Genomic DNA, 47,628 nt, shown 5'->3' on the forward strand with positions numbered 1-47,628 from the left:
GGGCAGCACTCGGCGCGCAGCGGCGCCTTGCCCGGCGCATGGCGGTCATCTTCAAGACTGGTGTAACGCAAATCCTTGCTTGAATCGCAGTACACGCACTTGACCCGCACCACATGCCACTCACAGGCACATAACGAACAGGCCAGGTAACGCAGGCCATTGTGCTTGCCGCGGTTGCGCACCACGCCGGCCATCGCCGGCGAACCACAAGCCGGGCACTGAGCCAGGCTACTTGCTGGCTTGAGCTCGGGTGTGGGCAGCGCCAGCAGCCAGCTGGACCATGCAGCCTGCAGCGCGGCGCCAAGGAACGGCACCAGCGCCGCCGGCACCGCATCGTACTGGCCTGCGAGCAAGGCAACGCCCCACCCCTTGCGCTGATTTTCATCACTGCTGCGCAGCACGTGCAAAGCCTCGCCCAGCGGGCCAGTAGTTTCACCACGCAACTGCTCGAGAAGGGCCTGCAACCAGACCAGCCACGGCCCCTCACGAACCAGGCTGTCAGCCGCCAGCGGCGGCAAACCATGACTTATGCACAGGCGCTGGCGCTCCTCGGCTACAGGTAGGTCGCCAGGAGGGTTATCCACAAGCTGCTGCTGAATCCGGCAAAGCCGCGCGATCAACTGCAGGTAGTCGCCAAGGGCATTGCCGTGTGCCAGTTGCTCCAGGCGCGCAGCGCGCAGATCGAACAGGTTGGCAGGAGGCAGGTGGAGAAACGGCGGCATCACCGCCGACGCTTCAATCTGCCCGGGTTCGAGTATCGTGCTCAAGCGCTCATCCTTCTTTTCGTCCGTGATTGCCCGGCGTCTTGTCGCCGGTCACTTCGCGGTACCACAACTCATGGTGCTTGCGGGCCCAGGCACGGCTGACCCAGCCGTGCAGCATGGCGCCGATCGAGCCTTTGATCCAGATACCGGCGTAGATGTGCACGATGATGCTGAGGATCAGCACGAACGCCGCCAGTGCGTGCAACAACGCCGACAGGCGAATGACTTCGATGCCGAACCAATGGCTGAAATACGCGCGCCAGATCACCACGCCACTCACCAGCAGCACCAGCATGCACACCAGCAGCGTCCAGAACAGCAGCTTCTGCCCAGCATTGTATTTGCCGACTGGAGGTACACCCTCCTCCTCATTGCGCATCACCCGGTCCACCCGGCGCAGCCACAGGCGGTCATTGGCGGTGATGAAGTTGGCCCGCCAGAAGCGCAGCACCAGGCCGAGGAAGAACACGAACATCGCCACCCCGATGAAAGGGTGCAGGATGCGTGTCCACGGCCCGCCGCCGAACAGGTTGCTGAGCCAGAACAGCGCCGGGTGGAACAGCGCCAGCCCAGACAGCCCGGCGAGAATGAACAGGATCGCCACCACCCAGTGGTTACTGCGCTCATTGGCGTTGTAGCGCAGGATCGGTTTGTTGTCGTTCATGGCCGCTGCTCCCCTTGCCCACCGGGCTTGGTCGGATCATAGACATGCACCGCTGGGTCTACCTGATGCACGCTTGGGTCTGGCGTGGCCGGGTGCTCATCCTCCTCCACACGCTGTGGCCCGATTCGCACATAGTGGAAGAACCCCGCCAGTACTGCTGCGCCCATCGCCAACAGCGCCAGCGGCTTGGTAATACCTTTCCACAACCCCACCAGCGGGCTGATCACCGGCTGGTCCGGCAGGCCGGCGTACAGCTTCGGCGTGTCGGCATGGTGCAACACGTACATCACATGGGTGCCCCCGACGCCGTCCGGGTCATACAGCCCGGCATTGTCGTAGCCGCGCGACTTGAGGTCGACGATGCGCTCGGCCGCATGCACTTTCATCTCGTCCTTGCTGCCGAACACGATTGCCCCCGTCGGGCAGGTCTTCACGCAGGCGGGCTCCAGGCCCACGGTCACGCGGTCGGAACACAGAGTGCACTTGTACGCTTTGTGGTCCTTCTGCGAGATGCGCGGGATATTGAACGGGCAGCCAGTGATGCAGTAACCACAACCGATGCAGTGGTCCTGATTGAAGTCGACGATGCCATTGGCGTGCTTGATGATCGCCCCCGGGCTTGGGCAGGCTTTCAGGCACCCGGGCTCGGCGCAGTGCATGCAGCCGTCCTTGCGAATCAACCATTCCAGGTTGCCGTCGTCGCGCTCGTGCTCGGTAAAACGCATCAAGGTCCAGGTCTCGGCGGTGAGGTCCTGGGGGTTGTCGTAGGTGCCGTGGTTGTGGCCGACCTCGTCACGCAGTTCGTTCCACTCCGAACACGCCACCTGGCAGGCCTTGCAGCCAATGCACTTGGTGGTGTCGATCAGCTTGGCAACTTCCTCCTGCTGGCGTACCGAGGGCGGTACGGTGGTGGTGGCCGAGCGGGCGATGATGTCTTGGCTGGCCATCAGAGTTTCTCCACTTTGACGAGGAAGGACTTGGACTCTGGCGTCTGCGTATTGCCGTCACCGAGGAATGGCACCAGGGTGTTGGTCAGGTAGCCATGCCGGGTGGCACCGGTGAAGCCCCAGTGCAGCGGGATGCCGATCTGGTGCACGGTTTGGTTGTTGACCTGCAGCGGCCGTATACGTTTGGTCACCACTGCCACGGCATCGATATGCCCACGCTTGCTCGACACCCGCACCCGGTCGCCAGCCTTGATGCCTTTTTCGTTGGCCAGCACCTCGCCAATCTCGACGAACTGCTCAGGCTGAGCGATGGCGTTGAGCCGACAATGCTTGCTCCAGAAGTGGAAGTGCTCGGTCAGCCGGTACGTGGTCGCCGCGTACGGGAACTCGTCGTGCTTGCCAAGGGTTTCCCACACCGAGTCGAAGATACGCCCCGCCGGATTGCTGATCACCTTCTTGTTCTGCGGGTGCAGCGGGTTGATGCCAATCGGCGTTTCGAACGGCTCGTAGTGCTCGGGGAACGGGCCTTCGGCCATCTTGTCGATGGCGAAGAAGCGCGCCACCCCTTCAGGGTTCATGATGAACGGGTTCATCCCCGCCTCGGGTGGCGAGTCGACCTTGAAGTCGGGCACGTCGGTACCGGTCCAGGCTTTGCCGTTCCACCACACCAGGCGCTTCTTCTCCGGGTCCCATGGCTTGCCCTGCGGGTCGCTGGAAGCGCGGTTGTAGAGGATGCGGCGGTTGGCCGGCCATGCCCAGGCCCAGTTCTGCACCTGATGCATGCCGTACGGGTCGCTGTTGTCGCGGCGGGCCATCTGGTTGCCCTGCTCGGTCCAGCAGCCGGCGAAGATCCAGCAACCAGACGCGGTACTGCCGTCGTCCTTCAGTTGGCCGAAGCCGGATAGCTGCTGGCCGGCCTTGAGCATGGCGCCCGTGGCGTCGGTCAGGTCGGTGACCGCCCAACCGTTCATTTCCTTGGCCAGTTCCTCCGGGGATGGCTCGTCTGGAATCTTGTACGGCCAGCTGATGTTCATGATTGCGTCAGGGTACGCACCGCCCTCGGCCTGGTAGCGTTGGCGCAGGCGCAGGAACAACTCGCTCATGATCTGCACATCGGTACGGGTCTCGCCCGGGCCGTCGGCCCCCTTCCAGTGCCACTGCAGCCAGCGGCTGCTGTTGACGAGCGAACCGTCTTCCTCGGCAAAGCAGGTGGTGGGCAGGCGAATTACTTCGGTCTGGATGTTGGCCGTGTCGACATCGTTGAACGGCCCGGCATTGCGCCAGAACTCCGAGGTTTCGGTGGCCAGCGGGTCCATCACCACCAGCCACTTGAGCTTGGCAAGCGCGGCCGTGACGCGGTTCTTGTCCGGCAGCGCAGCGATCGGATTGAAGCCTTGGCACATGTAGCCGTTGACCTTACCCTGACTCATCATCTCGAACATGCGCAGCACGTCGTATGCCGGCACATCAAGCTTGGGCAGCCAATCGTAGCCCCAGTTGTTTTCTGCCGTGGCGTTGGCGCCGTACCAGGCTTTCATCAGGCTGACGTGGAACTTGCCGTAGTTCTGCCAGTAAGAAAGCTGCCCCGGGCGCAGTGGCTTGGAAGCACGCTTGTCGATATAGGCGGCGTAGTCCTGCTCGGCATCGCCAGCCAGCGTCAGATAGCCCGGCAGCGAGTTGGACAGCAGGCCGAGGTCGGTCAGGCCTTGGATGTTGGAGTGCCCACGCAAGGCGTTCACCCCGCCGCCCGGCATACCGACGTTGCCCAGCAGCAACTGGACCATGGCCGCACTGCGGATGATCTGTGCACCGATCGAGTGCTGTGTCCAACCCAGCGCGTAGAGAATCGTCATGGTCTTGCCCGGTACCGAGCAGGTGGCGATCTCTTCCCAGACCTTCATCATGGCGTCCTGCGGCATGCCACAGGTCATGCTGGCCAGTTCCGGGGTGTAGCGGCTGTAGTGCTGCTTCATCAGCTGGAACACGCAGCGTGGGTGCTGCAGGGTCGGGTCGACCTTGGCAAAGCCGTCCTCACCCAGCTCGTAACCCCAGCCCGACTTGTCGGCATACACGCGCTTGGCCTCGTCGTAGCCGCTGAACAGCCCATCCTCGAAGCCATAGTTTTCTTTGACGATGAACGACACATCTGTGTAATTGCGCACGTATTCGTGCTGGATCTTGTCGTTGCTGATCAGGTAGTTGATCAGCCCGCCCATGAAGGCGATATCGGTGCCAGTACGGATCGGCGCGTAGTAGTCCGCCACCGAAGCGGTACGGGTAAACCGCGGATCGACCACGATCAGCCGCGCCTTGTTATGCGCTTTGGCCTCGGTCACCCACTTGAAGCCGCACGGATGCGCTTCTGCTGCGTTGCCACCCATCACCAGGACCAGATTCGCGTTGGCGATATCGGACCAGTGGTTGGTCATGGCGCCACGGCCGTACGTCGGGGCAAGACTTGCCACCGTCGGGCCATGTCAGACACGAGCCTGGTTATCGAACCCCAGCATGCCTGTTGCGCGGACGACCTTGTGGGTCAGGTAGCCAGCCTCGCTAGAGGCGGCGGAAGCAGCGAGGAAACCGGTGGTGAGCCAGCGGTTCACCGTTTGCCCCTGGGCATTCTTCTCGATGAAGTTGGCGTCGCGGTCCTTCTTCATCAGGTCGGCGACACGGTCGAGCGCTTCGTCCCAGCCGACCCGCACCCACTCCTTGCTGCCCGGCTTGCGTACTTCCGGGTACTGCAGGCGGCTCGGGCTGTGGATAAAGTCCAGCAGGCCGGCGCCTTTCGGGCAAAGGGTACCGCGGTTGACCGGGTGGTCGGCGTCCCCTTCGATATGAATGATGTTCTGTTTGACGTTTTTGCCCGCATCGCCTTGGCTGTACAGGATCAGGCCGCAGCCGACCGAGCAGTAAGGGCAGGTGTTACGGGTCTCTTTGGTATGCGCCAGCTTGAAGTGGCGCACCTGCTCGGCGAATGCCGGCGTTGGGGCCATGCCCAACGCCGCAAGGCTCGAGCCTCCAAGGCCGACGGCGGCGACCTTGAAGAACTGCCGACGGTTCAGGTCCATCGTGCACTCCTGATCAGGTAGTGGACGCACGGAACATGGCCGGCGCCTCTTGGTAGTCACGGTGGCCGCCAATTGAAGGCTGCCAGTAGGTAAGACTAGTCAAGAATCGAGAAGGTGCGATGACATGGGTCAGGGGTGCGAGGAATTGATTGTGTCTGGAGGCGTTGGCGCTGCCGGGTGCCTACCTCAGGTTCTATGGCGCTTGTGAGATCGAGCACCACGCGGGCGGCCCTCGATTTCATAGGCGCTGGATCAGTTATGGCTAGCACCTGGTGGCCCTCACAATCTTTAGGGTTCCACCGGCCATAAAAAAACCCAAGACTAGTGCCTTGGGTTTCTGATTCAGCTAGACGCCTTACCGCTCTGATCAGAACGGAATATCGTCATCGAAGCTGTCGAAGTCAGCCGCCGGCTGAGGTGCTGGCTGCTGCGGCGCCGGGCGCTGCTGCTGCGCCTGTTGCGGGCGCTGGGCCTGCTGGCGTGGCGGTGCCTGGTTGTACTGTTGCTGCTGGCCGCCACCATAGTTGCCGCCACCCTGGTTGTACGGGTCGCCGCCCTGCTGCTGCCCCTGCGGACGACCGCCGAGCAGCTGCATGGTGCCGTTGATGTCGACGATGATCTCGGTGGTGTAGCGCTTGATGCCGTCTTTTTCCCACTCGCGGGTCTGCAGCTTGCCTTCGATGTAGCACTGCGAACCTTTGCGCAGGTACTCGCCGGCGATTTCGGCAACCTTGCCGAACAGCGACACACGGTGCCACTCGGTACGCTCGACCTTCTGGCCCGACTGCTTGTCAGTCCACTGCTCGCTGGTGGCCAGGCTCAGGTTGGTCACGGCGTTACCGTTGGGCAGGTAGCGGACTTCGGGATCCTGGCCACAGGTGCCGACCAGAATGACTTTGTTAACCCCACGGGCCATAACGTTCTCCTAGGCTTCGCACGCCGAAGAGGCTGGATTCACCAGTCGCTCGAGGGTCGCGCGGTCCAAAATTTTCGTATCCAGTTTTATATAGATGGCGGCTTCTTCTGCCACCACCACGGCGTCGGTTACACCCGGCACGGCCATCAGGCGGTCGGTCAGGCCGGCTTCCCGGACTGCCTCTGGCGTCAGCGGCATGCGCAGGCTGGTCACATACGGCGGCTCGTTCATGCGCAAGGCAACGATCAGCCAGATGGCACACAGCACCGCGCAACCGAGGAACACCGTGTCCAGCCCACCGTGCTGGAACAACCAGCCACCAAGGATCCCGCCCAGCGCCGCGCCAAGGAACTGGCTGGTGGAGTACACCCCCATTGCAGTCCCCTTGCCACCGGCAGGCGACACCTTGCTGACCAGCGAAGGCAGCGACGCCTCCAGCAGGTTGAATGCGGTAAAGAATACCACGGTGCCAATCACCAGTCCGCGCAAACCGTCAGCCCACTCCCAGAAGTATATCTCTGTCAGCAGCAGGACACTGACTGCGCCCGCCAACACACGTTTCATCTTGCGCTTTTTTTCGCCGTAGATGATGAACGGGACCATTGCAAAAAATGAGATGAACAGCGCGGTCAGGTATACCCACCAGTGCTCCTCCTTGGGCAGCCCGCCGCGCTCGACGAAAGCCAGTGGCAGCGCGACGAAGCTGGCCATGAGGATGGCATGCAGGATGAAGATGCCCACGTCCAGGCGCAGAAGGTCCGGGTGGCGCAGGGTCGGGCCGATGGCCTGGCGTGCCACACCCGACTCGCGGTGCTGCAAAATGCTGTGCGTGTTGGGCACGACAAAAGCGACCAGCAGGATGCCGACCAGAGCAAGCCCGGCAGTGGCCAGGAACAATCCTGACAAACCAAAGGCGCTTGTCAGCAATGGCCCAACGACCATGGCCACGGCGAACGACAAACCGATGCTCATGCCGATCATGGCCATGGCCTTGGTCCGGTGCTGCTCACGGGTGAGGTCGGACAGCAGGGCCATGACCGCAGCAGAAATCGCCCCGGCGCCCTGCAGGATACGCCCGGCGATCACGCCCCAGATGGAGTCGGCCTGGGCCGCCAGCACACTGCCCAAGGCAAAGATCACAAGCCCCAGGTAAATGACCGGGCGGCGGCCGATGCGGTCGGAAATCATCCCGAACGGTATCTGCAATACCGCCTGGGTCAGGCCATAGGCACCAATCGCCAGGCCAATCAGCGCAGGCGTGGCACCGGCCAGGTCCATGCCGTAGGTGGCCAGTACCGGCAAGACCATGAACATGCCCAGCATACGAAAGGCAAAGACCAGGGCCAGGCCGCCAGCAGCGCGGGTTTCGCCGCTGCTCATGCGCTCGTTGTGGGTGTCGTGCATGGAGTAACCTCGTGTGAACCGGCGGCGATTCTATCAGTCCGACAGCTTGACGGCATCTACGCGACGCTTTGCCGCGTACTGGCAGGGCGCCGTATACTTCCTTGTTTATGCCCGCCAAGCGAGGCCGTAGTGGACAAGATCCTGATTCGTGGGGCACGCACCCACAACCTGAAGAACATCGACCTGACCCTGCCCCGGGACAAGCTGATCGTGATCACCGGCCTGTCCGGTTCCGGCAAATCGTCCCTGGCGTTCGACACCCTGTACGCCGAAGGCCAGCGCCGCTACGTAGAATCGCTGTCGGCCTATGCCCGGCAGTTCCTGTCGATGATGGAAAAGCCCGACGTCGACACTATCGAAGGCCTGTCGCCGGCCATCTCCATCGAACAGAAGTCGACCTCGCACAACCCGCGCTCCACGGTCGGCACCATCACCGAAATCTACGACTACCTGCGCCTGCTGTACGCCCGGGTAGGCACCCCACGCTGCCCGGACCACGATATCCCACTCGAAGCGCAAACGATCAGCCAGATGGTCGACCTGGTGCTGGAGCGCCCGGAAGGCAGCAAACTGATGCTGTTGGCACCGGTGGTGCGTGAGCGCAAGGGTGAGCACCTGGCGGTGTTCGACGAGCTGCGCGCCCAGGGCTTCGTGCGCGCTCGGGTCAACGGCAAGCTCTACGAGCTTGATGAACTGCCCAAGCTGGACAAGCAGAAAAAGCACAGCATCGATGTGGTGGTGGACCGCTTCAAGGTCCGCGCTGACCTGCAGCAGCGCCTGGCCGAATCGTTCGAGACCGCGCTGAAGCTGGCGGACGGTATCGCCTTGGTGGCGCCGATGGACGATGAAGAAGGCGAAGAAACGATCTTCTCCGCGCGCTTCGCCTGCCCGGTGTGCGGCCATGCAATCAGCGAGCTTGAGCCAAAGCTGTTTTCCTTCAACAACCCGGCTGGCGCATGCCCGACCTGCGATGGCCTGGGAGTGAAGCAGTTCTTCGACACCAAGCGCCTGGTCAACACCGAACTCACCCTGGCCGAAGGTGCGATCCGCGGCTGGGACCGCCGCAACGTGTATTACTTCCAGATGCTCGGCTCGCTGGCTGCGCATTATGGCTTCAGCCTGGATGAGCCGTTCGGCGAGCTGTCGGCCGAGCACCAGAAGGTGATCCTGCAGGGCAGTGGCAAGCAGAGTGTCGATTTCAAATACCTCAACGACCGTGGCGATATCGTCAAGCGATCGCACCCGTTCGAAGGCATCGTGCCAAACCTGGAGCGCCGCTACCGCGAGACCGAATCGGCTACCGTGCGTGAGGAGCTGGCCAAGTTCCTTGGCACGCAACCCTGCCCGGATTGCCGTGGTACCCGTCTGCGCCGTGAAGCACGTCACGTCTGGGTAGGAGAAAAGACCCTTCCTGCCGTGACCAACCTGCCGATCGGTGAAGCCAGCAACTATTTCGGTGAACTGACCCTGACCGGGCGCCGTGGCGAGATCGCGGCGAAGATCCTGAAGGAAATCTGCGAGCGCCTGCAATTCCTGGTCAACGTCGGCCTCGACTACCTGACCCTGGATCGCAGTGCCGATACCTTGTCGGGTGGTGAAGCCCAGCGTATCCGCCTGGCCAGCCAGATAGGCGCGGGCCTGGTGGGCGTGATGTACATCCTCGATGAACCGTCCATCGGTCTTCATCAGCGCGACAACGACCGCCTGCTGGCCACCCTCAATCACCTGCGCGATCTGGGTAACACGGTGATCGTGGTGGAGCACGACGAAGATGCCATCCGGCTGGCTGACTACGTGGTGGATATCGGCCCTGGCGCCGGTGTGCATGGCGGGCAGATCGTTGCCGAGGGCTCGCCCCAGGAGGTTATGGACCACCCGGACTCGCTGACTGGCAAGTACTTGTCCGGGCGCAAGAAGATCGTCGTGCCGGCCAAGCGCACGCCGCGCAACAAGAAGCTGCAGCTCAAGCTCAAAGGCGCACGTGGCAACAACTTGCAGAACGTCGACCTGGAAGTGCCGATCGGCTTGTTGACCTGCGTAACCGGCGTGTCCGGCTCAGGCAAGTCGACCCTGATCAACAACACGCTGTTCCCGTTGGCGGCAACTGCCCTCAATGGTGCAAGCAGCCTGGAAGCAGCGCCGCATGCCAGCATGGACGGCCTGCAACACCTGGACAAGGTGGTGGACATCGACCAGAGCCCGATCGGTCGCACGCCGCGCTCTAACCCGGCGACCTACACCGGTATCTTCACCCCGATCCGTGAGCTGTTCTCCGGGGTACCAGAGTCGCGCTCGCGCGGTTATGGCCCGGGGCGCTTCTCGTTCAACGTCAAGGGTGGCCGCTGCGAAGCCTGCCAGGGCGATGGCCTGATCAAGGTGGAAATGCATTTCCTGCCGGACATCTACGTGCCGTGTGACGTATGCAAGAGCAAGCGGTACAACCGCGAGACCCTTGAGATCAAATACAAGGGCAAGAACATCCACGAAGTGCTGGAAATGACTATCGAGGATGCACGCGAGTTCTTCGATGCGGTGCCGGCGCTGGCGCGCAAGCTGCAAACATTGATGGATGTTGGTCTCTCGTACATCAAGCTGGGGCAATCGGCAACGACGCTCTCCGGCGGTGAAGCGCAACGCGTCAAACTTTCACGCGAATTGTCCAAGCGCGACACCGGCAAGACCCTGTACATTCTTGATGAGCCGACTACGGGCCTGCACTTTGCCGATATCCAGCAATTGCTGGACGTACTGCATCGCCTGCGCGACCACGGCAACACCGTGGTGGTGATCGAGCACAACCTGGATGTGATCAAGACCGCCGACTGGCTGGTGGACCTGGGGCCGGAAGGCGGCTCCAAGGGTGGGCAGATCATTGCCTGCGGTACGCCGGAAGAACTGAGCGAGATGAAGCAGTCCTACACCGGTCATTACCTGAAACCGCTGCTGGAGCGGGATCGGGCCTGAGCACTGCGGCCACCATGAAAAAAGCCCCTGGTACCGAGTGTGCCAGGGGCTTTTTCATGGGCTTGTGGATAACTTACATTTGCGATTGCAGGTAGTTTTCCAGGCCAATGGCCTTGATCAGGCCCTGCTGCTTCTCCAGCCAGTAGGTGTGATCTTCTTCGGTATCGGCCAGCTGCGCACGCAGGATGTCACGGCTGACGTAATCCTTGTGCAGCTCGCACAGCTCGATGCCCTTGCACAATGCGCCGCGCACTTTGTACTCAAGCTTGAGGTCAGCCTCGATCATTTCCGGCACGGTGCTGCCGACCTCCAGGTCGTCCGCACGCATGTCTGGGGTACCCTCAAGCATGAGGATGCGACGCATCAGGGCATCAGCGTGCTGCGTCTCTTCTTCCATTTCGTGGTTGATGCGCTCGTAGAGCTTGGAAAGGCCCCAGTCTTCGTACATGCGCGAATGAATGAAGTACTGGTCGCGTGCCGCCAGTTCGCCCTTCAGCAGCGTGACGAGATAGTTGATTACGTCCGGGTGGCCTTGCATCGCCCTGATTCTCCATGTGAAAACATCTATGCCACATAGTGTGAACCAGCTTTTGCCTACGGTCACTGAAAAACGCGCAATCAGAGGCAAAAAAACGGTTAAACAGTAGTGATATTCATTGAAAAACCGCCCAAATGAGGGCGGTTCTACTTCTCACTTCGACTTAGCGAAGATTGATACCCAAAGCCTTGGCAATCCCTTCGCCGTAGCTCGGGTCGGCCTTGAAGAAGTACTGCAACTGGCGCTGGATGACATCCTCGCTGACACCCACCATGGTACCGGCGATGTTGCTGATCAGCAGGGCCTTCTGCTCGTCATTCATCAGGCGGAACAGCGCGCCAGCGTGGCTGTAGTAATCGGTATCCTCGCGGTGGTCATGACGGTCTGCCGCACCATTGAGCGCCAGTGCCGGTTCGGCGTGCCGTGGCGACTGCTTCGGCGCATTGGCGTAGCTGTTAGGCTCGTAGTTGGGCGCGCTGCCATAATGTCCGGCGGCCATGGAGCCGTCGCGTTGATAGCTGTTGACTGGGCAGCGCGGCGCATTCACCGGCAGCTGTTGGTGATTGGTGCCCACACGATAGCGGTGTGCATCGGCATACGCGAATACACGCCCCTGCAGCATCCGGTCCGGCGAAAGCCCCACCCCTGGCACCATATTGCTCGGCCCAAACGCTGCCTGCTCGACCTCAGCGAAGTAGTTGAGCGGGTTACGGTTGAGCTCCAGCACACCCACCTCAATCAGCGGATAGTCCTTCTGCGACCAGGTCTTGGTGACATCGAAGGGGTTCTCGGTGCGATTGGCAGCCTCGGCTTCGCTCATGACCTGGATGCAAACGGTCCAGCGCGGGAATTCGCCACGTTCGATCGCCTCGAACAGGTCACGCTGGGCGTAGTCCGGGTCGGTACCTGCCAGCCGTGCGGCGTCTGCCGGAGCAAGGTTCTTGATGCCTTGCTGAGTCTTGAAGTGCCATTTCACCCAGGTCCGCTCGCCCTTGGCATTAATCAGGCTGTAGGTGTGGCTGCCGAAGCCGTGCATATGGCGATACCCGTCCGGGATGCCGCGGTCAGAGAAGAGGATGGTGACCTGATGCAGCGCCTCGGGCGAATGCGACCAGAAGTCCCACATCATCTGGGCGTTCTTCAAGTTGGACTGCGGATGACGCTTCTGGGTGTGGATAAAGTCGGGGAACTTCAACGGGTCGCGAATGAAGAATACCGGCGTGTTGTTGCCCACGATGTCCCAGTTGCCTTCCTCGGTATAGAACTTAACAGCAAAGCCACGCGGGTCACGCTCGGTATCTGCGGAACCACGTTCACCACCGACCGTGGAGAACCGCAGGAAAGTCTCGGTTTGCTTGCCAATCTTCTCGAACAACTTGGCGCTGGAGTAGGCAGTAATGTCGCGGGTAACGGTAAATGAGCCATAGGCCCCTGAACCTTTGGCGTGAACGCGGCGCTCAGGAATGTTCTCACGGTTGAAATGAGCGAGCTTCTCGATCAGGTGAAAATCGTCGAGCAGCAGCGGGCCTCGTGGGCCGGCGGAGCGGGAATTCTGGTTGTCGGCTACAGGGGCACCGCTAGCGGTGGTGAGAATCTTGCTCATGGGCTCTCCTTATCGGTCTTGAAACGCCGGCTAAACGGCTATGGAGAGAGTATCGATGAGCAAGATTACAGGGACAAATTCATTACATGACTTGTATCAATAGAAATAAACAATATCTACAGACACAAAAAACCGGGCACTAGGCCCGGTTCTTTGTAGCAGACAGAACGTCTTACTCAGCAGCTTCTACAGCACCGCCGACCGGACGATCAACCAGCTCGACGTACGCCATAGGCGCGTTGTCGCCAGCGCGGAAACCGCACTTCAGGATGCGCAGGTAGCCGCCCTGACGGGTGGCGTAACGCTTGCCCAGGTCGTTGAACAGTTTGCCAACAGCGGACTTCGAACGGGTACGATCGAAGGCCAGACGACGGTTAGCAACGCTGTCTTCCTTGGCCAGGGTGATCAGCGGCTCGGCAACGCGGCGCAGTTCCTTGGCTTTCGGCAGGGTGGTTTTGATCAGCTCGTGCTCGATCAGCGACACTGCCATGTTCTGGAACATAGCCTTGCGGTGAGAGCTGGTACGGCTCAGGTGACGTCCACTTTTACGATGACGCATGATTCATTCCTTACCAAACACTACGTTCGGTGATTACGACGATCAGGCGGTCGCCTTGTCGTCTTTCTTAAGACTTGCAGGCGGCCAGTTGTCGAGGCGCATGCCGAGAGACAGACCACGAGAGGCCAGGACGTCCTTGATTTCAGTCAGGGACTTCTTGCCCAGGTTAGGAGTCTTCAACAGCTCTACTTCGGTACGCTGAATCAGGTCGCCGATGTAGTAGATGTTCTCCGCCTTGAGGCAGTTGGCCGAACGTACAGTCAGTTCCAGGTCGTCAACCGGACGCAGCAGGATCGGATCGATCTCGTCTTCCTGCTCGACTACGACAGGCTCGCTGTCACCTTTGAGGTCGACGAACGCGGCCAGCTGCTGTTGCAGGATGGTCGCAGCGCGGCGGATAGCCTCTTCAGGATCCAGGGTGCCGTTGGTTTCCAGATCAATGACCAGTTTGTCCAGGTTGGTACGCTGTTCAACACGGGCGTTTTCGACCACATAGGCGATACGACGCACCGGGCTGAACGAAGCGTCCAACTGCAGACGGCCAATGCTACGGCTTTCGTCTTCGTCGGTTTGACGGGAGTCAGCCGGCTCGTAACCACGACCACGAGCTACAGTGAGCTTCATGTTCAGGGCGCCGTTCGACGCCAGGTTCGCGATTACGTGATCGGGGTTGACGATCTCGACATCGTGATCCAGCTGAATATCGGCAGCGGTAACCACCCCCGAACCCTTTTTCGACAAGGTCAGCGTAACTTCGTCACGACCGTGCAGTTTGATAGCCAGGCCTTTCAGGTTCAACAGGATTTCAATTACGTCTTCCTGAACACCTTCGATCGCGGAGTACTCATGGAGTACGCCATCGATCTCGGCCTCGACTACTGCACAGCCAGGCATGGAGGACAACAGGATGCGGCGCAGCGCGTTGCCCAGGGTATGGCCGAAACCACGCTCGAGAGGCTCGAGCGTGATCTTGGCGCGGGTCGGACTGACTACCTGCACATCAATATGGCGGGGAGTCAGGAACTCATTTACCGAAATCTGCATGGATGCACCTATTTTCTAGCCCTTACTTGGAGTAGAGCTCGACAATCAGGTTCTCGTTGATGTCGGCAGACAGGTCGCTGCGAGCAGGAACGTTCTTGAAAACGCCCGACTTTTTAGCAGCATCCACATCAACCCACTCAACGCGGCCACGCTGGGCGCACAGTTCAAGGGCTTGAACAATGCGCAGCTGGCTCAGCGACTTCTCGCGAACCGCGACCACGTCACCCGGACGAACTTGGTAGGATGGAATGTTTACAGTCTTACCGTTGACGCTGATCGCTTTGTGCGAAACCAGCTGACGGGACTCGGAACGAGTCGAGCCGAAGCCCATACGGTAAACGACGTTATCCAGACGGCACTCGAGCAGTTGCAGCAGGTTCTCACCGGTTGCGCCTTTTTTCGAGGCAGCAGCTTGGTAGTAACCGCGGAACTGACGCTCCAGAACACCGTAGATACGACGGACTTTTTGTTTCTCACGCAGCTGGGTGCCGTAGTCGGACTGACGGCCACGGCGCTGGCCGTGGATACCTGGGGCTGCTTCGATGTTGCACTTCGATTCCAGAGCGCGAACGCCGCTCTTCAGGAACAGATCGGTGCCTTCACGACGAGACAGTTTGCATTTTGGACCAATGTAACGTGCCATTCTTCTGTCTCCTGATTACACGCGACGCTTCTTCGGCGGACGGCACCCGTTGTGCGGGATAGGCGTCACGTCGGTGATGCTGGCGATCTTGTAGCCGCAGCTGTTCAGTGCACGAACGGCGGACTCACGACCTGGACCTGGACCCTTGACGTTGACGTCGAGGTTCTTCAGACCGTATTCCAGCGCAGCTTGACCAGCACGCTCAGCAGCGATCTGGGCTGCGAACGGGGTGGATTTGCGCGAACCACGGAAACCCGAACCACCGGAGGTCGCCCAGGACAAAGCATTGCCCTGACGGTCGGTGATGGTCACGATGGTGTTGTTGAAAGAAGCATGGATGTGGGCGATGCCATCAACCACTGTCTTTTTGACTTTCTTACGAGGACGAGCAGCAGGTTTTGCCATGTCTATATTCCTGGGCGATTACTTGCGGATCGGCTTACGCGGGCCCTTACGGGTGCGTGCGTTGGTCTTGGTGCGCTGACCGCGAACCGGCAGACCTTTACGATGACGCAGGCCGCGGTAGCAACCCAGGTCCATCAAGCGCTTGATCTTCATGTTGATGTCACGACGCAGGTCACCTTCGGTGGTGAACTTCGCGACTTCGCCACGCAGGGTTTCGATTTGCTCGTCGCTCAGATCCTTGATCTTAGCGGCTGGGTTTACACCAGCGTCTGCACAGATCTTCTGTGCAGTTGTGCGACCGACACCATAGATGTAGGTCAGCGAGATAACAGTATGCTTGTTATCTGGAATGTTGACGCCTGCAATACGGGCCATTCAGTGGGACTCCAATTGACAGCTACCTACGCCCCGGAAGCCAAGAAATAGGGCGCGAGATAATATCGCTGTAGAAACGAATAATCAACCCAGCAGCACACTAGCTGCTGGGTTTGAAGCGCAGATCACACTCAGCCTTGGCGCTGTTTGTGACGCGGTTCCGCGCTGCAGATCACTCGTACGACGCCTTCGCGACGGATGATCTTGCAGTTACGGCACAGCTTTTTCACCGATGCACGAACTTTCATTACCGACTCCTCGAACCTTAGGGGCGTATCAGCGCAGCAAACCGCTGCCACCGTAGCCTTTCAGGTTGGCTTTCTTCATCAGGGATTCGTACTGGTGCGAAACGAGGTGCGATTGTACTTGGGACATGAAGTCCATCACAACCACTACCACAATCAGCAACGAGGTCCCGCCAAGGTAGAACGGCACATTTGCTGCCACCACCAGGAACTGGGGCAGAAGGCAGACGGCCATCATGTAAAGAGCACCGAACATGGTCAAACGGGTCAGAACGCCATCAATGTAGCGCGCCGACTGCTCACCAGGACGGATACCCGGAATAAAGGCACCGGACTTCTTCAGGTTTTCCGCTACGTCTTTCGGGTTGAACATCAATGCTGTGTAGAAGAAGCAGAAGAAAATGATCCCTGCACTAAACAGCAGAATGTTCAACGGCTGACCAGGAGCGATCGACTGCGAGATGTCCTGCAGCCAGCCCATACCCTCGGACTGACCGAACCAGGCACCCAGCGAAGCCGGGAACAGCAAAATGCTGCTCGCGAAAATGGCCGGGATAACCCCCGCCATGTTCACCTTCAACGGCAAGTGGCTGGTCTGCGCAGCGAAGACCTTGCGGCCCTGCTGACGCTTGGCGTAGTGAACGGCGATACGACGCTGACCACGCTCAATGAACACCACGAAACCGATAATCGCTACTGCCAGCAAACCGATTGCGACCAGGGCGAAAATGTTGATATCGCCTGTGCGTGCAGACTCGAAAGACTGCCCGATTGCTCTCGGAAGACCGGCAACGATACCTGCGAAGATCAACATCGAGATACCGTTGCCCACACCGCGCTCGGTGATCTGCTCGCCCAGCCACATCATGAACATCGCGCCTGCCACAAAAGTGGAGACGGCAACGACATGGAAGCCCAGGCCTACAGAAAACGCCACGCCCTGGTTGGCCAGGCCAATGGACATGCCAATGGCTTGAACCAGTGCCAGGATAACGGTGCCGTAGCGGGTGTACTGGCTGATCTTGCGACGGCCAGCTTCACCTTCCTTCTTCAACTGCTCCAGTTGCGGGCTAACCGCCGTCATCAGCTGCATGATGATCGATGCCGAAATGTACGGCATGATCCCCAGTGCAAAGATGCTCATGCGCTCGAGCGCGCCACCGGAAAACATGTTGAACAAGCTAAGAATGGTCCCCTCATTCTGCCGAAACAGATCCGCCAGACGGTCCGGATTGATGCCGGGAACCGGGATATGCGCACCTATCCGATAGACGATGATCGCCATGAACAGAAAGCGCAGACGAGCCCAGAGTTCCGACATCCCGCCCTTACCGAGCGAAGAGAGAGCACCTTGCTTAGCCATTTATTCCTCGAATTTGCCGCCAGCTGCTTCGATAGCCGCACGCGCACCCTTGGTGGCTGCGATACCCTTGATGGTGACTGCGCGAGTAACTTCGCCAGACAGCATGATTTTCACACGCTGAATGTGCTGGTTGATCACGTTGGCATCCTTCAGGGATTGCACGGAGATCACGTCGCCTTCCACTTTGGCCAGCTCGGACAGACGCACTTCGGCGCGGTCCATGGCTTTCAGGGAAACGAAGCCGAACTTCGGCAGACGACGGTGCAGCGGCTGTTGACCGCCTTCGAAGCCAGGAGCGATCGAACCGCCCGAACGGGAAGTCTGACCTTTGTGGCCACGGCCGCCAGTCTTACCCAGACCGCTACCGATACCACGACCTGGACGATGCTTCTCGCGACGGGAACCCGGCGCTGGACTCAGATCATTGAGTTTCATCGATTAACCCTCGACCTTCAGCATGTAGTAAGCCTTGTTGATCATCCCGCGGTTCTCGGGAGTATCCTGGACTTCTACAGTGTGACCGATGCGACGCAGACCCAGGCCTTTAACACACAGCTTGTGGTTAGGCAGACGGCCCGAGACGCTCTTGATCAGCGTTACTTTTACGGTTGCCATGATCAGAAGATCTCCTCAACGCTCTTGCCGCGCTTGGCAGCAATGGATTCAGGAGATTGCATGGCTTTCAGACCCTTGAAGGTGGCGTAAACCACGTTCACTGGGTTGGTCGAACCGTAGCACTTGGCCAGAACGTTCTGAACACCAGCAACTTCCAGGACAGCACGCATTGCGCCACCGGCGATGATACCGGTACCTTCCGAGGCAGGCTGCATGTAAACCTTCGAGGCGCCGTGGGCAGCCTTGGTGGCGTACTGCAGGGTGGTGCCCTTCAGGTCAACCTGGATCATGTTGCGGCGAGCAGCTTCCATGGCTTTCTGGATCGCGGCTGGTACTTCGCGCGATTTGCCACGGCCGAAGCCGACACGACCCTTACCATCACCAACCACGGTCAGCGCGGTGAAAGTGAAGATACGGCCGCCTTTTACGGTTTTGGCAACGCGGTTAACTTGAACCAGCTTCTCGATGTAGCCTTCGTCGCGCTTTTGATCGTTATTTGCCATAACTTAGAACTCCAGCCCGCCTTCACGAGCAGCATCAGCCAGCGCTTTGACGCGGCCGTGGTACTTGAAGCCGGAACGGTCAAAGGCAACTTGAGATACACCGGCGGCTTTCGCACGCTCAGCTACCAGCTTGCCAACCTTAGTGGCCGCGTCGATGTTGCCAGTGGCGCCATCACGCAGGTCTTTGTCCAAGGTCGAGGCGCTTGCCAGAACCTTGCTGCCGTCGGCCGAAATGACCTGGGCATAGATGTGCTGCGAGGAGCGGAACACGCACAGGCGCACGACTTCGAGTTCGTGCATCTTGAGACGTGCTTTGCGAGCGCGACGCAGTCGAATAACTTTTTTGTCGGTCATTTACTAGGCCCTACTTCTTCTTGGCTTCTTTACGACGGACTACTTCGTCCGCGTAACGCACACCTTTGCCTTTGTAAGGCTCTGGCGGACGGAAGTCGCGGATTTCAGCGGCCACCTGACCTACCAGCTGCTTGTCGATACCCTTGATCAGGATGTCGGTCTGGCTAGGCGTTTCAGCGGTGATACCGGCTGGCAGTTCGTAGTCCACTGGGTGAGAGAAGCCCAGGGCCAGGTTCAGGACGGTGCCTTTAGCCTGTGCCTTGTAACCAACACCGACCAGCTGGAGCTTACGCTCGAAGCCTTGGCTTACGCCTTGGACCATGTTGTTGACCAGAGCACGGGTAGTACCGGCCATGGCACGAGCTTGCTGGTCACCATTGCGAGCGACGAAACGCAGCTCACCAGACTCTTCGGTAACTTCAACAGACGAGTGAACGTTCAGTTCGAGAGTGCCTTTGGCACCCTTCACCGAAAGCTGCTGGCCGGCGAATTTGACTTCGACACCGGATGGCAGCTTAACGGGGTTCTTAGCGACGCGAGACATGTCTATCTCCCCTTAGAACACTGTGCACAGAACTTCGCCGCCGACACCGGCAGCGCGCGCAGCGCGATCAGTCATCACACCTTTGTTGGTGGAGACGATAGACACGCCCAGGCCGCCACGTACTTTCGGCAGCTCAGTGACGGACTTGTACTGGCGCAGGCCTGGACGGCTGGAGCGCTTCAGTTCTTCGATGACCGGACGGCCTTCGAAGTACTTCAGTTCGATCGACAGGGAAGGCTTGGCCTCACCAGTTACCTGGTAGCCAGCGATGTAACCTTCGTCCTTCAGAACTTTGGCAACCGCGACCTTCAGGGTAGACGAAGGCATGCTTACGACGGACTTTTCAGCCATCTGGGCATTACGGATGCGAGTTAGCATGTCCGCTAACGGGTCCTGCATACTCATGGGCTAGATGCTCCTGATACAAGAATTATTAGCCTTGCGGCTATGACAACCACCCGAACGGATTGGGTAAAAAACCCAGGCTCAGGTGAGCCGGTCATTCTAGACACAAGGCAGAAACGAAACAAGCCCCATATAGGGGCTTGTTTGTTGGCGAGGTCACCGACGGTCGGAAGATTGCTCCCCTTCCGCCGGGAATCTGCCTACTGCGATTACCAGGAGGCCTTGACCAGACCTGGTACGTCGCCGCGCATTGCAGCTTGACGCAGCATGTTACGGCCCAGGCCGAACTTACGGTATACACCGTGAGGACGACCGGTCAGGCGGCAACGGTTGCGCAGGCGCGAGGCGCTAGCGTCACGTGGCTGCTTCTGCAGAGCGACAACGGCAGCGAAACGCTCTTCAGGAGAGGCGTTGACGTTGACGATGGTCGCTTTCAGCTCAGCACGCTTCTTAGCGAACTTGGCTACCGTGAGCTGACGCTTCAGCTCGCGGTTTTTCATGCTCTTCTTGGCCATTTTCCTACTCCAATCAGTTGCGGAACGGGAACTTGAAAGCACGCAGCAGAGCGCGGCCTTCGTCGTCCGAACGAGCAGTGGTGGTCAGGGTGATGTCCAAACCGCGCAGAGCATCGATCTTGTCGTAGTCGATTTCCGGGAAGATGATCTGCTCTTTCACGCCCATGCTGTAGTTGCCACGACCATCGAAGGACTTGGCATTCAGGCCGCGGAAGTCGCGAACCCGAGGCAGGGAGATCGCCAGCAGGCGGTCCAGGAATTCGTACATCTTGTCGCTACGCAGGGTCACCTTGACGCCGATCGGCCAGCCTTCGCGGACTTTGAAGCCAGCGATGGATTTGCGAGCGAAAGTCACGACCGGCTTTTGACCGGTGATCTTTTCCAGGTCGGCAACAGCGTGCTCGATGACTTTCTTGTCGCCGATCGCTTCGCCCAGACCCATGTTCAGGGTGATCTTGGTAACGCGCGGAACTTCCATCACGTTCGACAGCTTAAGTTCTTCCTTAAGCTTAGGAGCGATTTCGTTCCGGTAAATCTCTTTCAGTCGTGCCATGGTCTTCTACCTAGCAGTGTTCAAGCATCAACCGCTTTTTGGGTCGACTTGAAGACACGAATTTTTTTACCGTCTTCTACTTTGAAACCAACGCGGTCAGCCTTGTTGGTTTCGCCGTTGAAGATGGCAACGTTGGAAGCGTGCAGAGGCGCTTCTTTCTCGACGATACCGCCCTGAACGCCCGCCATCGGGTTAGGCTTGGTATGACGCTTGACCAGGTTCACGCCACCGATAACCAGACGGTCATCAGCCAGAACCTTCAGCACCTTACCGCGCTTACCTTTGTCTTTGCCGGCGATCACGATGATCTCGTCGTCACGACGAATCTTTTGCATGTCGGATCTCCTTACAGCACTTCAGGGGCGAGCGAGACGATCTTCATGAACTTCTCAGTACGAAGTTCACGGGTCACTGGCCCGAAAATGCGAGTGCCGATCGGCTCTTGCTTGTTGTTCAGCAGAACAGCAGCGTTGCCGTCGAAACGAATGATGGAACCGTCAGCGCGACGTACACCGTGACGGGTACGAACGACAACAGCAGTCATCACCTGGCCTTTTTTGACCTTACCGCGAGGAATCGCTTCCTTGACGGTTACTTTGATGATGTCACCGATGCCGGCGTAACGGCGGTGCGAACCGCCGAGCACCTTGATGCACATGACGCGACGAGCGCCGCTGTTATCGGCCACATCGAGCATGGATTGAGTCTGAATCATAAAATTTCTCCGACCCCTAGCCCTTAGACTTCAACAGCGCGTTCGAGGACTTCAACCAGTGCCCAGGACTTGGTCTTGGCCAGCGGACGGGTTTCGCGAATGGAAACCTTGTCGCCGATCTTGCACTGGTTGGCTTCGTCGTGCGCGTGCAGCTTAGTCGAACGCTTAACGTATTTACCGTAGATCGGGTGCTTTACGCGACGCTCGATCAGAACGGTGATGGTCTTGTCCATTTTGTCGCTGACGACACGGCCAGTCAGCGTACGGACGGTTTTTTCAGCTTCAGCCATGATCACTTACCTGCCTGCTGGTTGAGCACAGTTTTCACGCGAGCGATGTCACGCTTAACTTGCGAGAGCAGGTGCGACTGCCCCAACTGGCCAGTTGCTTTCTGCATACGCAGATTGAACTGGTCGCGCAGCAAGCCGAGCAGTTGCTCGTTCAGTTGCTGTGCCGATTTTTCACGAAGTTCATTCGCTTTCATCACATCACCGTCCGCTTAACAAAGGAGGTGGCGAGAGGCAGCTTTGCAGCAGCCAGGGCGAAAGCTTCGCGCGCCAGCTCTTCAGAAACACCCTCGATCTCGTACAGGACTTTACCTGGCTGGATCTGGGCAACCCAGTATTCCACGGAGCCCTTACCTTTACCCATACGAACCTCGAGAGGTTTCTTGGAGATCGGCTTATCCGGGAACACACGGATCCAGATCTTGCCGCCACGTTTAACGTGACGGGTCAGCGCACGACGTGCGGACTCGATCTGGCGAGCGGTGAGGCGACCGCGAGCAACAGCTTTCAGGGCGAATTCGCCGAAGCTGACTTTGCTACCGCGCAGTGCCAGACCACGGTTGTGGCCAGTCATCTGCTTGCGGAATTTTGTACGCTTTGGTTGCAACATTTGGCGTACCCCTTACTTAGCAGCTTTTTTACGAGGCGCTGGTGCTTGTGGTTTCAGTTCTTCTTGGCGACCACCAATAACTTCGCCTTTGAAGATCCAAACCTTCACACCGATCACACCGTAAGTGGTGTGAGCTTCGTAGGTGTTGTAGTCGATATCGGCACGCAGGGTGTGCAGAGGCACACGACCTTCGCGATACCACTCGGTACGAGCAATCTCAGCACCGCCGAGACGACCGCTCACCTGGATCTTGATGCCCTTGGCACCAATACGCATGGCGTTCTGTACGGCGCGCTTCATGGCGCGACGGAACATTACGCGGCGTTCCAGCTGCTGAGCTACGCTCTGCGCAACCAGCATAGCGTCGAGTTCCGGCTTGCGGATCTCTTCGATGTTGATGTGCACAGGCACACCCATCTGCTTGGTCAGGTCCTGACGCAGCTTCTCGACATCTTCACCTTTCTTCCCGATAACGATACCTGGACGAGCGGTGTGGATGGTGATGCGTGCAGTTTGAGCCGGACGATGAATATCGATACGGCTTACGGACGCGCTTTTTAGTTTGTCTTGGAGGTACTCACGCGTTTTCAGATCCTTCAACAGGTAATCTGCGTAAGTAGCACCGTCTGCGTACCAGACGGAGGTGTGCTCCTTGACGATTCCCAGGCGAATGCCAGTGGGATGTACTTTCTGACCCATCTGATCGACTCCGTTACTTGTCCGCAACCTTGACAGTGATATGGCAAGACCGCTTGACGATGCGATCAGCACGGCCTTTGGCACGTGGCATGATGCGCTTCAGCGAACGCCCTTCGTTGACGAAGACGGTGGAGACCTTCAGGTCATCAACGTCTGCGCCTTCGTTGTGTTCGGCGTTGGCTACGGCCGACTCGAGGACTTTCTTCATGATTTCAGCGGCTTTTTTGCTGCTGAAGGCCAACAGGTTGAGCGCTTCGCCCACCTTCTTCCCGCGGATCTGGTCGGCGACCAAGCGGGCTTTCTGGGCGGAGATGCGAGCGCCCGACAACTTAGCGGCTACTTCCATTTCCTTACCCCTTAACGCTTGGCTTTCTTGTCAGCCACGTGCCCGCGATAGGTGCGGGTACCGGCGAACTCGCCCAGTTTGTGGCCGACCATGTCTTCGTTCACGAGAACTGGGACATGCTGGCGACCGTTGTGAACCGCGATGGTCAGACCGACCATTTGTGGCAGGATCATCGAGCGACGCGACCAGGTTTTAACTGGCTTGCGATCGTTCTTCTCCACCGCCACTTCGACCTTCTTCAACAGGTGAAGATCGATAAAAGGACCTTTTTTCAGAGAACGTGGCACTGTCGTATCCCTCTAGTTACTTGCGACGACGGACGATCATGTTGTCGGTACGCTTATTACCACGGGTTTTAGCACCCTTGGTTGGGAAGCCCCATGGCGATACCGGATGACGACCACCGGAGGTACGACCTTCACCACCACCGTGTGGGTGGTCAACCGGGTTCATGGCAACACCACGAACGGTTGGGCGAACGCCGCGCCAGCGTTTGGCACCAGCTTTACCCAGCGAACGCAGGCTGTGCTCGGAGTTCGAGACTTCGCCCAGGGTCGCACGGCACTCAGCCAGGACTTTACGCATTTCACCAGAGCGCAGACGCAGGGTCACGTAGACACCTTCGCGAGCGATCAGCTGAGCCGAAGCACCAGCGGAACGAGCGATCTGAGCACCTTTACCCGGCTTCAGTTCGATGCCGTGAATGGTGCTACCTACTGGAATGTTGCGCAGCTGCAGGGAGTTACCGGCCTTGATTGGGGCCAGGGCACCTGCGATCAGCTGGTCGCCAGCGCTCACGCCTTTAGGCGCGATGATGTAGCGACGCTCACCGTCTGCGTAGCACAGCAGGGCGATGTGAGCAGTACGGTTTGGATCGTATTCGATACGCTCGACAGTGGCTGGGATGCCATCTTTGTCGTTGCGACGGAAGTCGACCAGACGGTAATGCTGCTTGTGACCACCACCAACGTGACGAGTGGTAATGCGGCCATTGTTGTTACGACCACCAGACTTCGATTTTTTCTCGATCAGCGGTGCGTGAGGAGCGCCTTTGTGCAGCTCCTTGTTGACCACCTTGACCACGAAACGGCGGCCAGGGGAAGTCGGTTTGCATTTAACGATTGCCATGATGCACCCCTTCCTTACTCAGCACTGCTGCTGAAATCGAGATCTTGGCCTGGCTGAAGGGAGACGATCGCCTTCTTCCAGTCATTACGCTTGCCCAGACCACGTGCGGTACGCTTGGTTTTACCCAGAACGTTAACAGTCGACACGTTTTCAACTTTTACGTTGAACAGGCCTTCGACAGCTTTCTTGATTTCCAGCTTGGTTGCATCAGTAGCAACCTTGAATACGAACTGGCCTTTTTTCTCAGCCAGAACGGTAGCCTTCTCGGAAACGTGCGGGCCAAGGAGGACTTTGAATACGCGTTCCTGGTTCATCCCAGCAGCTCCTCGAATTTCTTCACGGCCGAGACAGTGATCAACACTTTCTCGTATGCGATCAGACTGACCGGGTCGGAACCTTGTACGTCACGTACGTCGACGTGCGGCAGGTTACGAGCAGCCAGGTACAGGTTCTGATCAACAGCGTCGGAAACGATCAATACGTCGCTCAGACCCATGCCGTTCAGCTTGTTCAGCAGATCTTTGGTTTTCGGTGCTTCAACAGCGAAGTCCTGAACCACGACCAGACGGTCGCTACGCACCAGCTCAGCGAGGATGGAGCGCAGAGCTGCGCGATACATCTTCTTGTTGAGCTTTTGCGAGTGATCTTGAGGGCGAGCTGCGAAGGTTACACCACCGCCACGCCAGATCGGACCACGAGTGGTACCAGCACGAGCACGGCCAGTACCCTTCTGACGCCATGGGCGCTTACCGCCACCAGCCACGTCGGAACGGGTCTTCTGCTGCTTGGTACCCTGACGGCCGCCAGCCATGTAGGCCACGACTGCTTGGTGAACCAGCGTCTCGTTGAATTCGCCACCGAAAGTCAGTTCGGAAACTTCGATCGCCTGAGCGTCATTTACATTAAGTTGCATGTCAGTTTCCCCTTAACCGCGAGCCTTGACAGCTGGACGTACAACCACGTCGCCGCCAGTAGCGCCAGGTACGGCACCCTTGATCAGCAGCAGGTTGCGTTCAGCGTCTACGCGAACTACTTCCAGGGACTGAACAGTCACGCGCTCGGCGCCCATGTGACCGGACATTTTCTTGCCCTTGAACACACGACCAGGAGTCTGGCACTGGCCGATGGAACCAGGAACACGGTGCGACACGGAGTTACCGTGGGTGTTGTCCTGACCACGGAAGTTCCAGCGCTTGATGGTACCGGCGAAGCCTTTACCTTTGGACTGACCAGTAACGTCAACCAGCTGGCCTGCAGTGAAGAGTTCAGCTTTGATCAGATCGCCAGCCTGGAAATCGCCTTCTTCAAGACGGAACTCCCAAACACCGCGACCAGCGGCAACGTTGGCCTTGGCGAAGTGGCCTGCCTGAGCGGCAGTCACACGCGAAGCACGACGCTCGCCGACAGTGACTTGCACTGCACGGTAGCCATCGGTTTCTTCAGTTTTGAACTGGGTGACGCGATTCGGCTCGATCTCAATGACCGTGACCGGAATGGAGACACCTTCTTCGGTGAAAATGCGGGTCATACCGCACTTGCGACCGATTACACCAATAGTCATGTTGTAAACCTCATGAGTGTACGGGGCTTTCACCCGCTATGGCCGCCCATTTCAGAGCGTTACACGACTAGACCGAAGTCTTAGCCGAGGCTGATCTGTACTTCCACACCTGCCGCCAGATCAAGCTTCATCAGCGCGTCAACGGTTTTATCCGTTGGCTGGACGATGTCCAGAACACGCTTATGAGTGCGAATCTCGTACTGGTCACGCGCGTCTTTGTTGACGTGCGGGGAAACCAGAACGGTGAAACGCTCTTTGCGGGTAGGCAGTGGAATTGGACCACGCACTTGTGCACCAGTACGTTTCGCGGTTTCCACGATTTCCTGGGTGGATTGGTCGATCAGGCGATGGTCGAAAGCCTTCAACCTGATACGGATTTGCTGATTTTGCATTGGATTTCAGACTCCAGGCTGTTCCCAACGGACGCACTACGCCCGCTAAAAGGAGGCGTGATTCTATAGACGCCCCCATTTAGTGTCAACCCAATAAAAAAAACCCCCGCTGAGCGGGGGTTTTTTCAATCGGTCGAGTGATTACTCGATGATTTTGGCCACAACGCCGGCGCCGACGGTACGACCGCCTTCACGGATAGCGAAGCGCAGACCGTCTTCCATTGCGATGGTCTTGATCAGGGTAACAGTCATCTGAATGTTGTCACCTGGCATTACCATTTCAACGCCTTCCGGCAGTTCGCAGTTACCGGTCACGTCAGTGGTACGGAAGTAGAACTGTGGACGGTAGCCTTTGAAGAACGGAGTGTGACGGCCGCCTTCTTCCTTCGACAGGACGTAGACTTCTGCGGTGAACTTGGTGTGCGGCTTGACCGAACCTGGCTTGACCAGAACCTGGCCACGCTCAACGTCGTCACGCTTGGTACCACGCAGCAGAACGCCGCAGTTCTCGCCAGCACGACCTTCGTCCAGCAGCTTGCGGAACATCTCAACACCGGTGCAGGTGGTGGTGGTGGTGTCACGCAGACCAACGATTTCCAGCGGATCCTGAACGCGGACGATACCACGCTCGATACGACCGGTAACAACGGTACCACGACCCGAAATCGAGAACACGTCTTCGATCGGCATCAGGAACGGCTGGTCGATGGCACGAACTGGCTCAGGAATGTAGCTGTCCAGAGTCTCTACCAGCTTCTTAACAGCGGTAGTGCCCATTTCGTTGTCGTCTTTGCCTTCCAGCGCCATACGAGCCGAACCGATGATGATCGGGGTGTCGTCGCCTGGGAAGTCATAGGTGGACAGCAGGTCGCGAACTTCCATCTCGACCAGTTCCAGCAGCTCAGCGTCGTCTACCAGGTCAGCCTTGTTCAGGAAGACCACGATGTACGGAACGCCTACCTGACGGGACAGCAGGATGTGCTCACGGGTTTGTGGCATCGGACCATCGGCGGCCGAGCAAACCAGGATCGCGCCGTCCATCTGGGCAGCACCGGTGATCATGTTCTTCACGTAGTCAGCGTGACCTGGGCAGTCAACGTGAGCGTAGTGACGAATGGTCGAGTTGTACTCAACGTGAGCGGTGTTGATGGTGATACCGCGCGCTTTTTCTTCCGGAGCCGAGTCGATCTTGTCGAACTCAACGATTGCCGAACCGAAAACTTCGGAGCAAACGCGAGTCAGAGCTGCGGTCAGAGTGGTCTTACCGTGGTCAACGTGGCCGATGGTGCCGACGTTAACGTGGGGAAGGGAACGATCAAATTTTTCTTTAGCCACGACAGTGAACCTCTTGCCTAAAGGGGATTAGCCTTGTTTTTTAATGAGCGCTTCGACGATGTTCGACGGAGCCTCGGCGTATTTGGAGAATTCCATGGAGTAGCTTGCGCGACCCTGAGACATGGAACGAACGTCGGTTGCGTAACCGAACATCTCTCCGAGCGGTACTTCGGCGCGGACGACGCGGCCAGAGACCGACTCATCCATACCTTGGACCAGACCACGACGACGGTTCAGGTCACCCATCACGTCACCCAGGTAGTCTTCCGGGGTTACAACTTCGACCTTCATGATCGGCTCGAGAACCACGCCGCCGCCCTTCTGGGCCAGCTGCTTGGTTGCCATCGAAGCGGCGATTTTGAACGCCATTTCGTTGGAGTCGACGTCGTGGTACGAACCGTCGAATACCGTGGCCTTCAGGCCGATCAGAGGATAACCGGCAACAACGCCGTTTTTCATCTGTTCTTCGATACCCTTCTGGATCGGAGCGATGAATTCCTTAGGAATCACGCCACCAACGACTTCGTTGGAGAACACCAGACCTTCGGTGATGTTGCCCTTGTCGTCCTGATCTGGCTCCGAGAAACGGATCCAGCAGTGACCGAACTGACCACGACCACCCGACTGACGAACGAATTTGCCTTCGATCTCAACGCCGGACTTGGTGATTTTCTCGCGGTACGAAACCTGCGGCTTGCCGATGTTGGCTTCGACGTTGAACTCGCGCTTCATGCGGTCAACGAGGATGTCCAGGTGCAGCTCACCCATACCGGAGATGATGGTCTGGCCGGTTTCTTCGTCGGTCTTGACGCGGAACGATGGGTCTTCCTGGGCCAGCTTGCCCAGAGCGATACCCATCTTCTCCTGGTCAGCCTTGGTTTTCGGCTCAACGGAGAGCGAAATCACCGGCTCAGGGAAGTCCATACGCTCAAGGATGATTGGCTTATCGATGTCGCACAGGGTTTCGCCGGTGGTCACATCTTTCATGCCGATCAGCGCTGCGATGTCGCCAGCGAGCACTTCCTTGATCTCTTCACGCTGGTTGGCGTGCATCTGCACCATACGACCAACGCGCTCTTTCTTGCCCTTGACCGAGTTGATTACCGAGTCACCGGACTTCAGAACACCCGAGTAGACGCGAACGAAGGTCAGAGTACCTACGAACGGGTCGGTCGCGATCTTGAACGCCAGAGCCGAGAACGGCTCGTTGTCGTCTGCGTGACGCTCGTCCTTACGAACAGCCGGATCTTCTTTGTCCAGCTCCTTGTCATCCGGGTTGATACCCTGAATGGCAGGAATCTCGGTCGGAGCAGGCAGGTAGTCGATGACAGCGTCGAGAACCAGGGGAACGCCCTTGTTCTTGAACGACGAACCGCAGACAGCCGGAACGATCTCGCTGGCCAGGGTGCGCGCACGCAGGCCTGCCTTGATCTCTTCGACGGTCAGCTCACCTTCTTCAAGGTACTTGTTCATCAGCTCTTCGTTGGCTTCGGCAGCAGCTTCCACCATGTTCGCGCGCCATTCTTCGGCCAGCTCGAGCATGTCCGCAGGAATCTCTTCCTCGCGGTAGGTGGTGCCTTTGTCGTCTTCGTTCCAGTAGATAGCCTTCATCTTGATCAGGTCGACCTGACCCTGGAAGTTATCTTCCGAACCGATGGCCAGCTGAACCGGCACTGGGGTGTGACCCAGACGGTTCTTGATCTGACCTACGACGCGCAGGAAGTTTGCACCGGCACGGTCCATCTTGTTCACGTAAACAACACGTGGAACGCCGTACTTGTTGGCTTGACGCCATACGGTTTCGGACTGAGGCTCAACGCCGGAGGTACCGCAGAACACAACGACCGCGCCGTCGAGTACGCGCAGCGAACGCTCTACTTCAATGGTGAAGTCAACGTGGCCGGGGGTATCGATGACGTTTACACGGTAGTTGTCATACTGACCAACCGAACCTTTCCAGAAGGTGGTAACGGCAGCGGAGGTAATGGTGATACCGCGCTCCTGCTCCTGCACCATCCAGTCGGTGGTCGCGGCGCCGTCATGCACCTCGCCCATCTTGTGGCTCAGACCTGTGTAGAACAGGATCCGCTCGGTAGTGGTAGTCTTGCCCGCGTCAACGTGGGCACAGATACCGATGTTACGGTAGCGGTTAATTGCTGTAGTACGAGCCATAAAGCCCTCGCAAAATGATTGATGCTTGAATTAGAAGCGGTAGTGCGAGAACGCTTTGTTGGCTTCAGCCATACGGTGAACGTCTTCACGCTTCTTGACTGCAGCACCCTTGCCTTCGGCAGCATCCAGCAGCTCGCCGGCCAGGCGCAGAGCCATCGACTTCTCGCCGCGCTTGCGGGCGTAGTCTACGAGCCAGCGCATTGCCAGAGCGTTACGACGGGATGGACGAACTTCAACCGGAACCTGGTAAGTGGCACCGCCGACACGGCGGGACTTTACTTCGACCAGCGGAGCGATGGCGTCGAGAGCTTTCTCGAAGATTTCCAGGGGGTCGCTGTTCTTGCGTGCTTTGACGGTATCCAGAGCACCGTAAACGATGCGCTCGGCTACGGCCTTCTTGCCGCTTTCCATCACGTGGTTCATGAACTTGGCGAGGATCTGGGATCCGTACTTCGGATCGTCAAGGATCTCACGTTTTGCTGCTACACGACGTCTTGGCATGATAAGCCCTCAAACGGTCTTCAGGTTAGCCCGGGACGTGGGTCTTCGACCCCTGCCCGACCTTACTCTTATCGACTCAAAAAAATGGATGTCTGCAAACGGCCGATTACTTCGGACGCTTGGTACCGTATTTCGAACGACCCTGGTTACGGCCTTTAACGCCCGAAGTATCCAGAGAGCCGCGAACGGTGTGGTAACGAACACCTGGCAAGTCTTTTACACGGCCGCCACGAATCAGGACGACGCTGTGCTCTTGCAGGTTGTGGCCTTCACCACCGATGTACGAGGAAACCTCGAAACCGTTGGTCAGACGCACACGGCATACTTTACGCAGTGCCGAGTTAGGTTTTTTCGGCGTGGTGGTGTACACACGGGTGCACACGCCACGACGTTGCGGGCAGTTCTGCAGCGCAGGAACGTCGGACTTCTCGACCGAACGCTTACGCGGCTGACGTACCAGCTGGTTGATAGTTGCCATCTACTAGCTCCACTGATTGTCTTGCGACTCTATTGTCTTGCAAGAAAGCCAAAAATTGGCGAGACGGAGCCTCACCAAATTTAAGGGTACAAAAGTCTAAAGAGGATCTTGCACCCAGTCAAGACGAGGCCCCGGCCCTCCCCGCCCGATCATCGGCAACATTTCATGTCGCCGATGCCCGTTCGAGGCTTGCCGGGGCCCTGCCCTGTACTTAGTTACCGCTGGAATTCAGTGCTTCGGTCAGTGCGGCTTCCACCTCACTGGCGCTCACACGCAGCGGTTTGTCGGCATCACGGCGACGCTTGCGCTCGCTGTGGTAAGCCAGACCGGTACCAGCCGGGATCAGACGACCCACGACCACGTTCTCTTTCAGGCCGCGCAGGTAGTCGCGCTTGCCGGTTACCGCCGCCTCGGTCAGTACGCGGGTGGTTTCCTGGAAGGAAGCCGCGGAGATGAACGACTCGGTCGACAGCGACGCCTTGGTGATACCCAGCAGCACGCGGGTGAACTTGGAGATGAACTTGTCCTCGCCGGCGAGACGCTCGTTCTCTACCAGTACCTGGGTCAGTTCCATCTGGTCGCCCTTGATGAAGCTGGAATCGCCCGACTCGGAGATCTCGACCTTGCGCAGCATCTGACGCAGGATGGTCTCGATATGCTTGTCGTTGATCTTCACGCCTTGCAGACGGTAAACGTCCTGAATCTCGTTGACGATGTACTTCGCCAGCGCACTAACACCCAGCAGACGCAGGATATCGTGCGGATCGCTCGGACCGTCGGAGATTACTTCACCGCGGTTTACCTGTTCACCTTCGAAGACGTTCAGGTGGCGCCACTTCGGAATCAGCTCTTCGTACGGATCGCTACCGTCGGTCGGAGTGATGACCAGGCGACGCTTGCCCTTGGTCTCTTTACCAAATGCGATGGTGCCGCTGACTTCAGCCAGAATCGAGGCTTCTTTCGGACGACGCGCTTCGAACAAGTCGGCAACGCGCGGCAGACCACCGGTGATGTCACGGGTCTTCGACGTTTCTTGCGGGATACGCGCAATAACATCACCAACACCGATCTGCGCACCGTCGGCAACACCAACGAGGGCGTTGGCCGGCAGGAAGTACTGGGCAGGTACGTCGGTACCTGGCAGGTACAGATCCTTGCCAGCAGCATCGACCATCTTGATGGCCGGACGGATTTCCTTGCCTGCGGCAGGGCGATCCTTGACGTCCAGTACTTCAATGTTGGTCAAGCCGGTGAGCTCATCGGTCTGACGCTTGATGGTGATGTTTTCTTCCATGCCCACGAAGGTCACGGTACCTTTCAGTTCGGTAACGATCGGGTGGGTGTGCGGGTCCCACTTGGCGACGATGGCGCCAGCTTCGACCTTTTCACCTTCCTTGACCGAAATCACCGCACCGTAAGGCAGCTTGTAGCGCTCACGCTCACGACCGAATTCGTCGGCGATGGCCAACTCACCGGAACGCGACACGGCAACCAGGTTACCGTCGGCACGCTCAACCTGCTTGAGGTTGTGCAGGCGCACCATACCGCCGTTCTTGACCTGGACGCTGTCCGCAGCCGAAGTACGGCTTGCAGCACCACCGATGTGGAACGTACGCATGGTCAGCTGGGTACCCGGCTCACCGATCGACTGAGCAGCGATAACGCCGACAGCTTCACCGATGTTCACCTGGTGACCACGAGCCAGGTCGCGACCGTAGCACTTGGCGCAGATGCCGTAGCGGGTTTCGCAGTTGATCGGCGAACGCACGACAACTTCATCGATGCTGTTCAGCTCGATGAACTCGACCCACTGCTCATCAACCAGGGTACCGGCCGGAACGATGACGTCCTCGGTGCCTGGCTTGAACACGTCACGGGCAATGACACGGCCCAGTACACGCTCACCCAGCGGCTCTACAACATCACCGCCTTCAATGTGCGGCGTCATCAGCAGGCCCTGGTCGGTGCCGCAGTCGATCTCGGTTACTACCAGATCCTGGGCAACGTCTACCAGACGACGAGTGAGGTAACCGGAGTTAGCGGTCTTCAGTGCGGTATCCGCCAGACCCTTACGAGCACCGTGAGTCGAGATGAAGTACTGGAGTACGCTCAGACCCTCACGGAAGTTCGCAGTGATAGGCGTCTCGATGATGGAGCCGTCCGGCTTGGCCATCAGACCACGCATACCGGCCAGCTGACGGATCTGGGCTGCGGAACCCCGCGCACCCGAGTCAGCCATCATGTACATCGAGTTGAAGGACTCTTGCTCGACTTCCTTGCCTTCGCGGTCGATGACCTTCTCTTTCGAGAGGTTGGCCATCATCGCCTTGGACACTTCGTCGTTCGCCTTCGACCACAAGTCGATGACCTTGTTGTACTTCTCGCCCTGGGTTACCAGGCCGGAGGCGTACTGGCTCTCGATCTCCTTCACTTCGTCGGTAGCGTTACCGATGATGCGGGCTTTCTCGTCCGGGATAACGAAGTCGTTAACACCGATGGAAACGCCGGAAATGGTCGAGTAAGCGAAACCGGTGTACATCAGCTGGTCAGCGAAGATAACGGTCTCTTTCAGACCAACCACGCGATAGCACTGGTTGATCAGCTTGGAGATCGCCTTTTTCTTCATTGGCTGGTTGACCACGTCGTACGGCAGGCCTGCCGGTACAACCTGGAACAGCAACGCACGGCCGACAGTGGTGTCGACGATGCGGGTATTCTTGACCACCGAACCATCACGCTCTTTCACGGTTTCGTTGATACGAACCTTGATTTTTGCGTGCAGGGCAGCTTCGCCGGCGCGGAATACGCGGTCGACTTCCTGCAGGTCGGCGAACACGCGACCCTCGCCCTTGGCGTTGATGGCTTCACGGGTCATGTAGTACAGACCCAGTACAACGTCCTGCGACGGAACGATGATTGGCTCACCGTTGGCTGGCGACAGGATGTTGTTGGTCGACATCATCAGCGCACGTGCTTCGAGCTGGGCTTCCAGGGTCAGAGGCACGTGGACCGCCATCTGGTCACCGTCGAAGTCGGCGTTGTACGCGGCGCAGACCAGCGGGTGCAGCTGGATAGCCTTACCTTCGATCAGTACCGGTTCAAAGGCCTGGATACCCAGACGGTGCAAGGTCGGTGCACGGTTGAGCAGCACGGGGTGTTCGCGAATCACTTCGGCGAGAACGTCCCACACCTCTGGCAGCTCACGCTCGACCATCTTCTTGGCAGCCTTGATGGTGGTCGCCAGACCACGCATTTCCAGCTTGCCGAAAATGAACGGCTTGAACAGCTCGAGGGCCATCTTCTTCGGCAGACCGCACTGGTGCAGACGCAGGGTCGGACCTACGGTAATTACCGAACGGCCGGAGTAGTCCACACGCTTACCGAGCAAGTTCTGACGGAAGCGACCTTGCTTACCTTTGATCATGTCGGCCAAGGACTTCAGCGGACGCTTGTTCGAGCCAGTGATGGCGCGACCGCGACGGCCGTTGTCCAGCAGGGCGTCAACCGCTTCCTGCAGCATGCGCTTTTCGTTGCGCACGATGATGTCCGGCGCCGACAGATCCAGCAGGCGCTTCAGACGGTTGTTACGGTTGATCACCCGACGATACAGGTCGTTCAGGTCGGAGGTCGCGAAGCGGCCACCATCCAGCGGCACCAGCGGACGCAGGTCCGGCGGCAGTACTGGCAGGACGGTCAGGACCATCCACTCTGGCAGGTTGCCCGAGCCCTGGAAAGCTTCCATCAGCTTCAGGCGCTTGGACAGCTTCTTGATCTTGGTTTCCGAGTTGGTCTGCGGAATTTCTTCGCGCAGGCGGCCGATCTCGTGCTCCAGGTCGATAGCGTGCAGCAGCTCGCGGACAGCCTCGGCACCCATGCGGGCGTCAAAGTCGTCACCGAACTCTTCCAGCGCTTCGAAGTACTGCTCGTCGTTCAGCAGCTGGCCCTTTTCCAGGGTAGTCATGCCCGGGTCGATAACGACATAGCTCTCGAAATAGAGCACGCGCTCGATATCACGCAGGGTCATGTCCATCAGCAGGCCGATACGGGACGGCAGCGACTTCAGGAACCAGATGTGGGCAACCGGCGAGGCCAGTTCGATGTGCGCCATGCGCTCACGACGAACCTTGGCCAGGGCAACTTCAACGCCGCACTTCTCGCAGATTACGCCGCGGTGCTTGAGGCGCTTGTACTTGCCGCACAGGCACTCGTAGTCCTTGACTGGGCCAAAGATCTTGGCGCAGAACAGGCCGTCACGCTCAGGCTTGAACGTACGGTAGTTGATGGTTTCCGGCTTCTTAACTTCACCGAACGACCACGAACGGATCATTTCAGGCGACGCCAGACCGATGCGGATGGCGTCGAACTCTTCGACTTGACCCTGGTTTTTCAGCAAATTCAGTAGGTCTTTCAAGGCCTTTCCTCCTGGCGGAGCAGGGAGCGGGCATAACCTGCCCCACTCCCCTTCGCGTCACGTGTTATTCGGTTTCCAGATCGATATCGATACCGAGCGAACGAATCTCTTTGATCAACACGTTGAAGGACTCGGGCATGCCCGGCTCCATACGGTGATCGCCATCCACGATGTTCTTGTACATCTTGGTACGGCCGTTCACGTCGTCCGACTTCACTGTGAGCATTTCTTGCAGGGTGTATGCCGCGCCGTATGCTTCCAGCGCCCACACTTCCATCTCCCCGAAACGCTGACCACCGAACTGCGCCTTACCACCCAGCGGCTGCTGGGTAACCAGGCTGTAGGAACCAGTGGAACGCGCGTGCATCTTGTCGTCCACCAAGTGGTTCAGCTTGAGCATGTACATGTAACCAACGGTCACAGGACGCTCGAACTTGTTGCCGGTACGGCCATCGAACAGCACCATCTGGCCGCTTTCTGGCAGGTCTGCCAGTTTCAGCATGGCCTTGATCTCGCGCTCTTTGGCACCATCGAAGACCGGAGTAGCCATCGGCACGCCTTTCTTCAGGTTGTGGGCCAGAGCCAAGATCTCTGCGTCAGTGAACTCTTCGAGGTTTTCCTGACGACCGCCGATCTCGTTGTAGACCTCGGTCAGGAACACGCGAAGCTCAGCAGCTTTACGCTGCTCTTCGAGCATGCGGTCGATCTTCTCGCCCAGGCCCTTGGCCGCCAGGCCCAGGTGGGTTTCGAGGATCTGACCAACGTTCATACGCGAAGGTACGCCCAGCGGGTTCAAGACGACGTCGACCGGAGTACCGTTGGCATCGTGCGGCATGTCTTCAACCGGCATGATGACCGAGACAACACCCTTGTTACCGTGACGGCCGGCCATCTTGTCACCCGGCTGGATGCGACGGCGGATTGCCAGGTATACCTTGACGATCTTCAGTACGCCCGGCGCCAGGTCATCGCCCTGCTGCAGCTTGCGCTTCTTGTCTTCGAACTTGTCGTCCAGCAGACGGCGACGGTCGACGATGTACTGCTGAGCCTTTTCCAGCTGCTCGTTCAGTGCATCTTCAGCCATGCGCAGTTTGAACCACTGGCCGTGCTCCAGACCGTCCAGCACTTCGTCAGTGATCACGGTGCCTTTCTTCAGGCCCGCACCACCGTCGACCACTTGGCCGTTCAGGGCAGAACGCAGACGCTCGAAGGTTGCACCTTCGACGATGCGGAACTCTTCGTTGAGGTCCTTGCGGATCTCGTCCAGCTGCATCTTCTCGATGGCCAGTGCGCGGCTGTCGCGCTCAACGCCGTCACGGGTGAAGACCTGTACGTCGATGACGGTACCCTTGGTGCCGGTTGGCACACGCAGGGAGGTGTCCTTAACGTCGCTGGCCTTCTCGCCGAAGATCGCGCGCAGCAGTTTTTCTTCCGGAGTGAGCTGGGTTTCGCCTTTAGGCGTCACTTTACCCACCAGGATGTCGCCAGCGCCTACTTCAGCACCTACATAGACGATACCGGCTTCGTCCAGCTTGTTCAGTGCAGCCTCACCCACGTTCGGGATGTCCGCAGTGATTTCCTCTGGGCCGAGCTTGGTGTCACGCGCCACACAGGTAAGTTCCTGGATGTGGATGGTGGTGAAGCGGTCTTCCTGAACCACACGCTCAGACAGGCAGATGGAGTCTTCAAAGTTGAAGCCGTTCCACGCCATGAACGCGATGCGCATGTTCTGACCCAGAGCCAGCTCACCCATGTCGGTGGACGGACCGTCAGCCATGATGTCGCTGCGCTGAACCTTGTCACCTTTGCTCACCAGCGGACGCTGGTTGATGCAGGTGTTCTGGTTCGAACGGGTGTACTTGGTCAGGTTGTAGATATCTACACCTGCTTCACCGGTCTCGACTTCGTCGTCATTGACGCGAACGACGATACGGCTGGCGTCGACCGAGTCGATCACACCACCGCGGCGAGCTACCACGCAGACACCGGAGTCACGGGCAACGTTGCGCTCCATGCCGGTACCTACCAGCGGCTTGTCGGCACGCAGGGTTGGTACAGCCTGACGCTGCATGTTCGAACCCATCAACGCACGGTTGGCGTCGTCGTGCTCGAGGAACGGAATCAGCGAAGCAGCAACAGAAACAACCTGCTTCGGCGAAACGTCCATCAGGGTGACGTCTTCCGGCGCCTTGACGGTGAATTCGTTCAAGTGACGAACAGCTACCAGCTCATCGATCAGCTGCTTCTTCTCGTTCATCGCGGCCGAAGCCTGGGCGATGACGTGATCCGCTTCTTCGATAGCCGACAGGAACACGATATCGTCGCTGACAACGCCTTCCTTCACCACGCGGTACGGGCTTTCCAGGAAGCCGTACTGGTTGGTGCGGGCATAGGCTGCCAGGGAGTTGATCAGACCGATGTTCGGACCTTCAGGGGTCTCGATCGGGCACACGCGACCGTAGTGGGTCGGGTGTACGTCACGGACTTCGAAGCCAGCACGCTCACGGGTCAGACCGCCAGGGCCGAGTGCAGAGACGCGGCGCTTGTGGGTAATCTCGGAGAGCGGGTTGTTTTGGTCCATGAACTGGGACAGCTGGCTGGAACCGAAGAACTCCTTCACCGCGGCCGCTACCGGCTTGGCGTTGATCAGGTCTTGCGGCATCAGGCCTTCGCTTTCCGCCATCGACAGACGTTCCTTGACCGCGCGCTCAACACGCACCAGGCCAACACGGAACTGGTTCTCGGCCATCTCGCCGACGCAACGAACGCGACGGTTACCGAGGTGGTCGATGTCGTCGACGATGCCTTTGCCGTTACGGATATCGACCAGGGTCTTCAGAACCTCGACGATGTCTTCCTTGCTCAGAACGCCCGAACCTTCGATCTCGGTACGACCGATACGACGGTTGAACTTCATGCGGCCAACGGCGGACAGGTCGTAACGCTCGGCGCTGAAGAACAGGTTGTTGAACAGGGTCTCGGCAGCATCCTTGGTTGGCGGCTCGCCTGGACGCATCATGCGATAGATCTCGACCAAGGCTTCCAGCTGGTTGCTGGTGGTGTCGATCTTCAGCGTGTCGGAGATGAACGGACCGCAATCGATGTCGTTGGTGTACAGGGTCTCGATGCGGACAACCTGTGCCTTGGCGACCTTGATCAGCAGTTCGGTAGTCATCTCGGTGTTGCACTCGGCGAGAATCTCGCCGGTAGCCGGATGCACAATAGCCTTGGCAGTGGTGCGGCCAAGGACGTATTCCATAGGAACGTCCAGCTGCTTGACGCCAGCCTTCTCCAGCTGGTTGATGTGGCGCGCAGTGATACGGCGGCCTTGCTCAACGATGACTTTGCCGGTTTCGTCATGGATGTCCATGACCGCGACTTCACCACGCAGACGCTGCGGCACCAGTTCCAGGCTGAGCTTTTCGCCGGAAATGTGGAAGACGTTGGTGGTGTAGAAGGTATTCAGCACTTCTTCTGTGCTGTAACCCAGGGCGCGCAGCAGCACCGAGGCCGGCAGTTTGCGGCGACGGTCGATACGCACGAACACGCAGTCCTTCGGGTCGAACTCGAAGTCCAGCCAGGAACCGCGGTAAGGGATGATGCGAGCGGAGTACAGCAGCTTGCCGGAGCTGTGAGTCTTGCCACGGTCGTGGTCGAAGAACACACCAGGCGAACGGTGCAGCTGGGAAACGATCACACGCTCGGTACCGTTGATAACGAAGGTACCGTTCTCAGTCATCAGGGGGATTTCACCCATGTAGACTTCTTGCTCTTTGATGTCCTTGATCGCTTTGTTCGACGATTCCTTGTCGAAGATGATCAGGCGCACCTTGACCCGCAGTGGGACCGCGAAGGTCACGCCACGCAGGACACATTCCTTCACATCGAAGGCGGGTTCGCCCAGGCGATAGCCTACGTACTCCAGGGCAGCATTGCCGGAGTAGCTGATGATCGGGAATACCGATTTGAAGGCCGCGTGCAGGCCGACGTCGCGGAACTGATCCTTGGATGCTCCCGCTTGCAGGAATTCGCGATACGAATCCAGCTGGATGGCCAGAAGGTATGGCACATCCATGACGTCCGGCAACTTGCTAAAGTCCTTGCGGATACGTTTTTTCTCAGTGTATGAGTAAGCCATCAGCGTTCCCCAGCTTGGTCACCTGCTTGTTTGGCTTCTCCCGGCGGGAGCAGCCAGAAAATCGTGCAAACCCCTTGGTTTGCGCACCCACATGGGTGTCTTGCAGCGTGTTATCGGGGCCGGTACGACCAGCCACCAATAACGGAAAAAGGCCGGTGGCATAAGCCACCAGCCATCAGCCTTTTGCTCAACGCTCAGGCTGGCATCGCAAAGTCGAGATTACTTCAGCTCGACTTTAGCGCCTGCTTCTTCCAGCTTCTTCTTAGCGTCTTCAGCGGCTTCTTTCGAAACGCCTTCAGCTACAACCTGAGGAGCGCCATCGACTTTCTCTTTGGCTTCTTTCAGGCCCAGACCGGTCAGCTCGCGAACGGCCTTGATCACGTTCACTTTCTTGTCGCCGGCTTCAACCAGAACAACGTTGAACTCGGTCTGCTCTTCAACAACGGCAGCAGCAGCAGCTGGGCCAGCAGCGGCAACAGCAGCGGTAACGCCGAAGGTTTCTTCCATTGCTTTGATCAGCTCAACAACTTCCAGAACGGTTTTCTGGCCGATTGCTTCGATGATTTGTTCGTTAGTCAGAGACATGACTCAATCCTGTATTGGGGTGACAGCCTACGCAGCCATCAAATTAAACGTATGATTTTGAAAGAGTTCGCACGCCTTAGGCGGCGGTAGCTTCTTTCTGGTCGCGAATGGCTGCCAGAGTACGAGCCAGCTTGCTGGTGGCGCCTTGGATAACGCTCATCAGTCGTGCAATAGCTTCGTCGCGGGTCGGCAGGGTAGCCAACACGTCGATCTGGTTCGCTGCAATGAAATTGCCGTCAAACGCAGCTGCCTTGATCTCGAACTTGTCCTGACCCTTGGCGAACTCTTTGAACAGACGAGCAGCAGCGCCCGGGTGTTCGTTGGAGAAAGCAATCAGGGTCGGGCCTTTGAACGCGTCGTTGAGGATCGAGAATTCGGTGCCTTCAACAGCGCGCTTGAGCAGGGTGTTACGCACTACACGTACGTAAACGCCAGCTTCGCGGGCCTCTTTACGGAGTCCGGTCATTGCGCTTACAGTCACGCCACGGGCATCAGCCACAACAGCGGACAGAGCGACTTTGGCAGCCTCGTTGACTTCAGCGACGATGGCCTTCTTGTCTTCGAGTTTAATTGCCACGGGTTTACTCCTGGTTTTTACCGTTTCATCTGGCCGAAGCCGGATGTCGTTTTGGTGTCTGATTCGGTAACGAATCGGGAGCACCATCTGCGTGGGCTGGTGTTTTAAGGCTTGCGCCGCCTACGGTCTTGGATAGCCCCCGCCAGGCAGGGACCCCAATTTTTGCTGGTGGCGCGACAGGTCGCGCCACCATGTTCTTACACGTTCAGCGAGCTCTGATCGATGACCAGACCTGGGCCCATGGTGGTGCTCAGGGTAACGCGCTTAACGTAGATACCTTTCGAAGAAGCAGGCTTGATACGCTTCAGGTCAGCGATCAGGGCTTCAACGTTTTCCTTCAGCTTGTCAGCTTCAAAGCCGATTTTGCCAACGGAGGTGTGGATGATACCGTTCTTGTCGGTACGGTAGCGAACCTGACCAGCCTTGGCGTTTTTCACGGCAGTGGCTACGTCTGGAGTCACGGTACCAACTTTCGGGTTAGGCATCAGGCCGCGAGGACCCAGAACCTGACCCAGCTGACCCACAACGCGCATGGCATCAGGCGATGCGATGACGACGTCATAGTTCAGGTCGCCGCCTTTCATTTCGGCAGCCAGATCGTCCATACCTACACGGTCAGCGCCGGCAGCCAAAGCAGCTTCAGCAGCTGGACCCTGGGTGAAGACGGCAACGCGAACGGTCTTGCCAGTGCCGTGCGGCAGCACAGTAGCGCTACGTACGACCTGGTCGGATTTACGCGGGTCAACACCGAGGTTTACGGCGATGTCGTAGGACTCGACGAACTTGGCAGCAGGCAGCGAGGCCAGCAGGGTTGCCGCTTCTTCGAAGTTGTAGGCCTTGCCTGCTTCGATTTTCTCGGCGATTGCCTTTTGGCGTTTGGTCAGCTTAGCCATTACACACCCTCCACGTTCAGGCCCATGCTGCGGGCAGAGCCAGCGATGGTGCGTACAGCAGCGTCCAGGTCAGCGGCAGTCAGGTCAGCCTGTTTGGCTTTCGCGATGTCTTCCAGCTGAGCACGGGTAACGGTACCGACTTTAACGGTGTTCGGGCGAGCCGAACCACTGGTCAGGCCAGCAGCTTTCTTCAGCAGAACCGAGGCAGGGGTGCTCTTGGTCTCGAAGGTGAAGCTACGGTCGCTGTAGACAGTGATGATCACAGGAGTCGGCAGGCCGGCTTCTTGACCCTGAGTACGGGCGTTGAAGGCCTTGCAGAATTCCATGATGTTCACACCATGTTGACCCAGTGCTGGACCAACGGGTGGGCTTGGGTTGGCCTGGCCGGCCTTTACTTGCAGCTTGATGTAAGCCTGAATCTTCTTAGCCATGAGCTACTCCAAAATCGGGTACGAACGCCTGATGGCTCCCCGGATGACTTGCGTTTTATCCCAGTGACGACAAAACCCCGCAGCACACAGGGCTGCGGGGTATGGGATGCGTTGTCCGCCTAGACCTTTTCGACCTGGCTGAACTCGAGCTCCACCGGAGTAGAGCGACCGAAAATAAGCACTGCAACCTGCAGACGGCTTTTCTCGTAGTTAACCTCTTCGACACTACCATTGAAGTCTGCAAACGGACCATCAATGACTCGAACCACTTCGCCCGGCTCGAACAGCGTCTTTGGCTTCGGCTTATCGCTACCGTCTGCTACGCGACGCAGGATAGCCTCGGCTTCTTTATCAGTGATCGGCGCAGGCTTGTCTGCGGTACCACCAATGAAGCCCATCACACGAGGGGTATCCTTGACCAAGTGCCAAGTCCCTTCGTTCATCTCCATCTGGACCAATACATAGCCAGGGAAGAATTTACGCTCACTCTTGCGCTTCTGGCCATTGCGCATTTCGACTACTTCTTCGGTCGGGACCAAGATCTCGCCGAAACCGTCTTCCATGCCAGCCAGCTTGACGCGCTCGATCAGGGAGCGCATTACATGCTTCTCGTAACCCGAGTAAGCATGCACAACATACCAACGCTTAGCCACGGGACACCTTTAGCCAACGATCAAGGAGACCGCCCAGCCGAGCAGGGAATCAAGACCCCACAACAGCAGTGCCATAACCAGCACAACAGCCACGACAATGAGCGTGGTCTGGGTGGTTTCCTGGCGGGTCGGCCACACGACTTTACGAATCTCGGTACGAGCTTCCTTCGCCAACGCAAAGAACGACTTGCCCTTCGCAGTCTGCAGAGCTACAAAGCCCGCGACAGCAGCCAGGACGAGAAGTGCGAGAACGCGATACAGGATCGGAGAGGCGGAGTAGTATTGATTACCCACAACACCAACAACCACCAAAGCCACTACAGCCAGCCACTTGAACAGATCAAAACGCGATTCTTGGGCTTCAGTTTTGGGGGTCATCGAGGAGGATCCTGTAAGAAGAAAGCCATCACACCGAGGTGAAATGGCAGGTCAGGAGGGAATCGAACCCCCAACCTACGGTTTTGGAGACCGTCGCTCTGCCAATTGAGCTACTGACCTGTAACGCTGTATCAGGCCGGCCATTATACCGGCCTGATCAAGTAAATCAACTACTTATTCAATAATTTTTGCTACGACGCCGGCGCCGACGGTACGACCGCCTTCACGGATAGCGAAGCGCAGACCGTCTTCCATTGCGATGGTCTTGATCAGGGTAACAGTCATCTGAATGTTGTCACCTGGCATCACCATTTCAACGCCTTCCGGCAGTTCGCAGTTACCGGTCACGTCAGTGGTACGGAAGTAGAACTGTGGACGGTAGCCTTTGAAGAACGGAGTGTGACGGCCGCCTTCTTCCTTCGACAGGACGTAGACTTCTGCGGTGAACTTGGTGTGCGGCTTGACCGAACCTGGCTTGACCAGAACCTGGCCACGCTCAACGTCGTCACGCTTGGTACCACGCAGCAGAACGCCGCAGTTCTCGCCAGCACGACCTTCGTCCAGCAGCTTGCGGAACATCTCAACACCGGTGCAGGTGGTGGTGGTGGTGTCACGCAGACCAACGATTTCCAGCGGATCCTGAACGCGGACGATACCACGCTCGATACGACCGGTAACAACGGTACCACGACCCGAAATCGAGAACACGTCTTCGATCGGCATCAGGAACGGCTGGTCGATGGCACGAACTGGCTCAGGAATGTAGCTGTCCAGAGTCTCTACCAGCTTCTTAACAGCGGTAGTGCCCATTTCGTTGTCGTCTTTGCCTTCCAGCGCCATACGAGCCGAACCGATGATGATCGGGGTGTCGTCGCCTGGGAAGTCATAGGTGGACAGCAGGTCGCGAACTTCCATCTCGACCAGTTCCAGCAGCTCAGCGTCGTCTACCAGGTCAGCCTTGTTCAGGAAGACCACGATGTACGGAACGCCTACCTGACGGGACAGCAGGATGTGCTCACGGGTTTGTGGCATCGGACCATCGGCGGCCGAGCAAACCAGGATCGCGCCGTCCATCTGGGCAGCACCGGTGATCATGTTCTTCACGTAGTCAGCGTGACCTGGGCAGTCAACGTGAGCGTAGTGACGAATGGTCGAGTTGTACTCAACGTGAGCGGTGTTGATGGTGATACCGCGCGCTTTTTCTTCCGGAGCCGAGTCGATCTTGTCGAACTCAACGATTGCCGAACCGAAAACTTCGGAGCAAACGCGAGTCAGAGCTGCGGTCAGAGTGGTCTTACCGTGGTCAACGTGGCCGATAGTGCCGACGTTAACGTGGGGAAGGGAACGATCAAACTTTTCCTTAGCCATCGATACAATCCTCCGCAGAAGAAATAGTCTTGCGCTGATAAAACAAAGGCAGATATTTTCATATCTGCCTTGTTTAAATGGAGCTCTTGAGCGGATTTGAACCGCTGACCTCACCCTTACCAAGGGTGTGCTCTACCAACTGAGCTACAAGAGCGAAACACTTTGTGCAAAATCCAGCAAACTTGGAGCGGGTAGCGGGAATCGAACCCGCATCATCAGCTTGGAAGGCTGAGGTTCTACCACTAAACTATACCCGCGGAGCTTGCGGCTCTCGCTAAAACTGGTGGAGGGAGAAGGATTCGAACCTTCGAAGCTCTCGCAACGGATTTACAGTCCGTCCCCTTTGGCCGCTCGGGAATCCCTCCAGATGTGGCCGGCATTCTATGTGTCTGCCGTCCTAGTGTCAAGCGTTTTTTCAAATTTTTTCAATCAAATCTGAAACTTAGCTGCCTTGACACCGCTTCCGGTCCTGCCACCTGAGTGGTGTTCCCTGTGAAGCGGGCGCCATTCTATCAAGCTATTCGCCAGTTGCAATACCCTGGCAGAAAATAATTTTATGTTTTAAGTCTTTGAAATCATTGGAAAGAGACGAGAGCAACGTTTGGTCCAGCAACCGCTCGCTTTCAGAGGCCACCTTAAGCCAGCGACCATCAGCTCCCGGCAACTGCTTCTCTACTGGAGAGGTAGCAATGTCCAGGCTCAACAGACGCTGGCGCAGCGCCTCTAGCTGCTCGGGCGTCATCTCACCACCGATTACCAAGCATTCTTCACGGCGCTTTGGCGGCGTAGACACACCCGTTTCACGCAACAGACGGATTTCTTGCTGATTCCCCTTGTACAACGACAGGGGGGCGACTTCCTTGACCTTCAGCGGGGCTTCCTGCTGATGCCATACGTAATAAAAGACGTTGAGCACCAGTAACAGCAGAAACAACCAACGCATAGGCACCTCAATCCAATGGGCAGGCCATTGCCAGGCCAACGAAAACCAAGTCAGGCACGACACGCGCCTGCGGGATGGCATCCTTTACCAATGGCGCATCACCACCAGTGAGGAACACCGTGAACGCCTCCCCCCATAGAGCACGCGCTTGCTCAAGCTGAGTGCGAGCAAAACCCTGCAGCATCAACACACACCCGCGCTCGACTGCCTCGACAGTGGAACGGCCAGGCGACAGACTGACCAATGCGCGCTCGGCAGAGTCATCGTCATAGCGGATGCGGCGGGTATGCGTACGCAACTGGCTGCGCATCAATGGCATTCCCGGACAGATGTAGCCACCCAGGTGCTCGCCATCGGCGGCAACGAAGTCCGCTTTGGCAGCTGTACCCAGGTCAATGACCAGGCATGCCCCACCGGCCAGGTGAAAGGCGCCCAGCGCCGCCAGCCAACGATCCATGCCTAAGCGCTGATAATCGTCATAGCCATTGCGCACACCCGCCATTTCCTGAGCCGGGTGGGCAACCTGCGCCTGCACGGCGAATGCCTGGGCAATCACAGCGCACAGCGCATCGGTTTCCTCCTCGCTGCGCACACTGACAATGCGGCAGCCGGTGAGGCGCACCGCAACAAGTGCAGCCACTTCAGCCACCAGCGCCTGGTCGGTATCGACGATACCACCACCTGCAATCACTGCATCAGCGGCGTGGATTACCCGCCATTTAATGAAACTGTTACCGCAATCGAGCTCAAGAATCATCACGCAACCTCAAACTGAGCTCACCACCACTGAAGCTCTTTTCCACTCCGTCCACCTCAAGACGCAAACCGCCCTGCCCGTCGACGCCTAGCACCACACCATCTATACGCGTGCTACCCGCAACCAGCGAAACGGTGCGTCCCTGCCAAAGGTGCGCCTGCTCCCACTCCTCCTGGAATGCGGCAAAACCGTATCGACGATGGCGTGCCAACTCATGCTGCAGCTGCTGACTGAGCGAAGCTACCAAATGGTTACGGTCAATCGCCGCGCCCACCTCACGCCGCATCGAGGTCCACTGCTGATCGACCTGGTCGTTGACCTGCATGTTCACGTTGATACCGATACCCAACACTACATGACAGACATCCGCAGGATCACCCACCAACTCCAGGAGAATGCCGGTGATCTTCTGCCGCCGAACCAGAACATCGTTGGGCCATTTCAGACCCACATCCTTTACCCCGAACCCCTGCAGAGTACGCATGACCGCCAGCCCAACCACCAGGCTCAAGCCTTCGAGCTGGCGCATGCCGCCATCGACGCGCAGCACCAAACTGTAATAGAGGTTTTCGGCAAACGGGCTCACCCACTGGCGACCACGCCGGCCACGACCAGCGCTCTGGCGCTCTGCCAGAACCAGGAATGGCGCTGCCTGTCCTTCACTGGCAAGGCGCAGACCTTCGGCATTGGTGGAGTCGATGGTTTCGTGGATGAATACCGGCCACTGCTCGCCGCCACCAAACCCTGCGATCGCCTGTTCCTCTAGCAAAGCCAAGGGAGCCGCCAGCTGATAGCCGCGCCCACGGACTTTGTGAATGGTGAGGTTAAGCTCACTCTCCAGATGCTGCAGCTGCTTCCAAACTGCGCTGCGACTCACACCGAGGGCTGCCCCCAGAGCTTCTCCGGAATGGAACCGGCCGTCCTTGAGGAGATTCAACAACTTCAGCATGCCAGTCTCGACTTGGAATAAGGCAGGCATGATAGCCATGGGCTGTGGGCTTGCATAGGAAAAGGGCCGAATGCCCATGCCTGTCTTCCGACAGGTAGTGCAGTGGATCGCATGGGTTCGCCCGTGTTCGCGGGTCACGCCCGCTCCCACAGTGACCTGTGCCAGGTTGCAGACGTGTGCCTGGGCGCAGGCGTGTGCGAGGCTTGAAGGTTTCTCAGACCACAAAGACAAAACCCCTACCTGCATGTGCAGATAGGGGTTTTGCGAAATGAATCTTGACGATGACCTACTCTCACATGGGGAAACCCCACACTACCATCGGCGATGCAT

General features: G+C 58.1%; 53 protein-coding genes and 4 tRNA genes (1 of these 57 cut by a window edge). 1 reads left to right on the forward strand and 56 read right to left on the reverse strand.

The genetic code is table 11. The features are described 5' to 3' along the window. From fdhE to OO258_RS18990, 6 genes are all read right to left on the reverse strand, one after another. Positions 1 to 767: the 5' portion of a formate dehydrogenase accessory protein FdhE gene (fdhE, locus tag OO258_RS18965; RefSeq protein ID WP_266032054.1), read on the reverse strand. The gene continues 154 nt to the left of window position 1, outside the view; the window shows 767 of its 921 coding nt (coding positions 1-767); its start codon is at positions 765 to 767; the stop codon falls past the left edge of the window. A gap of 4 nt (positions 768 to 771) precedes the next feature. Next, entirely contained in the window at positions 772 to 1,428 is a 657-nt protein-coding gene (locus OO258_RS18970) for a formate dehydrogenase subunit gamma (protein ID WP_110745252.1), read from the reverse strand. After that, positions 1,425 to 2,375 carry a formate dehydrogenase subunit beta gene (gene fdxH / locus OO258_RS18975; protein WP_266032055.1) on the reverse strand — a complete coding sequence of 317 codons (951 nt, stop codon included), beginning with the start codon at positions 2,373 to 2,375 and terminating at the stop codon, positions 1,425 to 1,427. Before fdxH ends, OO258_RS18970 begins: the two co-directional genes overlap by 4 nt. Then, positions 2,375 to 5,443 (reverse strand): formate dehydrogenase-N subunit alpha, encoded by a 3,069-nt coding sequence (gene fdnG, locus OO258_RS18980; RefSeq protein WP_266032056.1) that lies wholly within the window; start codon positions 5,441 to 5,443, stop codon positions 2,375 to 2,377. The genes fdxH and fdnG overlap by 1 nt, the downstream gene beginning before the upstream one ends. A 367-nt stretch (positions 5,444 to 5,810) precedes the next feature. Next, entirely contained in the window at positions 5,811 to 6,359 is a 549-nt protein-coding gene (locus tag OO258_RS18985; RefSeq protein WP_266032057.1) for a single-stranded DNA-binding protein, read from the reverse strand. Between the two features lie 9 nt (positions 6,360 to 6,368). Then, positions 6,369 to 7,763, reverse strand: a complete 1,395-nt coding sequence (locus tag OO258_RS18990) for an MFS transporter (RefSeq protein WP_266032058.1) — start codon at positions 7,761 to 7,763, stop codon at positions 6,369 to 6,371. 129 nt (positions 7,764 to 7,892) lie between these two features. On the opposite strand from OO258_RS18990, the gene uvrA reads away from it, so the two are divergent. Continuing rightward, the gene (gene uvrA, locus OO258_RS18995) at positions 7,893 to 10,727 is read left to right on the forward strand and encodes an excinuclease ABC subunit UvrA (protein WP_266032059.1); all 2,835 of its coding nucleotides are present in this window, start codon (positions 7,893 to 7,895) and stop codon (positions 10,725 to 10,727) included. A gap of 73 nt (positions 10,728 to 10,800) precedes the next feature. Here uvrA and bfr read toward each other — a convergent pair whose 3' ends face one another. The 50 genes from bfr to birA form a co-directional block, all read right to left on the reverse strand. Beyond that, positions 10,801 to 11,265 (reverse strand): bacterioferritin, encoded by a 465-nt coding sequence (gene bfr / locus OO258_RS19000; protein WP_003255449.1) that lies wholly within the window; start codon positions 11,263 to 11,265, stop codon positions 10,801 to 10,803. 163 nt (positions 11,266 to 11,428) lie between these two features. Continuing rightward, positions 11,429 to 12,868 (reverse strand): catalase, encoded by a 1,440-nt coding sequence (locus OO258_RS19005; RefSeq protein WP_266032060.1) that lies wholly within the window; start codon positions 12,866 to 12,868, stop codon positions 11,429 to 11,431. A gap of 172 nt (positions 12,869 to 13,040) precedes the next feature. Next, complete coding sequence (rplQ, locus tag OO258_RS19010) at positions 13,041 to 13,427, reverse strand: 50S ribosomal protein L17 (protein WP_003255451.1); 387 nt, start codon at positions 13,425 to 13,427, stop codon at positions 13,041 to 13,043. 42 nt (positions 13,428 to 13,469) lie between these two features. Then, on the reverse strand, positions 13,470 to 14,471 hold the full coding sequence (locus OO258_RS19015; protein WP_003255452.1) for a DNA-directed RNA polymerase subunit alpha: 1,002 nt from the start codon (positions 14,469 to 14,471) through the stop codon (positions 13,470 to 13,472). 22 nt (positions 14,472 to 14,493) lie between these two features. Continuing rightward, positions 14,494 to 15,114, reverse strand: a complete 621-nt coding sequence (gene rpsD / locus OO258_RS19020; RefSeq protein WP_009681977.1) for a 30S ribosomal protein S4 — start codon at positions 15,112 to 15,114, stop codon at positions 14,494 to 14,496. Positions 15,115 to 15,129: 15 nt separating this feature from the next. Then, positions 15,130 to 15,519, reverse strand: a complete 390-nt coding sequence (gene rpsK, locus OO258_RS19025; RefSeq protein WP_003255454.1) for a 30S ribosomal protein S11 — start codon at positions 15,517 to 15,519, stop codon at positions 15,130 to 15,132. Between the two features lie 18 nt (positions 15,520 to 15,537). Beyond that, a complete protein-coding gene (gene rpsM / locus OO258_RS19030) occupies positions 15,538 to 15,894 on the reverse strand; it encodes a 30S ribosomal protein S13 (RefSeq protein WP_003255457.1) in 357 nt (118 codons plus the stop codon). Positions 15,895 to 16,025: 131 nt separating this feature from the next. After that, positions 16,026 to 16,142 carry a 50S ribosomal protein L36 gene (gene rpmJ / locus OO258_RS19035; RefSeq protein WP_002555468.1) on the reverse strand — a complete coding sequence of 39 codons (117 nt, stop codon included), beginning with the start codon at positions 16,140 to 16,142 and terminating at the stop codon, positions 16,026 to 16,028. 28 nt (positions 16,143 to 16,170) lie between these two features. Next, positions 16,171 to 17,502: a preprotein translocase subunit SecY gene (gene secY, locus OO258_RS19040; RefSeq protein WP_003257108.1), complete on the reverse strand. Its 1,332-nt coding sequence runs from the start codon at positions 17,500 to 17,502 to the stop codon at positions 16,171 to 16,173. Next, complete coding sequence (rplO, locus tag OO258_RS19045) at positions 17,503 to 17,937, reverse strand: 50S ribosomal protein L15 (RefSeq protein WP_003255461.1); 435 nt, start codon at positions 17,935 to 17,937, stop codon at positions 17,503 to 17,505. 3 nt (positions 17,938 to 17,940) lie between these two features. Next, positions 17,941 to 18,117: a 50S ribosomal protein L30 gene (rpmD, locus tag OO258_RS19050; RefSeq protein WP_003255463.1), complete on the reverse strand. Its 177-nt coding sequence runs from the start codon at positions 18,115 to 18,117 to the stop codon at positions 17,941 to 17,943. A 2-nt stretch (positions 18,118 to 18,119) separates the two neighbouring features. After that, on the reverse strand, positions 18,120 to 18,620 hold the full coding sequence (gene rpsE / locus OO258_RS19055) for a 30S ribosomal protein S5 (protein WP_003255465.1): 501 nt from the start codon (positions 18,618 to 18,620) through the stop codon (positions 18,120 to 18,122). Positions 18,621 to 18,623: 3 nt separating this feature from the next. Then, positions 18,624 to 18,974, reverse strand: coding sequence for a 50S ribosomal protein L18 (rplR, locus tag OO258_RS19060; RefSeq protein WP_003255467.1), 351 nt, complete (start codon positions 18,972 to 18,974; stop codon positions 18,624 to 18,626). A gap of 10 nt (positions 18,975 to 18,984) precedes the next feature. Further along, positions 18,985 to 19,518 (reverse strand): 50S ribosomal protein L6, encoded by a 534-nt coding sequence (gene rplF, locus OO258_RS19065; RefSeq protein WP_003255469.1) that lies wholly within the window; start codon positions 19,516 to 19,518, stop codon positions 18,985 to 18,987. Positions 19,519 to 19,530: 12 nt separating this feature from the next. Next, on the reverse strand, positions 19,531 to 19,923 hold the full coding sequence (rpsH, locus tag OO258_RS19070; RefSeq protein ID WP_019097628.1) for a 30S ribosomal protein S8: 393 nt from the start codon (positions 19,921 to 19,923) through the stop codon (positions 19,531 to 19,533). A gap of 209 nt (positions 19,924 to 20,132) precedes the next feature. Then, on the reverse strand, positions 20,133 to 20,438 hold the full coding sequence (gene rpsN / locus OO258_RS19075; RefSeq protein WP_009681970.1) for a 30S ribosomal protein S14: 306 nt from the start codon (positions 20,436 to 20,438) through the stop codon (positions 20,133 to 20,135). A 13-nt stretch (positions 20,439 to 20,451) separates the two neighbouring features. Further along, positions 20,452 to 20,991, reverse strand: a complete 540-nt coding sequence (gene rplE / locus OO258_RS19080; protein ID WP_003255474.1) for a 50S ribosomal protein L5 — start codon at positions 20,989 to 20,991, stop codon at positions 20,452 to 20,454. 20 nt (positions 20,992 to 21,011) lie between these two features. After that, positions 21,012 to 21,326, reverse strand: a complete 315-nt coding sequence (gene rplX, locus OO258_RS19085; protein WP_003255476.1) for a 50S ribosomal protein L24 — start codon at positions 21,324 to 21,326, stop codon at positions 21,012 to 21,014. 11 nt (positions 21,327 to 21,337) lie between these two features. After that, positions 21,338 to 21,706, reverse strand: coding sequence for a 50S ribosomal protein L14 (gene rplN / locus OO258_RS19090; protein WP_002555479.1), 369 nt, complete (start codon positions 21,704 to 21,706; stop codon positions 21,338 to 21,340). Positions 21,707 to 21,729: 23 nt separating this feature from the next. Next, a complete protein-coding gene (gene rpsQ / locus OO258_RS19095; protein ID WP_003255478.1) occupies positions 21,730 to 21,996 on the reverse strand; it encodes a 30S ribosomal protein S17 in 267 nt (88 codons plus the stop codon). A 2-nt stretch (positions 21,997 to 21,998) separates the two neighbouring features. Next, positions 21,999 to 22,190 (reverse strand): 50S ribosomal protein L29, encoded by a 192-nt coding sequence (gene rpmC / locus OO258_RS19100; protein ID WP_002555481.1) that lies wholly within the window; start codon positions 22,188 to 22,190, stop codon positions 21,999 to 22,001. Further along, positions 22,190 to 22,603: a 50S ribosomal protein L16 gene (gene rplP / locus OO258_RS19105; protein ID WP_003255479.1), complete on the reverse strand. Its 414-nt coding sequence runs from the start codon at positions 22,601 to 22,603 to the stop codon at positions 22,190 to 22,192. The genes rpmC and rplP overlap by 1 nt, the downstream gene beginning before the upstream one ends. A 12-nt stretch (positions 22,604 to 22,615) precedes the next feature. After that, positions 22,616 to 23,302 (reverse strand): 30S ribosomal protein S3, encoded by a 687-nt coding sequence (rpsC, locus tag OO258_RS19110; protein ID WP_003255481.1) that lies wholly within the window; start codon positions 23,300 to 23,302, stop codon positions 22,616 to 22,618. A gap of 13 nt (positions 23,303 to 23,315) precedes the next feature. Continuing rightward, positions 23,316 to 23,648 (reverse strand): 50S ribosomal protein L22, encoded by a 333-nt coding sequence (gene rplV / locus OO258_RS19115; protein WP_003103908.1) that lies wholly within the window; start codon positions 23,646 to 23,648, stop codon positions 23,316 to 23,318. An 11-nt stretch (positions 23,649 to 23,659) separates the two neighbouring features. Then, positions 23,660 to 23,935, reverse strand: coding sequence for a 30S ribosomal protein S19 (gene rpsS / locus OO258_RS19120; protein WP_003255482.1), 276 nt, complete (start codon positions 23,933 to 23,935; stop codon positions 23,660 to 23,662). 16 nt (positions 23,936 to 23,951) lie between these two features. Beyond that, positions 23,952 to 24,776: a 50S ribosomal protein L2 gene (rplB, locus tag OO258_RS19125; RefSeq protein ID WP_003255483.1), complete on the reverse strand. Its 825-nt coding sequence runs from the start codon at positions 24,774 to 24,776 to the stop codon at positions 23,952 to 23,954. 14 nt (positions 24,777 to 24,790) lie between these two features. Further along, complete coding sequence (rplW, locus tag OO258_RS19130; RefSeq protein ID WP_003255484.1) at positions 24,791 to 25,090, reverse strand: 50S ribosomal protein L23; 300 nt, start codon at positions 25,088 to 25,090, stop codon at positions 24,791 to 24,793. Next, on the reverse strand, positions 25,087 to 25,689 hold the full coding sequence (rplD, locus tag OO258_RS19135) for a 50S ribosomal protein L4 (RefSeq protein WP_003255485.1): 603 nt from the start codon (positions 25,687 to 25,689) through the stop codon (positions 25,087 to 25,089). The genes rplW and rplD overlap by 4 nt, the downstream gene beginning before the upstream one ends. A gap of 12 nt (positions 25,690 to 25,701) precedes the next feature. Then, a complete protein-coding gene (gene rplC / locus OO258_RS19140; protein WP_003255486.1) occupies positions 25,702 to 26,337 on the reverse strand; it encodes a 50S ribosomal protein L3 in 636 nt (211 codons plus the stop codon). Positions 26,338 to 26,417: 80 nt separating this feature from the next. Then, positions 26,418 to 26,729, reverse strand: coding sequence for a 30S ribosomal protein S10 (rpsJ, locus tag OO258_RS19145; protein ID WP_003186070.1), 312 nt, complete (start codon positions 26,727 to 26,729; stop codon positions 26,418 to 26,420). Between the two features lie 141 nt (positions 26,730 to 26,870). Continuing rightward, on the reverse strand, positions 26,871 to 28,064 hold the full coding sequence (gene tuf / locus OO258_RS19150) for an elongation factor Tu (protein WP_003255489.1): 1,194 nt from the start codon (positions 28,062 to 28,064) through the stop codon (positions 26,871 to 26,873). Between the two features lie 27 nt (positions 28,065 to 28,091). After that, positions 28,092 to 30,236, reverse strand: a complete 2,145-nt coding sequence (fusA, locus tag OO258_RS19155) for an elongation factor G (RefSeq protein WP_110745259.1) — start codon at positions 30,234 to 30,236, stop codon at positions 28,092 to 28,094. 30 nt (positions 30,237 to 30,266) lie between these two features. Beyond that, positions 30,267 to 30,737, reverse strand: a complete 471-nt coding sequence (gene rpsG / locus OO258_RS19160) for a 30S ribosomal protein S7 (RefSeq protein ID WP_003246741.1) — start codon at positions 30,735 to 30,737, stop codon at positions 30,267 to 30,269. Between the two features lie 106 nt (positions 30,738 to 30,843). After that, positions 30,844 to 31,215, reverse strand: a complete 372-nt coding sequence (gene rpsL, locus OO258_RS19165) for a 30S ribosomal protein S12 (RefSeq protein WP_003255492.1) — start codon at positions 31,213 to 31,215, stop codon at positions 30,844 to 30,846. A 211-nt stretch (positions 31,216 to 31,426) separates the two neighbouring features. Further along, a complete protein-coding gene (gene rpoC / locus OO258_RS19170; RefSeq protein WP_110745260.1) occupies positions 31,427 to 35,626 on the reverse strand; it encodes a DNA-directed RNA polymerase subunit beta' in 4,200 nt (1,399 codons plus the stop codon). Positions 35,627 to 35,690: 64 nt separating this feature from the next. Further along, positions 35,691 to 39,764: a DNA-directed RNA polymerase subunit beta gene (gene rpoB, locus OO258_RS19175; RefSeq protein WP_110745261.1), complete on the reverse strand. Its 4,074-nt coding sequence runs from the start codon at positions 39,762 to 39,764 to the stop codon at positions 35,691 to 35,693. 219 nt (positions 39,765 to 39,983) lie between these two features. Further along, entirely contained in the window at positions 39,984 to 40,349 is a 366-nt protein-coding gene (rplL, locus tag OO258_RS19180) for a 50S ribosomal protein L7/L12 (protein ID WP_003255496.1), read from the reverse strand. Positions 40,350 to 40,425: 76 nt separating this feature from the next. Beyond that, a complete protein-coding gene (gene rplJ, locus OO258_RS19185; RefSeq protein ID WP_003255497.1) occupies positions 40,426 to 40,926 on the reverse strand; it encodes a 50S ribosomal protein L10 in 501 nt (166 codons plus the stop codon). Positions 40,927 to 41,123: 197 nt separating this feature from the next. Beyond that, a complete protein-coding gene (gene rplA / locus OO258_RS19190) occupies positions 41,124 to 41,819 on the reverse strand; it encodes a 50S ribosomal protein L1 (RefSeq protein WP_003255499.1) in 696 nt (231 codons plus the stop codon). Further along, on the reverse strand, positions 41,819 to 42,250 hold the full coding sequence (gene rplK, locus OO258_RS19195) for a 50S ribosomal protein L11 (protein ID WP_003255500.1): 432 nt from the start codon (positions 42,248 to 42,250) through the stop codon (positions 41,819 to 41,821). Before rplK ends, rplA begins: the two co-directional genes overlap by 1 nt. Positions 42,251 to 42,369: 119 nt before the next feature. Beyond that, positions 42,370 to 42,903, reverse strand: a complete 534-nt coding sequence (nusG, locus tag OO258_RS19200) for a transcription termination/antitermination protein NusG (protein ID WP_003255501.1) — start codon at positions 42,901 to 42,903, stop codon at positions 42,370 to 42,372. A gap of 9 nt (positions 42,904 to 42,912) precedes the next feature. Next, complete coding sequence (gene secE, locus OO258_RS19205; protein ID WP_003257081.1) at positions 42,913 to 43,281, reverse strand: preprotein translocase subunit SecE; 369 nt, start codon at positions 43,279 to 43,281, stop codon at positions 42,913 to 42,915. Between the two features lie 44 nt (positions 43,282 to 43,325). Further along, positions 43,326 to 43,401, reverse strand: a tRNA-Trp gene (locus tag OO258_RS19210). 54 nt (positions 43,402 to 43,455) lie between these two features. Next, complete coding sequence (gene tuf, locus OO258_RS19215) at positions 43,456 to 44,649, reverse strand: elongation factor Tu (protein WP_003255489.1); 1,194 nt, start codon at positions 44,647 to 44,649, stop codon at positions 43,456 to 43,458. Positions 44,650 to 44,727: 78 nt separating this feature from the next. Next, positions 44,728 to 44,803 (reverse strand) — tRNA-Thr (locus OO258_RS19220). Positions 44,804 to 44,832: 29 nt separating this feature from the next. Beyond that, positions 44,833 to 44,906: transfer RNA gene (locus tag OO258_RS19225), tRNA-Gly, on the reverse strand. A gap of 24 nt (positions 44,907 to 44,930) precedes the next feature. Further along, positions 44,931 to 45,014, reverse strand: a tRNA-Tyr gene (locus tag OO258_RS19230). Positions 45,015 to 45,166: 152 nt separating this feature from the next. Continuing rightward, on the reverse strand, positions 45,167 to 45,592 hold the full coding sequence (locus OO258_RS19235) for a hypothetical protein (RefSeq protein ID WP_266032061.1): 426 nt from the start codon (positions 45,590 to 45,592) through the stop codon (positions 45,167 to 45,169). 7 nt (positions 45,593 to 45,599) lie between these two features. Further along, entirely contained in the window at positions 45,600 to 46,349 is a 750-nt protein-coding gene (locus tag OO258_RS19240; RefSeq protein WP_266032062.1) for a pantothenate kinase, read from the reverse strand. Beyond that, positions 46,339 to 47,298: a bifunctional biotin--[acetyl-CoA-carboxylase] ligase/biotin operon repressor BirA gene (gene birA, locus OO258_RS19245; RefSeq protein ID WP_266032063.1), complete on the reverse strand. Its 960-nt coding sequence runs from the start codon at positions 47,296 to 47,298 to the stop codon at positions 46,339 to 46,341. Before birA ends, OO258_RS19240 begins: the two co-directional genes overlap by 11 nt. Positions 47,299 to 47,628 lie beyond the last annotated feature (330 nt).

This window comes from Pseudomonas sp. DCB_BI (assembly GCF_026240995.1).
Taxonomy (GTDB): domain Bacteria; phylum Pseudomonadota; class Gammaproteobacteria; order Pseudomonadales; family Pseudomonadaceae; genus Aquipseudomonas.

Coding starts and splice junctions, on each gene's coding strand:
- OO258_RS18970 (WP_110745252.1), bottom strand. CDS start 1,428: ATGAACGACAACAAACCGATCCTGCGCTACAACGCCAATGAGCGCAGT.
- fdxH (WP_266032055.1), bottom strand. CDS start 2,375: ATGGCCAGCCAAGACATCATCGCCCGCTCGGCCACCACCACCGTACCG.
- OO258_RS18985 (WP_266032057.1), bottom strand. CDS start 6,359: ATGGCCCGTGGGGTTAACAAAGTCATTCTGGTCGGCACCTGTGGCCAG.
- OO258_RS18990 (WP_266032058.1), bottom strand. CDS start 7,763: ATGCACGACACCCACAACGAGCGCATGAGCAGCGGCGAAACCCGCGCT.
- bfr (WP_003255449.1), bottom strand. CDS start 11,265: ATGCAAGGCCACCCGGACGTAATCAACTATCTCGTCACGCTGCTGAAG.
- OO258_RS19005 (WP_266032060.1), bottom strand. CDS start 12,868: ATGAGCAAGATTCTCACCACCGCTAGCGGTGCCCCTGTAGCCGACAAC.
- rplQ (WP_003255451.1), bottom strand. CDS start 13,427: ATGCGTCATCGTAAAAGTGGACGTCACCTGAGCCGTACCAGCTCTCAC.
- OO258_RS19015 (WP_003255452.1), bottom strand. CDS start 14,471: ATGCAGATTTCGGTAAATGAGTTCCTGACTCCCCGCCATATTGATGTG.
- rpsD (WP_009681977.1), bottom strand. CDS start 15,114: ATGGCACGTTACATTGGTCCAAAATGCAAACTGTCTCGTCGTGAAGGC.
- rpsK (WP_003255454.1), bottom strand. CDS start 15,519: ATGGCAAAACCTGCTGCTCGTCCTCGTAAGAAAGTCAAAAAGACAGTG.
- rpsM (WP_003255457.1), bottom strand. CDS start 15,894: ATGGCCCGTATTGCAGGCGTCAACATTCCAGATAACAAGCATACTGTT.
- rpmJ (WP_002555468.1), bottom strand. CDS start 16,142: ATGAAAGTTCGTGCATCGGTGAAAAAGCTGTGCCGTAACTGCAAGATC.
- secY (WP_003257108.1), bottom strand. CDS start 17,502: ATGGCTAAGCAAGGTGCTCTCTCTTCGCTCGGTAAGGGCGGGATGTCG.
- rplO (WP_003255461.1), bottom strand. CDS start 17,937: ATGAAACTCAATGATCTGAGTCCAGCGCCGGGTTCCCGTCGCGAGAAG.
- rpmD (WP_003255463.1), bottom strand. CDS start 18,117: ATGGCAACCGTAAAAGTAACGCTGATCAAGAGCGTCTCGGGCCGTCTG.
- rpsE (WP_003255465.1), bottom strand. CDS start 18,620: ATGGCAAATAACGATCAAAAGCGCGACGAAGGCTACATCGAGAAGCTG.
- rplR (WP_003255467.1), bottom strand. CDS start 18,974: ATGACCGACAAAAAAGTTATTCGACTGCGTCGCGCTCGCAAAGCACGT.
- rplF (WP_003255469.1), bottom strand. CDS start 19,518: ATGTCTCGCGTCGCTAAGAACCCCGTTAAGCTGCCATCCGGTGTCGAA.
- rpsH (WP_019097628.1), bottom strand. CDS start 19,923: ATGAGTATGCAGGACCCGTTAGCGGACATGCTAACTCGCATCCGTAAT.
- rpsN (WP_009681970.1), bottom strand. CDS start 20,438: ATGGCCAAGAAGAGCATGAAAAACCGCGAGCTGAAGCGTCAGCTCACG.
- rplE (WP_003255474.1), bottom strand. CDS start 20,991: ATGGCACGACTGAAAGAGATTTACCGGAACGAAATCGCTCCTAAGCTT.
- rplX (WP_003255476.1), bottom strand. CDS start 21,326: ATGCAAAAGATTCGTCGTGACGACGAGATCATCGTGATCGCCGGCAAA.
- rplN (WP_002555479.1), bottom strand. CDS start 21,706: ATGATTCAGACTCAATCCATGCTCGATGTGGCCGATAACAGCGGCGCT.
- rpsQ (WP_003255478.1), bottom strand. CDS start 21,996: ATGGCTGAAGCTGAAAAAACCGTCCGTACGCTGACTGGCCGTGTCGTC.
- rpmC (WP_002555481.1), bottom strand. CDS start 22,190: ATGAAAGCGAATGAACTTCGTGAAAAATCGGCACAGCAACTGAACGAG.
- rplP (WP_003255479.1), bottom strand. CDS start 22,603: ATGTTGCAACCAAAGCGTACAAAATTCCGCAAGCAGATGACTGGCCAC.
- rpsC (WP_003255481.1), bottom strand. CDS start 23,302: ATGGGTCAGAAAGTACATCCCACTGGCATTCGCCTGGGAATCGTCAAG.
- rplV (WP_003103908.1), bottom strand. CDS start 23,648: ATGGAAGTAGCCGCTAAGTTGTCGGGCGCTCGCATCTCCGCCCAGAAA.
- rplB (WP_003255483.1), bottom strand. CDS start 24,776: ATGGCAATCGTTAAATGCAAACCGACTTCCCCTGGCCGCCGTTTCGTG.
- rplW (WP_003255484.1), bottom strand. CDS start 25,090: ATGAACCAGGAACGCGTATTCAAAGTCCTCCTTGGCCCGCACGTTTCC.
- rplD (WP_003255485.1), bottom strand. CDS start 25,689: ATGCAACTTAATGTAAATGACGCTCAGGCGATCGAAGTTTCCGAACTG.
- rplC (WP_003255486.1), bottom strand. CDS start 26,337: ATGACTATTGGTGTAATCGGTCGCAAGTGCGGTATGACCCGCATTTTC.
- rpsJ (WP_003186070.1), bottom strand. CDS start 26,729: ATGCAAAATCAGCAAATCCGTATCAGGTTGAAGGCTTTCGACCATCGC.
- fusA (WP_110745259.1), bottom strand. CDS start 30,236: ATGGCTCGTACTACAGCAATTAACCGCTACCGTAACATCGGTATCTGT.
- rpsG (WP_003246741.1), bottom strand. CDS start 30,737: ATGCCAAGACGTCGTGTAGCAGCAAAACGTGAGATCCTTGACGATCCG.
- rpsL (WP_003255492.1), bottom strand. CDS start 31,215: ATGGCAACTATCAACCAGCTGGTACGTCAGCCGCGTAAGCGTTCGGTC.
- rpoB (WP_110745261.1), bottom strand. CDS start 39,764: ATGGCTTACTCATACACTGAGAAAAAACGTATCCGCAAGGACTTTAGC.
- rplL (WP_003255496.1), bottom strand. CDS start 40,349: ATGTCTCTGACTAACGAACAAATCATCGAAGCAATCGGCCAGAAAACC.
- rplA (WP_003255499.1), bottom strand. CDS start 41,819: ATGGCTAAGCTGACCAAACGCCAAAAGGCAATCGCCGAGAAAATCGAA.
- rplK (WP_003255500.1), bottom strand. CDS start 42,250: ATGGCTAAGAAGATTCAGGCTTACATCAAGCTGCAAGTAAAGGCCGGC.
- secE (WP_003257081.1), bottom strand. CDS start 43,281: ATGACCCCCAAAACTGAAGCCCAAGAATCGCGTTTTGATCTGTTCAAG.
- tuf (WP_003255489.1), bottom strand. CDS start 44,649: ATGGCTAAGGAAAAGTTTGATCGTTCCCTTCCCCACGTTAACGTCGGC.
- OO258_RS19235 (WP_266032061.1), bottom strand. CDS start 45,592: ATGCGTTGGTTGTTTCTGCTGTTACTGGTGCTCAACGTCTTTTATTAC.
- OO258_RS19240 (WP_266032062.1), bottom strand. CDS start 46,349: ATGATTCTTGAGCTCGATTGCGGTAACAGTTTCATTAAATGGCGGGTA.
- birA (WP_266032063.1), bottom strand. CDS start 47,298: ATGCTGAAGTTGTTGAATCTCCTCAAGGACGGCCGGTTCCATTCCGGA.